This window comes from Klebsiella sp. 10 (genome assembly GCF_018223925.1).
Classification (GTDB): domain Bacteria; phylum Pseudomonadota; class Gammaproteobacteria; order Enterobacterales; family Enterobacteriaceae; genus Klebsiella; species Klebsiella pneumoniae.
This window is the reverse complement of record NZ_JAGRRB010000012.1, coordinates 223,160-277,710: the sequence shown is the minus strand read 5'-3', so window position 1 is coordinate 277,710 and position 54,551 is coordinate 223,160. Positions and strand designations below refer to the sequence as shown.

Annotated in this window: 61 protein-coding genes, 1 tRNA gene, 4 pseudogenes and 1 riboswitch (2 of these 67 running past the window's edge); of the genes and pseudogenes, 27 read left to right on the top strand and 39 right to left on the bottom strand. The window is 57.8% G+C overall.

Annotated features, from left to right (window positions below):
• From qseC to KHQ26_RS14920, 3 genes are all read left to right on the top strand, one after another.
• A protein-coding gene (qseC, locus tag KHQ26_RS14930; protein ID WP_020803683.1) for a quorum sensing histidine kinase QseC crosses the window boundary here: on the top strand, positions 1-181 show its 3' end. It extends 1,169 nt beyond the left edge of the window; the window shows 181 of its 1,350 coding nt (coding positions 1,170-1,350); its start codon lies beyond the left edge, outside the window; the stop codon is at positions 179-181.
• A 106-nt stretch (positions 182-287) separates the two neighbouring features.
• Positions 288-869 (top strand): NAD(P)H-dependent oxidoreductase, encoded by a 582-nt coding sequence (locus KHQ26_RS14925; protein ID WP_002916840.1) that lies wholly within the window; start codon positions 288-290, stop codon positions 867-869.
• 81 nt (positions 870-950) lie between these two features.
• Positions 951-1,265 (top strand): putative quinol monooxygenase, encoded by a 315-nt coding sequence (locus tag KHQ26_RS14920; protein WP_004181328.1) that lies wholly within the window; start codon positions 951-953, stop codon positions 1,263-1,265.
• A gap of 72 nt (positions 1,266-1,337) precedes the next feature.
• Here KHQ26_RS14920 and parE read toward each other — a convergent pair whose 3' ends face one another.
• The 5 genes from parE to nudF are packed head-to-tail and all read right to left on the bottom strand — an operon-like array spanning position 1,338 to position 5,742.
• Entirely contained in the window at positions 1,338-3,233 is a 1,896-nt protein-coding gene (gene parE / locus KHQ26_RS14915) for a DNA topoisomerase IV subunit B (protein WP_002916844.1), read from the bottom strand.
• A gap of 30 nt (positions 3,234-3,263) precedes the next feature.
• The gene (yqiA, locus tag KHQ26_RS14910; protein ID WP_002916845.1) at positions 3,264-3,839 is read right to left on the bottom strand and encodes an esterase YqiA; all 576 of its coding nucleotides are present in this window, start codon (positions 3,837-3,839) and stop codon (positions 3,264-3,266) included.
• Positions 3,839-4,666, bottom strand: coding sequence for a 3',5'-cyclic-AMP phosphodiesterase (gene cpdA, locus KHQ26_RS14905; RefSeq protein WP_002916846.1), 828 nt, complete (start codon positions 4,664-4,666; stop codon positions 3,839-3,841). The genes yqiA and cpdA overlap by 1 nt, the downstream gene beginning before the upstream one ends.
• A 24-nt stretch (positions 4,667-4,690) precedes the next feature.
• Positions 4,691-5,113 carry a DUF1249 family protein gene (locus KHQ26_RS14900; RefSeq protein WP_002916847.1) on the bottom strand — a complete coding sequence of 141 codons (423 nt, stop codon included), beginning with the start codon at positions 5,111-5,113 and terminating at the stop codon, positions 4,691-4,693.
• Positions 5,110-5,742 carry an ADP-ribose diphosphatase gene (gene nudF, locus KHQ26_RS14895; protein WP_014906915.1) on the bottom strand — a complete coding sequence of 211 codons (633 nt, stop codon included), beginning with the start codon at positions 5,740-5,742 and terminating at the stop codon, positions 5,110-5,112. The genes KHQ26_RS14900 and nudF overlap by 4 nt, the downstream gene beginning before the upstream one ends.
• 196 nt (positions 5,743-5,938) lie before the next feature.
• On the opposite strand from nudF, the gene tolC reads away from it, so the two are divergent.
• From tolC to KHQ26_RS14880, 3 genes are all read left to right on the top strand, one after another.
• Positions 5,939-7,411, top strand: coding sequence for an outer membrane channel protein TolC (tolC, locus tag KHQ26_RS14890; protein WP_004174363.1), 1,473 nt, complete (start codon positions 5,939-5,941; stop codon positions 7,409-7,411).
• A 167-nt stretch (positions 7,412-7,578) separates the two neighbouring features.
• Positions 7,579-8,250 carry a DUF1190 family protein gene (locus tag KHQ26_RS14885; protein WP_004181330.1) on the top strand — a complete coding sequence of 224 codons (672 nt, stop codon included), beginning with the start codon at positions 7,579-7,581 and terminating at the stop codon, positions 8,248-8,250.
• Between the two features lie 5 nt (positions 8,251-8,255).
• Complete coding sequence (locus tag KHQ26_RS14880; protein WP_004144540.1) at positions 8,256-9,416, top strand: glutathionylspermidine synthase family protein; 1,161 nt, start codon at positions 8,256-8,258, stop codon at positions 9,414-9,416.
• A 44-nt stretch (positions 9,417-9,460) separates the two neighbouring features.
• Here KHQ26_RS14880 and ygiD read toward each other — a convergent pair whose 3' ends face one another.
• Positions 9,461-10,252, bottom strand: a complete 792-nt coding sequence (gene ygiD / locus KHQ26_RS14875) for a 4,5-DOPA dioxygenase extradiol (protein ID WP_004174357.1) — start codon at positions 10,250-10,252, stop codon at positions 9,461-9,463.
• 186 nt (positions 10,253-10,438) lie between these two features.
• On the opposite strand from ygiD, the gene zupT reads away from it, so the two are divergent.
• Positions 10,439-11,209 (top strand): zinc transporter ZupT, encoded by a 771-nt coding sequence (zupT, locus tag KHQ26_RS14870; RefSeq protein WP_002916852.1) that lies wholly within the window; start codon positions 10,439-10,441, stop codon positions 11,207-11,209.
• Positions 11,210-11,270: 61 nt separating this feature from the next.
• Here zupT and ribB read toward each other — a convergent pair whose 3' ends face one another.
• Positions 11,271-11,924, bottom strand: a complete 654-nt coding sequence (gene ribB, locus KHQ26_RS14865) for a 3,4-dihydroxy-2-butanone-4-phosphate synthase (protein ID WP_004174356.1) — start codon at positions 11,922-11,924, stop codon at positions 11,271-11,273.
• A gap of 105 nt (positions 11,925-12,029) precedes the next feature.
• A riboswitch (FMN riboswitch) is annotated at positions 12,030-12,181 on the bottom strand.
• 120 nt (positions 12,182-12,301) lie between these two features.
• Between ribB and ubiK the strand changes: the two genes are divergently transcribed.
• The gene (gene ubiK, locus KHQ26_RS14860; RefSeq protein WP_002916856.1) at positions 12,302-12,574 is read left to right on the top strand and encodes a ubiquinone biosynthesis accessory factor UbiK; all 273 of its coding nucleotides are present in this window, start codon (positions 12,302-12,304) and stop codon (positions 12,572-12,574) included.
• Between the two features lie 35 nt (positions 12,575-12,609).
• Here the strand turns inward: ubiK and glgS are convergent, their stop codons facing one another.
• A complete protein-coding gene (gene glgS / locus KHQ26_RS14855; RefSeq protein ID WP_002916857.1) occupies positions 12,610-12,807 on the bottom strand; it encodes a cell surface composition regulator GlgS in 198 nt (65 codons plus the stop codon).
• On the opposite strand from glgS, the gene KHQ26_RS14850 reads away from it, so the two are divergent.
• A complete protein-coding gene (locus tag KHQ26_RS14850) occupies positions 12,799-12,948 on the top strand; it encodes a hypothetical protein (RefSeq protein ID WP_020803721.1) in 150 nt (49 codons plus the stop codon). The genes glgS and KHQ26_RS14850 overlap by 9 nt on opposite strands.
• A 77-nt stretch (positions 12,949-13,025) precedes the next feature.
• Here the strand turns inward: KHQ26_RS14850 and hldE are convergent, their stop codons facing one another.
• From hldE to KHQ26_RS14835, 3 genes are read right to left on the bottom strand one after another with little or no spacing between them, the layout of a single operon-like run.
• On the bottom strand, positions 13,026-14,459 hold the full coding sequence (hldE, locus tag KHQ26_RS14845) for a bifunctional D-glycero-beta-D-manno-heptose-7-phosphate kinase/D-glycero-beta-D-manno-heptose 1-phosphate adenylyltransferase HldE (RefSeq protein WP_020803709.1): 1,434 nt from the start codon (positions 14,457-14,459) through the stop codon (positions 13,026-13,028).
• A gap of 58 nt (positions 14,460-14,517) precedes the next feature.
• The gene (gene glnE / locus KHQ26_RS14840) at positions 14,518-17,355 is read right to left on the bottom strand and encodes a bifunctional [glutamate--ammonia ligase]-adenylyl-L-tyrosine phosphorylase/[glutamate--ammonia-ligase] adenylyltransferase (protein WP_002916860.1); all 2,838 of its coding nucleotides are present in this window, start codon (positions 17,353-17,355) and stop codon (positions 14,518-14,520) included.
• A gap of 20 nt (positions 17,356-17,375) precedes the next feature.
• The gene (locus KHQ26_RS14835; RefSeq protein ID WP_004185669.1) at positions 17,376-18,674 is read right to left on the bottom strand and encodes an inorganic triphosphatase; all 1,299 of its coding nucleotides are present in this window, start codon (positions 18,672-18,674) and stop codon (positions 17,376-17,378) included.
• A 214-nt stretch (positions 18,675-18,888) separates the two neighbouring features.
• On the opposite strand from KHQ26_RS14835, the gene KHQ26_RS14830 reads away from it, so the two are divergent.
• Together KHQ26_RS14830 and KHQ26_RS14825 are read left to right on the top strand one after the other, a co-directional pair.
• Positions 18,889-19,509 (top strand): TIGR04211 family SH3 domain-containing protein, encoded by a 621-nt coding sequence (locus KHQ26_RS14830; RefSeq protein ID WP_002916862.1) that lies wholly within the window; start codon positions 18,889-18,891, stop codon positions 19,507-19,509.
• 61 nt (positions 19,510-19,570) lie between these two features.
• Positions 19,571-20,812 carry a multifunctional CCA addition/repair protein gene (locus KHQ26_RS14825; protein WP_002916864.1) on the top strand — a complete coding sequence of 414 codons (1,242 nt, stop codon included), beginning with the start codon at positions 19,571-19,573 and terminating at the stop codon, positions 20,810-20,812.
• 11 nt (positions 20,813-20,823) lie between these two features.
• On the opposite strand, the gene bacA is transcribed toward KHQ26_RS14825, so the two are convergent.
• Both bacA and folB read right to left on the bottom strand, forming a co-directional pair.
• The gene (gene bacA / locus KHQ26_RS14820) at positions 20,824-21,645 is read right to left on the bottom strand and encodes an undecaprenyl-diphosphate phosphatase (RefSeq protein ID WP_004144532.1); all 822 of its coding nucleotides are present in this window, start codon (positions 21,643-21,645) and stop codon (positions 20,824-20,826) included.
• A 198-nt stretch (positions 21,646-21,843) separates the two neighbouring features.
• Positions 21,844-22,227, bottom strand: a complete 384-nt coding sequence (folB, locus tag KHQ26_RS14815; RefSeq protein ID WP_004150923.1) for a bifunctional dihydroneopterin aldolase/7,8-dihydroneopterin epimerase — start codon at positions 22,225-22,227, stop codon at positions 21,844-21,846.
• A gap of 107 nt (positions 22,228-22,334) precedes the next feature.
• Between folB and plsY the strand changes: the two genes are divergently transcribed.
• On the top strand, positions 22,335-22,952 hold the full coding sequence (gene plsY, locus KHQ26_RS14810; protein WP_004144530.1) for a glycerol-3-phosphate 1-O-acyltransferase PlsY: 618 nt from the start codon (positions 22,335-22,337) through the stop codon (positions 22,950-22,952).
• Positions 22,953-23,083: 131 nt separating this feature from the next.
• Positions 23,084-23,198: pseudogene (locus KHQ26_RS14805) on the top strand (hypothetical protein).
• Between the two features lie 10 nt (positions 23,199-23,208).
• Here KHQ26_RS14805 and KHQ26_RS14800 read toward each other — a convergent pair.
• The gene (locus KHQ26_RS14800) at positions 23,209-23,355 is read right to left on the bottom strand and encodes a short-chain dehydrogenase (RefSeq protein WP_004144529.1); all 147 of its coding nucleotides are present in this window, start codon (positions 23,353-23,355) and stop codon (positions 23,209-23,211) included.
• On the opposite strand from KHQ26_RS14800, the gene KHQ26_RS14795 reads away from it, so the two are divergent.
• The 8 genes from KHQ26_RS14795 to KHQ26_RS14760 all read left to right on the top strand — a co-directional run bounded on the left by KHQ26_RS14795 (position 23,345) and on the right by KHQ26_RS14760 (position 30,056).
• Positions 23,345-24,169, top strand: a complete 825-nt coding sequence (locus tag KHQ26_RS14795; protein ID WP_020803699.1) for an urease accessory protein UreD — start codon at positions 23,345-23,347, stop codon at positions 24,167-24,169. The genes KHQ26_RS14800 and KHQ26_RS14795 overlap by 11 nt on opposite strands.
• 9 nt (positions 24,170-24,178) lie before the next feature.
• Entirely contained in the window at positions 24,179-24,481 is a 303-nt protein-coding gene (locus KHQ26_RS14790) for an urease subunit gamma (protein ID WP_002916871.1), read from the top strand.
• 9 nt (positions 24,482-24,490) lie between these two features.
• Positions 24,491-24,811, top strand: a complete 321-nt coding sequence (locus tag KHQ26_RS14785; RefSeq protein ID WP_002916872.1) for an urease subunit beta — start codon at positions 24,491-24,493, stop codon at positions 24,809-24,811.
• On the top strand, positions 24,804-26,507 hold the full coding sequence (ureC, locus tag KHQ26_RS14780) for an urease subunit alpha (protein WP_015958999.1): 1,704 nt from the start codon (positions 24,804-24,806) through the stop codon (positions 26,505-26,507). Before KHQ26_RS14785 ends, ureC begins: the two co-directional genes overlap by 8 nt.
• A gap of 9 nt (positions 26,508-26,516) precedes the next feature.
• Entirely contained in the window at positions 26,517-26,993 is a 477-nt protein-coding gene (gene ureE, locus KHQ26_RS14775; protein WP_020803707.1) for an urease accessory protein UreE, read from the top strand.
• 1 nt (position 26,994) lies between these two features.
• Positions 26,995-27,669, top strand: a complete 675-nt coding sequence (locus KHQ26_RS14770; RefSeq protein WP_004150924.1) for an urease accessory protein UreF — start codon at positions 26,995-26,997, stop codon at positions 27,667-27,669.
• 8 nt (positions 27,670-27,677) lie between these two features.
• A complete protein-coding gene (gene ureG, locus KHQ26_RS14765) occupies positions 27,678-28,295 on the top strand; it encodes an urease accessory protein UreG (protein WP_002916877.1) in 618 nt (205 codons plus the stop codon).
• Between the two features lie 153 nt (positions 28,296-28,448).
• The gene (locus tag KHQ26_RS14760) at positions 28,449-30,056 is read left to right on the top strand and encodes a purine-cytosine permease family protein (protein ID WP_020803716.1); all 1,608 of its coding nucleotides are present in this window, start codon (positions 28,449-28,451) and stop codon (positions 30,054-30,056) included.
• A gap of 44 nt (positions 30,057-30,100) precedes the next feature.
• On the opposite strand, the gene tsaD is transcribed toward KHQ26_RS14760, so the two are convergent.
• On the bottom strand, positions 30,101-31,114 hold the full coding sequence (gene tsaD, locus KHQ26_RS14755; protein ID WP_004900709.1) for a tRNA (adenosine(37)-N6)-threonylcarbamoyltransferase complex transferase subunit TsaD: 1,014 nt from the start codon (positions 31,112-31,114) through the stop codon (positions 30,101-30,103).
• A 237-nt stretch (positions 31,115-31,351) separates the two neighbouring features.
• Between tsaD and rpsU the strand changes: the two genes are divergently transcribed.
• From rpsU to rpoD, 3 genes are all read left to right on the top strand, one after another.
• Positions 31,352-31,567: a 30S ribosomal protein S21 gene (gene rpsU / locus KHQ26_RS14750; RefSeq protein WP_001144069.1), complete on the top strand. Its 216-nt coding sequence runs from the start codon at positions 31,352-31,354 to the stop codon at positions 31,565-31,567.
• A 111-nt stretch (positions 31,568-31,678) separates the two neighbouring features.
• Positions 31,679-33,424 carry a DNA primase gene (dnaG, locus tag KHQ26_RS14745; protein ID WP_004149864.1) on the top strand — a complete coding sequence of 582 codons (1,746 nt, stop codon included), beginning with the start codon at positions 31,679-31,681 and terminating at the stop codon, positions 33,422-33,424.
• Between the two features lie 218 nt (positions 33,425-33,642).
• A complete protein-coding gene (rpoD, locus tag KHQ26_RS14740) occupies positions 33,643-35,484 on the top strand; it encodes an RNA polymerase sigma factor RpoD (RefSeq protein WP_004174339.1) in 1,842 nt (613 codons plus the stop codon).
• Between the two features lie 99 nt (positions 35,485-35,583).
• Here rpoD and mug read toward each other — a convergent pair whose 3' ends face one another.
• Complete coding sequence (mug, locus tag KHQ26_RS14735; RefSeq protein ID WP_002917636.1) at positions 35,584-36,090, bottom strand: G/U mismatch-specific DNA glycosylase; 507 nt, start codon at positions 36,088-36,090, stop codon at positions 35,584-35,586.
• A gap of 124 nt (positions 36,091-36,214) precedes the next feature.
• On the opposite strand from mug, the gene KHQ26_RS14730 reads away from it, so the two are divergent.
• Both KHQ26_RS14730 and KHQ26_RS14725 read left to right on the top strand, forming a co-directional pair.
• Positions 36,215-36,290, top strand: a tRNA-Ile gene (locus KHQ26_RS14730).
• Between the two features lie 127 nt (positions 36,291-36,417).
• Positions 36,418-36,804 (top strand): hypothetical protein, encoded by a 387-nt coding sequence (locus KHQ26_RS14725; RefSeq protein ID WP_045387332.1) that lies wholly within the window; start codon positions 36,418-36,420, stop codon positions 36,802-36,804.
• A gap of 6 nt (positions 36,805-36,810) precedes the next feature.
• Here KHQ26_RS14725 and KHQ26_RS14720 read toward each other — a convergent pair whose 3' ends face one another.
• From KHQ26_RS14720 to lysB (KHQ26_RS14635), 18 genes and pseudogenes are all read right to left on the bottom strand, one after another.
• A complete protein-coding gene (locus KHQ26_RS14720) occupies positions 36,811-37,029 on the bottom strand; it encodes an ogr/Delta-like zinc finger family protein (RefSeq protein ID WP_072001509.1) in 219 nt (72 codons plus the stop codon).
• A gap of 70 nt (positions 37,030-37,099) precedes the next feature.
• The gene (locus KHQ26_RS14715; protein ID WP_228297888.1) at positions 37,100-38,188 is read right to left on the bottom strand and encodes a phage late control D family protein; all 1,089 of its coding nucleotides are present in this window, start codon (positions 38,186-38,188) and stop codon (positions 37,100-37,102) included.
• A 5-nt stretch (positions 38,189-38,193) separates the two neighbouring features.
• On the bottom strand, positions 38,194-38,679 hold the full coding sequence (locus KHQ26_RS14710; RefSeq protein WP_004185683.1) for a phage tail protein: 486 nt from the start codon (positions 38,677-38,679) through the stop codon (positions 38,194-38,196).
• Complete coding sequence (locus tag KHQ26_RS14705) at positions 38,676-41,303, bottom strand: phage tail tape measure protein (protein ID WP_211777917.1); 2,628 nt, start codon at positions 41,301-41,303, stop codon at positions 38,676-38,678. The genes KHQ26_RS14710 and KHQ26_RS14705 overlap by 4 nt, the downstream gene beginning before the upstream one ends.
• Entirely contained in the window at positions 41,296-41,415 is a 120-nt protein-coding gene (locus KHQ26_RS14700; protein ID WP_002896220.1) for a GpE family phage tail protein, read from the bottom strand. Before KHQ26_RS14700 ends, KHQ26_RS14705 begins: the two co-directional genes overlap by 8 nt.
• 14 nt (positions 41,416-41,429) lie before the next feature.
• Positions 41,430-41,729 carry a phage tail assembly protein gene (locus tag KHQ26_RS14695; RefSeq protein ID WP_211777916.1) on the bottom strand — a complete coding sequence of 100 codons (300 nt, stop codon included), beginning with the start codon at positions 41,727-41,729 and terminating at the stop codon, positions 41,430-41,432.
• Between the two features lie 52 nt (positions 41,730-41,781).
• Entirely contained in the window at positions 41,782-42,297 is a 516-nt protein-coding gene (locus KHQ26_RS14690) for a phage major tail tube protein (protein WP_102067854.1), read from the bottom strand.
• 9 nt (positions 42,298-42,306) lie between these two features.
• Entirely contained in the window at positions 42,307-43,479 is a 1,173-nt protein-coding gene (locus tag KHQ26_RS14685) for a phage tail sheath protein (RefSeq protein WP_211777915.1), read from the bottom strand.
• A 138-nt stretch (positions 43,480-43,617) separates the two neighbouring features.
• Positions 43,618-44,796: a phage tail protein gene (locus KHQ26_RS14680; protein ID WP_211777914.1), complete on the bottom strand. Its 1,179-nt coding sequence runs from the start codon at positions 44,794-44,796 to the stop codon at positions 43,618-43,620.
• A 14-nt stretch (positions 44,797-44,810) separates the two neighbouring features.
• Positions 44,811-48,518, bottom strand: coding sequence for a tail fiber domain-containing protein (locus tag KHQ26_RS14675; RefSeq protein ID WP_211777913.1), 3,708 nt, complete (start codon positions 48,516-48,518; stop codon positions 44,811-44,813).
• Positions 48,519-49,121 carry a phage tail protein I gene (locus tag KHQ26_RS14670; RefSeq protein ID WP_032410543.1) on the bottom strand — a complete coding sequence of 201 codons (603 nt, stop codon included), beginning with the start codon at positions 49,119-49,121 and terminating at the stop codon, positions 48,519-48,521.
• Positions 49,114-50,022, bottom strand: a complete 909-nt coding sequence (locus tag KHQ26_RS14665) for a baseplate assembly protein (protein WP_211777912.1) — start codon at positions 50,020-50,022, stop codon at positions 49,114-49,116. The genes KHQ26_RS14670 and KHQ26_RS14665 overlap by 8 nt, the downstream gene beginning before the upstream one ends.
• Positions 50,009-50,371 (bottom strand): GPW/gp25 family protein, encoded by a 363-nt coding sequence (locus KHQ26_RS14660; RefSeq protein ID WP_004174325.1) that lies wholly within the window; start codon positions 50,369-50,371, stop codon positions 50,009-50,011. Before KHQ26_RS14660 ends, KHQ26_RS14665 begins: the two co-directional genes overlap by 14 nt.
• The gene (locus tag KHQ26_RS14655) at positions 50,368-50,940 is read right to left on the bottom strand and encodes a phage baseplate assembly protein V (protein ID WP_211777911.1); all 573 of its coding nucleotides are present in this window, start codon (positions 50,938-50,940) and stop codon (positions 50,368-50,370) included. Before KHQ26_RS14655 ends, KHQ26_RS14660 begins: the two co-directional genes overlap by 4 nt.
• A gap of 68 nt (positions 50,941-51,008) precedes the next feature.
• Complete coding sequence (locus tag KHQ26_RS14650; protein WP_211777910.1) at positions 51,009-51,455, bottom strand: phage virion morphogenesis protein; 447 nt, start codon at positions 51,453-51,455, stop codon at positions 51,009-51,011.
• Positions 51,448-51,879: pseudogene (locus KHQ26_RS14645) on the bottom strand (phage tail protein). The gene KHQ26_RS14650 and the pseudogene KHQ26_RS14645 overlap by 8 nt, the downstream one beginning before the upstream one ends.
• A pseudogene (gene lysC, locus KHQ26_RS14640) lies at positions 51,842-52,060 on the bottom strand (Rz1-like lysis system protein LysC); the annotation flags it as partial. The pseudogenes lysC (KHQ26_RS14640) and KHQ26_RS14645, both read right to left, overlap by 38 nt.
• Positions 51,975-52,163: pseudogene (gene lysB, locus KHQ26_RS14635) on the bottom strand (Rz-like lysis system protein LysB); the annotation flags it as partial. The pseudogenes lysC (KHQ26_RS14640) and lysB (KHQ26_RS14635), both read right to left, overlap by 86 nt.
• Positions 52,164-52,240: 77 nt before the next feature.
• On the opposite strand from lysB (KHQ26_RS14635), the gene KHQ26_RS14630 reads away from it, so the two are divergent.
• Positions 52,241-52,894 (top strand): hypothetical protein, encoded by a 654-nt coding sequence (locus tag KHQ26_RS14630; protein WP_211777909.1) that lies wholly within the window; start codon positions 52,241-52,243, stop codon positions 52,892-52,894.
• Here the strand turns inward: KHQ26_RS14630 and KHQ26_RS14625 are convergent.
• The 5 genes in view from KHQ26_RS14625 to KHQ26_RS14605 are tightly spaced (each overlapping or abutting the next) and all read right to left on the bottom strand, a layout consistent with a single transcriptional unit that may run on beyond the window.
• A complete protein-coding gene (locus KHQ26_RS14625) occupies positions 52,891-53,337 on the bottom strand; it encodes a phage virion morphogenesis protein (protein WP_211777908.1) in 447 nt (148 codons plus the stop codon). The genes KHQ26_RS14630 and KHQ26_RS14625 overlap by 4 nt on opposite strands.
• The gene (locus KHQ26_RS14620; protein WP_211777907.1) at positions 53,330-53,761 is read right to left on the bottom strand and encodes a phage tail protein; all 432 of its coding nucleotides are present in this window, start codon (positions 53,759-53,761) and stop codon (positions 53,330-53,332) included. The genes KHQ26_RS14625 and KHQ26_RS14620 overlap by 8 nt, the downstream gene beginning before the upstream one ends.
• Entirely contained in the window at positions 53,724-53,969 is a 246-nt protein-coding gene (gene lysC, locus KHQ26_RS26075) for an Rz1-like lysis system protein LysC (RefSeq protein WP_225986739.1), read from the bottom strand. The genes KHQ26_RS14620 and lysC (KHQ26_RS26075) overlap by 38 nt, the downstream gene beginning before the upstream one ends.
• A complete protein-coding gene (lysB, locus tag KHQ26_RS14610; protein WP_211777906.1) occupies positions 53,857-54,285 on the bottom strand; it encodes an Rz-like lysis system protein LysB in 429 nt (142 codons plus the stop codon). The genes lysC (KHQ26_RS26075) and lysB (KHQ26_RS14610) overlap by 113 nt, the downstream gene beginning before the upstream one ends.
• Positions 54,282-54,551 carry the 3' portion of a DNZ54_00345 family protein gene (locus tag KHQ26_RS14605; RefSeq protein WP_211777905.1) on the bottom strand. The gene runs 114 nt beyond the window's last position, so 270 of the gene's 384 nt are visible here — the last part of the coding sequence; its start codon lies beyond the right edge, outside the window; its stop codon occupies positions 54,282-54,284. The genes lysB (KHQ26_RS14610) and KHQ26_RS14605 overlap by 4 nt, the downstream gene beginning before the upstream one ends.

The following is a 54,551-nucleotide window of genomic DNA, read 5'->3' as shown; positions in this document are numbered from 1 at the left end:
AGGCATTAGCCCGCAGGCGCTCTCGCGCATTGGCGAGCGTTTTTATCGTCCGCCGGGGCAGGAGGCGCCGGGCAGCGGCCTGGGCTTGTCGATCGTCCGGCGCATCGCCTCGCTGCACGGCATGCAGGTTGATTTTGCCAACGCGCGCGACGGCGGCTTCGAGGCCCGCGTGTACTGGTAGCGAGATTATTGCTCATTTGGCAAAAGACTTTGCACATTTTGCTCATTTTACTGCCCCGCTTCGCGGGGTAAGATCGTCGGCAAATTTTCATATATGAGGGTAAAAAATGAGCAACATCCTGATTATCAATGGGGCGAAAAAGTTCGCGCACTCTAATGGTCAACTGAACGACACCCTGACCGAGGTCGCGGAGAGTTATCTGCGCGACGCCGGGCACGATGTTAAAAGCGTTCGCGCCGAAAGCGAGTACGACGTAAAAGAAGAAGTACAGAATTTCCTGTGGGCCGATGTGGTGATCTGGCAGATGCCGGGCTGGTGGATGGGCGCTCCGTGGACGGTGAAAAAATATATGGATGACGTCTTTACCGAAGGCCACGGCTCGCTGTACGCCAGCGATGGCCGTACCCGCTCCGACGCCAGCAAAAAATATGGCTCCGGCGGCCTGGTGCAGGGGAAAAAATATATGCTTTCTCTGACCTGGAACGCGCCGATGGAAGCCTTCACCGACAAAGACCAGTTCTTCCACGGCGTCGGCGTTGACGGCGTTTACCTGCCGTTCCATAAAGCCAATCAGTTCCTCGGCATGGAGGCATTGCCGACCTTTATCGCCAACGACGTGATTAAAATGCCTGATGTCCCACGGTATATCGCAGAATATCGCAAGCATCTGGCGGAAATTTTTGGTTAACTAGGGGTCTATGCTCTACATATTTCGAGTTATTGGAACCTGGAGTATGACAAGATCCACACAGAAGGAGTTGAGTTAACCATGTTAACAGTGATTGCAGAAATCCGTACCCGCCCGGGCCAGCACCACCGCCAGGCGGTTCTCGATCAGTTCGCGAAAATTATTCCTACCGTTTTGCAGGAGGCCGGCTGCCACGGCTATGCCCCGATGGTGGATCATGCCGCCGGCGTCAGCTTCCAGACCACAGCGCCCGACTCTATCGTCATGGTCGAGCAGTGGGAAAGCGTCGCGCATCTTGAAGCACACCTGCAAACCCCGCACATGAAGGCCTGGTCGGAAGCGGTCAAAGGCGATGTGCTGGAGACCAGCATCCGTATTCTGCAGGCTGGCGTTTAAGTCCGCCGACTCAGTAATGCCATGAAAAAGGGAGCCTGAGGCTCCCTTTTACGTCTGGCGCAGCGTACAGACTTACACTTCCAGATCCGCCATATCGCCCTTCTCCTGCAGCCAGTTGCGACGATCTTCCGAACGCTTTTTGGCCAGCAGCATATCCATTATCGCCGTGGTCTGCTGCTCGTCCTCATCGCTGATCACCAGCTGCACCAGGCGGCGGGTATTCGGGTCAAGGGTGGTTTCGCGCAGCTGCATCGGGTTCATCTCACCGAGCCCTTTAAAGCGCTGGACGTTTGGCTTGCCCTTCTTGCGCTTCAGCTGCTCCAGCACGCCGGTTTTTTCTTCTTCCGTCAGCGCGTAGTAAACCTCTTTACCGAGGTCGATACGGTACAGCGGCGGTAGCGCCACATAGACGTGCCCCTCTTTCACGAGGGTACGGAAATGTCTTACGAACAGCGCGCACAGCAGGGTGGCAATGTGCAGACCATCGGAGTCCGCATCCGCCAGAATACAAATTTTACCGTAGCGCAGCTGGCTTAAATCATCGCTATCCGGGTCAATACCAATCGCCACCGAAATGTCGTGCACTTCTTGCGAAGCTAACACTTCATCGGAAGAGACTTCCCAGGTATTAAGGATCTTGCCCTTCAGCGGCATGATCGCCTGATATTCGCGATCGCGCGCCTGCTTGGCTGAGCCGCCCGCAGAATCCCCTTCGACAAGGAACAGCTCGGTACGGTTCAGATCCTGGGCGGTACAGTCCGCCAGCTTACCCGGCAGCGCCGGACCGCTGGTCAGCTTTTTGCGCACCACTTTTTTGGCCGCGCGCAGACGGCGCTGGGCGCTGGAGATGGCCATCTCCGCCAGCAGCTCCGCGGCCTGCACGTTCTGATTCAGCCACAGGCTGAAGGCGTCCTTCACCACGCCGGAGACGAACGCCGCGCACTGGCGCGACGACAGACGCTCTTTGGTTTGCCCGGCGAACTGCGGATCCTGCATCTTCACCGACAGCACGTACGCGCAGCGATCCCAGATATCTTCCGCTGACAGCTTCACGCCGCGCGGCAGGATATTACGGTACTCGCAGAACTCACGCATCGCGTCGAGCAGCCCCTGACGCAGACCGTTAACGTGCGTTCCGCCCTGCATGGTCGGGATCAGGTTCACGTAGCTCTCGGTCAGCAGCTCGCCGCCTTCCGGCAGCCACAGCAGCGCCCAGTCCACCGCCTCCGTCTCGCCGGAGAAGGCGCCGACGAATGGTTTTTCCGGCAGCAGCGGCAGGCCGTTCACCGCTTCGCTCAGGTAATCGTTCAGGCCATCGGCATAGCACCAGCTCTGCTCGCTGTTGTTCACCTGGTCGCGGAAAACAATTTCCACGCCCGGGCACAGCACCGCTTTCGCTTTTAACAGGTGGGTCAGACGTGAAACGGAAAAGCGCGGGCTGTCGAAGAAGCTTTCGTCCGGCCAGAAATGGACGCTGGTCCCGGTATTGCGTTTGCCGCAGGTGCCGGTGACGTGCAGGTCTTCCACTTTTTCACCATTTTCAAAGGCGATGCTGTAGACCTGACCGTCGCGACGCACGTTGACCTCCACGCGTTTTGACAGGGCGTTGACCACCGAGATCCCCACCCCGTGCAGGCCGCCGGAAAACTGATAGTTTTTATTGGAAAACTTACCGCCCGCATGCAGCCGGCAGAGGATCAGCTCAACCGCCGGCACGCCCTCTTCCGGGTGGATGTCGACCGGCATCCCACGACCATCGTCAATGACCTCCAGGGACTGGTCGGCATGAAGGATAACTTCCACGCGTTTGGCGTGGCCTGCCAGCGCTTCATCCACACTGTTATCAATAACTTCCTGACCAAGATGGTTAGGACGAGTGGTGTCGGTATACATGCCCGGACGGCGGCGCACCGGCTCTAGCCCGGTGAGTACCTCAATGGCATCAGCATTATATGAAGATTGCGTCATGGTGTGTATTCGTAGGTCGTTCAGGGCCGTTTAGCGCAGGCCGAGAAATTCGATAATCTGAGTGAAATGATCGTCAAAGCCGACAAATGCGTGATTACCGCCCTCCTCTACCGTCTGCCGGCAAGAGGCGTAGTAATGAACGGCCTGGCGGTAATCAAGCACTTCATCCCCGGTCTGCTGCAGCAGCCAGAGTAAATCCGGCGCTTCGAGCGGGTCGATTTGCATGACTTTGAGATCGTAAATATGGCGAGACTCTAGCACATATTGCTGCCCGGTGTATGGATTCTCATTGTGGCCGAGAAAATTGTTTAGTAGTTCAAACGGCCGCACCGCCGGGTTAACCACCACCGCCGGCAGCATAAAGCACTGCGAAAGCCAGGTCGCGTAGTAGCCGCCCAGCGACGATCCTACGACCCCCAGCGGCTCGCCTCCGTGCTCCAGCACGATGGACTCCAACAGCTCCGCCGTTTCCGCCGGGTAAGGCGGCAACTCCGGCACCACCATGGTGATCTCTGGATAGTGCTGCGCCAGCCAGGTCTTTAACGCCGTCGCCTTCGCCGAGCGCGGAGAGCTGTTAAAGCCGTGCAGATAAAGGAGCGTCGCCATCAGTAGCCTTCTGAAGCAATATCCGGATGAAACGCGGCGCCTTCCAGGCGGCACACTTCGGTGGTCAGCGTCCCGTCAGGGTGAAGCTCCAGCCAGCGCCAGCCCGGTGACACCGTATCCAGAGTGAAATTGGCACAGTGCGGTTTAAACTGGACGCAGGTCGACGGCGTCGCCATCATGCGCCGGCCATTCCAGTCGAGATCCAGTTCCTGATGAATATGGCCGCACAAAAGATGCTTCACCCGCGGCCAGGCGCTCAACGCGCTGTCCAGCGCGCCGGCGTTGCGCAGACTATGCTGATCCAGCCAGCTGCAGCCGGCCGGCAGCGGATGATGGTGCAGCAGGAGTAAGGTATAGCGCTCCGGCGCCTCCGCCAGCTTATGTTCGAGCCACTCCAGCTGGAAGTCGCTCAGCTCGCCATGGGGAACGCCAAACACCTGGCTGTCGAGCAGCAGGATCTGCCAGCGATCGCCGAGAAACACGCGCTTGGCAGGGGAAATGCCCGCCTCCTGCAGGGTGCTGTACATCGCCGGCTGGAAATCATGGTTGCCCGGTAGCCAGACGCAGGGTGCAGCAAAACTCGCGATGCCCTCAGCAAAATGCTGATAGGCCGCGGAGGAGTGGTCCTGCGCCAGATCGCCTGTTGCGACAATCAGATCGCATGGACGCTGTGAGGCATGAATGGCCGACAGTACGGCCTGATAGCTATCCCAGGTATTGATGCCTAACAACGTTTCATGCTTTTCAGCAAACAGGTGAGTATCAGTAATTTGTAATATCCTGACTCTGGCCTCACCAGCCAGAGGTAGGTTTAACAGGCTTTCCAAATGGTGTCCTTAGGTTTAACGACGCTAACAAACCGGAATCGCCATCGCTCCATGTGCTAAACAGTAACGCAGCCAGTCGGCCAAAAACTGGTTAATTTGATGCTTTTCGTCGCGTTGATGCAACTTTTTATTAGGATAATCATATCGCGCTTTGAAGCGAAAGATCTGCTGACTCGAACACACTTCGGCCACCATGGCGTCATGGTAGAGGCGGACGGTCATCGATGGCAGGCTCCAGTAGCTCACTGCAGGCAGAGTCTGCTCTATTGCCACCAGAGTAGTGTAGCGGGTCGATTCAACTATCGTTAACCGATACTGCGCGCTTCCCACCTGATAGCTTACCTTCTCACCCGCTGCATCCGTTCGCGGCAACAGGCGGCGCAACTGCGCGAAATTGGTCTCGCACAGGCGCATCATCTCAGGGAAGTCAGGTGTATAACGCTTCATTTTGTCCACTCATTTCGTAAATTGTGATAATGCAATTGCAGCCATTGCAAGGCGATGACAGAGGCTGCGTTGTCGATTTTCCCCTCTTCTACCCACTGGTAAGCCTGCTCCCGACTCACCACATGCACCCGAATATCCTCGTTTTCCTCGGCCAGGCCGTGAATGCCTTTTGCCGTCGATGCATCAACTTCTCCCACCAGGATCGATAACCGTTCGCTGGTGCCGCCGGGACTGGCCAGATAGCTTAATATTGGTTTCGTCCGCCTAACTTCAAGCCCGGCCTCCTCCAGCGCTTCCCGACGGGCAACATCTTCCACCGTTTCACCCGCTTCAATCATGCCGGCGACCATCTCCAGCAGCCACGGGCTCTCGCTGGTATCATAGGCGGCGATACGGATTTGTTCGACCAGCACCACTTCGTCGCGCACCGGGTCAAAGGGTAGCAAGACGGCGGCGTGCCCGCGCTCAAAAATTTCACGGGTGATTTCGCCACTCATGCCGCCGTTAAACAGGCGGTGGCGAAAACGGTATAAATCGAGCGAAAAAAAACCACGATATAGCGTTTCGCGTGCAATAATTTCTACATCATTTTTGGAGAAGGTAATTCCCTGCTGCGTGGGTTTGCTCATTGTCATGTCCTGCGAATCTGAAATTAGGGATTTCCAAACCGTTTGGCTACCGTTTTACGGCCCGTATGTTAGATTGGTGCAAATTACCGCCGGATGGCACGTAACGCCAACTTTTTACGGCGGCAGAATCGATACAATCAGCGGAATTTTTCTTAGAATTAGACCAGCGCTAAATGCTTCACAACAAGGAATGCAAATGAAGAAATTGCTCCCCATTCTTATCGGCCTGAGCCTGACCGGGTTCAGCGCCATGAGCCAGGCGGAAAACCTGCTTCAGGTTTACCAGCAGGCACGCATCAGCAACCCCGATCTGCGTAAATCGGCAGCCGATCGTGACGCCGCGTTCGAAAAGATCAACGAAGCGCGCAGTCCATTACTGCCTCAGCTTGGGCTGGGAGCGGATTATACCTATAACAATGGCTATCGCGACAGCAACGGCATCAATTCAAACGTCACCAGCGGCTCGCTGCAGTTAACGCAGGTTCTGTTTGATATGTCGAAATGGCGCGCCCTGACGCTGCAGGAAAAAACGGCAGGGATTCAGGATGTCACGTATCAGACCGATCAGCAAACACTGATTCTGAATACCGCGACGGCCTATTTTAAAGTGCTGGCCGCCATCGATACGCTTTCCTATACCGAAGCGCAGAAACAGGCTATTTACCGCCAGTTGGATCAAACCACGCAGCGCTTTAACGTAGGCCTGGTGGCGATCACCGACGTGCAGAACGCCCGTTCACAATACGATGCCGTGCTGGCGAACGAAGTCACCGCGCGTAACGATCTCGACAACGCCGTCGAAGAACTGCGTCAGGTCACCGGTAACTACTATCCGGAGCTGGCCTCCCTGAACGTGAATGGCTTCAAAACCAACAAGCCGCAGGCGGTCAACGCCCTGCTGAAGGAAGCGGAGAACCGCAACCTGTCGCTGCTGCAGGCGCGTCTGAACCAGGACCTGGCTCGCGAGCAGATTCGCCAGGCGCAGGACGGCCATTTGCCGACGCTCAGCCTATCCGCGTCGAGTGGGATATCGAATACTAGCTACAGTGGTTCAAAAACCCATAATAATCCTCAGCAATACCAGGATAACGATGCCGGGCAGAACCAAATCGGCCTGAACTTCTCTCTGCCACTGTACCAGGGCGGCGCGGTGACCTCGCAGGTCAAGCAGGCACAATACAACTTCGTTGGCGCCAGCGAGCAGCTGGAAAGCGCCCACCGCAGCGTCGTGCAGACTGTGCGTTCATCGTTTAACAACGTGAACGCCTCCATCAGCAGCATCAACGCCTACAAACAGGCGGTGGTCTCTGCGCAAAGCTCCCTGGATGCCATGGAAGCAGGCTACTCGGTGGGTACGCGTACTATCGTTGACGTCCTCGACGCCACCACTACGCTGTATAACGCTAAGCAGCAGCTCTCGAATGCGCGCTACAACTACCTGATCAACGAGCTGAACATTAAATCGGCGTTAGGTACCCTGAACGAGCAGGATCTGGTCGCCCTGAACAACACGCTGGGTAAACCCATCTCCACCTCCGCAGATAGCGTCGCGCCGGAAAATCCGCAACAGGATGCCACCGCTGATGGCTACGGCAACACTACCGCGGCGGTGAAGCCGGCGTCCGCACGGACCACCCAGAGCAGCGGCAGCAATCCGTTCCGTCAGTAATTCTCATACTGTGATGCGCATCGCCTGTCCGTCGGACAGGCGATGCGTTAAACGTAAGGCAACGTAAAGATCCCCCGCTTAGCGCCCCTCTTCGCTTCATTTTCCACCACTCATCCTCTATCCTGAGCGTTAACACACGCCATACCACTGGGTCCTGGAAGACAAATATGAAACGGACAAAAAATATTAATCATTCGTCGTTCCGCAAAAGCTGGAGCGCACGCCATCTGACGCCGGTCGCGCTGGCCGTTACCGCGGTCTTTATGCTCGCCGGTTGTGAAAAAAGCGACGAAACGGTGTCGCTGTACCAGAACGCCGATGACTGCTCCGCCGCCAACCCGGGCAAAGCAGCCGAATGCACCACGGCCTACACCAACGCGGTAAAAGAGGCAGAGCGCACTGCGCCGAAGTATGCCACCCGCGAAGACTGCGTCGCCGAGTTTGGCGAAGGCCAGTGCCAGCAGACGCCAGCCCAGGCGGGCGTCGCCCCGGAAAACCAGGCGCAGGCGCAAAGCAGCGGCAGCTTCTGGATGCCGCTGATGGCCGGCTACATGATGGGCCGCCTGATGGGCGGCGGCATGGCGCAACAGCAGCCGCTGTTCAGCTCGAAAAATCCGGCCAGCCCGGCCTACGGTCAGTACACTGACGCCAGCGGCAAGAGCTATGGCGCCGCCCAGCCGGGCCGCACCATAAATGTGCCGAAAACCGCGATGGCGCCGAAGCCAGCCACCACCACCACCGTCACCCGCGGCGGCTTTGGCGAGTCGGTAGCGAAACAGTCGACCATGCAGCGTAGCGCCGCAGGCTCAACGTCCTCTTCTCGCTCAATGGGCGGCTAAGCAACATGGAAAGAGTCAGTATTACCGAGCGCCCGGACTGGCGCGAGAAAGCGACCGAGTACGGTTTCAACTTCCATACCATGTACGGCGAGCCCTACTGGAGCGAAGAGGCGTATTACAAGCTGACCCTCGCGCAGGTGGAAAAGCTGGAAGCGGTCACCGCTGAGCTACATCAGATGTGCCTCCAGGTGGTGGAAAAAGTGATCGCCAGCGATGAGCTGATGACCAAATTCCGCATCCCTAAACACACCTGGGGTTTTGTACGCCAGTCGTGGAAAACCAACCAGCCGTCGCTCTACTCACGTCTCGACCTGGCCTGGGATGGCGTCGGCGAACCGAAGCTGCTGGAGAACAATGCCGACACCCCGACCTCGCTGTATGAAGCGGCCTTCTTCCAGTGGATCTGGCTGGAAGATCAGCTCAACGCCGGCAAGCTGCCGGCGGGCAGCGACCAGTTCAACAGTTTGCAGGAAAAGCTGATCGATCGCTTCGGCGAGCTGCGCGAGCAGTTTGGCTTTCAGCTGCTGCATATGGCCTGCTGCCGCGATACCGTTGAAGATCGCGGTACCGTGCAGTATCTGCAGGACTGCGCCGCTGAAGCGGGGCTGGCGACGGAATTCCTCTACGTTGAAGATATCGGCCTGGGCGAAAAAGGCCAGTTTACCGATCTGCAGGATCAGGTGATTGGCAATCTGTTCAAGCTCTATCCGTGGGAGTTTATGCTGCGGGAGATGTTCTCCACCAAGCTGGAAGACGCTGGCGTCCGCTGGCTGGAGCCGGCGTGGAAAAGCATTATCTCCAACAAGGCGCTGCTGCCGATGCTGTGGGAGATGTTCCCCAATCACCCTAATCTGCTGGCGGCCTACTTCAGCGAAGATACTCACCCGGAGATGGAGAAGTACGTCATTAAGCCAATCTTCTCCCGCGAAGGCGCTAACGTGTCGATCGTTGAAAATGGCAAAGTGGTGGAGGCAGTAGAAGGCCCGTACGGGGAAGAAGGCACCATCGTGCAGGCGTTTTACCCGCTGCCGAAGTTTGGCGATAGCTATACGCTGATTGGCAGCTGGCTCATCAACGACCAGCCTGCAGGGATCGGTATTCGCGAAGACCGGGCGCTGATCACCCAGGATCTGTCGCGCTTCTATCCGCACATTTTCGTCGAATAATGCCGCGCTCCGGCGACGGTAAATGCCGCCGGAGCGCGCTATCATCAGGCGCCAACCAACACCGACAGCATGCTCAGCGAGCCCATCTCGATGCCATCGACCGGGATCGTCATCGCCTCAACGCCATCCCACGTCCCCAGGACATACAGCAGCGGCAGGAAATGCTCCGCCGTCGGGTTGGAGAGCGAGCCCCCTTCGTGTGCCAGGTAGTTAACCAGCGGGTGCTGCTCGTCCAGCCCCTGCCATTGCAGATTCGCCTTCACGTAGTTATTGAAGGACTCTGCCCAAGGGTACGGCGTGTTCTCGCCATGCCAGCGGGCGGTGCGCAGGTTATGCACCACGTTGCCGCTGGCCACCAGCATAATGCCTTCATCACGCAGCGAGGCCAGTTTCCGCCCCATTTCGAGATGCCAGGCCGGCGGTTTGGTGCTGTCGATGCTCAACTGAACCATCGGGATATCCGCCTGCGGATACATTTTAATCAGCACGCCCCACGAGCCATGGTCAAATCCCCAGGCTTCTGTATCGAGGGTGACCGGCACCGGCGAGAGCAGCTCCACCAGCCGTTGCGCCAGCGCCGGAGAGCCCGGCGCCGGATAATGCGTGTCATACAGCGCCTGCGGAAAACCGCCGAAGTCATGAATGGTCTTCGGCGCCTCCATCGCCGTTACGCCCGTACCGCGCGTAAACCAGTGCGCAGAGACCACCACGATCGCTTTCGGACGCGGCAGGGTTTCGCCCAGTTGAGCCCAGGCGCGGGTATAACGGTTGTCTTCCAGCACGTTCATTGGGCTGCCATGGCCGAGAAACAACGCGGGCATTCGGGTACGGGACATGATGATATCCTTAGGGTGTCAATGTGATGTGCTCACATTACGCGCTTTTGCGCCAGGATAAACTCAGATAACCATGATGATGATCGTCAGAAAATTTGAATGTAATTCGCGGTAAAGGGACGTGTCCCGTACGCGCATCCTCAGGCAATATACTCGTATGTAATTATTTTCACAGGGAGAGAAGCGATGTCATCACCCTTAATATTGACGCTGTTAGCCGGTAGCGCAACCTTCATTGGCGCCATATTCGGCGTGATTGGCCAGAAACCCTCTAACCGCCTGCTTGGCTTCTCCCTCGGCTTTGCCGCCGGGATTATGCTATTGATTTCGTTGATGGAAATGCTGCCTGCCGCGCTGGCCGCCGAGGGCATGTCGCCGCTGCTCGGCTACGGAATGTTTGTTGTCGGCCTGCTGGGCTACTTTGGCCTTGACCGCCTGCTGCCGCACGCCCACCCGCAGGATTTGATGACTCCCGCCATGCCGCGCCCGCGCAACTTACGCCGCACCGCTATTCTTCTGACGCTGGGGATCAGCCTGCATAACTTTCCGGAAGGGATCGCCACCTATGTCACGGCCAGCAACAACCTCGAGCTTGGCATGGGCGTCGCCCTTGCCGTCGCCCTGCACAATATTCCGGAAGGACTGGCGGTTGCCGGACCGGTGTATGCCGCCACCGGCTCGCGCAGCAAAGCGGTGCTCTGGGCCGGGCTTTCCGGCATGGCGGAAATTTTGGGCGGCGTGCTGGCGTGGTTGATTCTGGGGAGCCTGGTCTCGCCGCTGGTGATGGGCGCGATCATGGCTGCCGTCGCCGGGATTATGGTGGCGCTGTCGGTCGATGAACTGATGCCGCTGGCGAAAGAGATCGATCCGCAAAGCAATCCAAGCTACGGCGTCCTGTGCGGGATGTCGGTCATGGGGCTGAGCCTGGTGGTACTCCAGACGATGGGCATCGGTTAAAGCGCAGAAACAACACAGCCCACTAACAAGTGGGCTGTGCTCGGGCGTAGCGAACCGCTATTTAGCTGGCTTTACGCTCATGTTCGCGACGATAGGCCACCAGATCTTCAATCGTGACTACCGCCATATTGTGCTGCTGAGCGAACTTGATGCACTCCGGCGCGCGGGCCATGGTGCCATCGTCATTGGTCAGCTCGCACAGCACGCCTGCCGGTTTAAAGCCAGCCAGGGTCACGAGGTCGATAGTGGCTTCAGTGTGGCCGCCGCGGGTCAGTACGCCGCCCGGCTGCGCACGCAGCGGGAAGACGTGACCTGGACGGTTAAGATCGGAAGGTTTCGCGCCGTCGGCGATGGCCGCGCGGACGGTGGTCACGCGGTCGGCAGCGGAGACGCCGGTGGTCACACCTTCGGCCGCTTCGATGGTCACGGTGAAGCCGGTGCCGTAGGCGCTGGTGTTGTTCTCTACCATCATCGGCAGATCCAGCTGTTTGCGGCGATCTTCGGTCAGGCACAGGCACACAATGCCGCTGCCGTGACGAATGGTCAGCGCCATCTGCTCAACGGTCATGGTTTCAGCGGCGAAGATCATATCGCCTTCGTTTTCACGGTCTTCATCATCAAGCACCATCACGCCGCGGCCTTCGCGCAGGGCGTCCAAAGCGTGTTCCACACGTTCAAAAGCGGTACCAAAAGAAGAAAGGAGCGTCTGATTCATGGTAAAAAAACCTCATTAAAATTATGGTTACCAGAATCAGGGCAGTCTTAGGAGCGCCGGTTTAGCGGCAAAAGTCAACGCGAGCGGGCCTGGGCCCGACTGTGCCGTTACTCTCTCCCATCCGGACTTTAACCGTCGGCCCCGGAATTACACCGGATCTGCTGACCTTCCCGTAGTCACGGGAAGCGCTCGCGGGCTTTCAACGCCATGGTTGATTTACCGCCGGTGGGGAATTTCGCCCCGCCCTGAGAATAAGCGAGATAACTATAACGCTATTGACTATCCTCGGCAATGCATAAGCTTCAAACATTTCTGGTTTATAGGCGGCCTGGTTCGCACTACAATGATCAATCATCCGACCCGAGCAGGAAACCACCATGATTGACCCGAAAAAAATTGAACAAATCGCCCGCCAGGTCCATGAGTCGATGCCAAAAGGACTTCGCGATCTGGGTGAGGATGTTGAGAAGAAAATCCGCCAGGCGCTGCAGTCGCAGCTGACCCGTCTGGATCTGGTTAGCCGCGAAGAGTTTGACGTGCAGACTCAGGTGCTGCTGCGGACCCGGGAAAAACTGGCGCTGCTGGAGCAGCGCCTGAATGACCTCGAAAACCGCCCGGCGGCGACGCCGGGCAGCGAAGAGCAGCAGTAAAAAACGGGCCCCTGGGGGCCCGTTTTGCGTTTGGCTTAATGGGCGGCTTCCGCCTGGCTACTCACCTGGCGACAGTACAGTTCATAGCGCTGGCAAAACCATTCACGATGTTCTTCATCCATATTGCCGACAATGGCCTGAAGATCAACTGGCTGGCCCTGGGCGTGCATTCTGGCGAAACTCCGCGCCAAAAAATCAAAATTCTTCATTGAATACATATCGTTATGGTTCATGCGCATACTCCTTCAGCGGTGGATGTTCTGATCAGTCATATGCCTTTTACTCACTTCAGTATTTACACTTACCTTAACGCGATTTGTACGAAAAATGCGCTTAACATGATTATTTATTGCGCTAAATCATTTTCCACATGATTAAATAAAAACGGCCCGCGATATCGCTATCGCAGGCCGTAATGTTTCACCACACAGGCGGGTGAATAACGAAAAAGTTATTTTTCGCTATCTTTTTGTATTTTATTAATAATATTGGTAGTCGAGCAGCCATCTTCAAAGTTGAGCACCAGCACTTCGCCACCGTTCGCCCAGACCTCTTCGCTGCCGGCGATCTGCTCCGGTTTGTAGTCGCCGCCTTTGACCAGCAGATCCGGCAGGATGCCAGCGATCAGGCGCTGCGGAGTATCTTCTTCGAAGGAGACCACCCAGTCGACGGCTTCCAGCGCCCCCAGCACGATCATCCGCTGTTCCAGCGGGTTCACCGGGCGGGTTTCGCCTTTCAGACGTTTGGTGGAGGCATCGCTGTTGACCGCCACGATCAGACGGTCGCCCAGCTTGCGCGCATTCGCCAGATAGGAGACATGACCGGCATGCAGAATGTCGAAGACGCCGTTGGTCATCACCACTTTCTCGCCGCGTTTGCGCGCCGCCGCAACCGCCTGTTTGAGTTCCTCTTCGCTCATCACGCCAAAGCCGGTCTCAGCCCGGCCGCGGACCGCGTTTTCCAGCTCGACAGGGGAAACGGTGGATGTACCCAGCTTACCGACCACCACGCCCGCCGCGGCGTTAGCGAAATAGCAGGCCTCTTCCAGGGTGTTGCCGGACGCCAGGGTCGCCGCCAGCACGCCAATCACCGTGTCGCCGGCGCCGGTCACGTCGTACACTTCCTGGGCCTGGGTCGGCATATGCAGCGGCGGACGCCCCGGCTGCAGCAGCGTCATCCCCTGCTCAGAGCGCGTCACCAGCAGCGCCGACAGTTCGAATTCGGCGATGAGCTTCATGCCGCGCTCAACGATCTGCGCTTCATCCTGGCACTTGCCCACCACCGCTTCAAACTCAGAGAGGTTCGGGGTGAGCAACGTCGCGCCGCGATAGCGTTCGAAATCGGTGCCTTTCGGATCGATCAGCACCGGCACGCCCGCTTCGCGTGCGAGTCGGATCATGGTCTGGACGCTGGTCAGCGCCCCTTTGGCATAGTCCGAAAGGACCAGCGCGCCAATAGAGCCCAGCGCCTGCTGAATGCGCTCGTGCATCGGCTGCGGATCGACGCCGGAGAAGCCCTCTTCAAAGTCGAGGCGGATCAGCTGTTGATTGCGCGACAGCACCCGCAGCTTGGTGATAGTCGGGTGAGTCGGGACGGAGACGAAGTCGCACTTCACATTGACGTTGGCCAGCGCCTGGCTCAGCGCGCGGGCGGCGTCATCAATCCCGGTCAATCCCACCAGGCGCGAGGTTGCCCCCAGCGAGGCAATGTTCATCGCTACGTTTGCCGCGCCGCCAGGACGTTCTTCGATATTTTCCACCTTCACCACCGGCACCGGGGCTTCCGGGGAAATACGACTGGTGGGGCCGTACCAGTAGCGGTCCAGCATCACATCACCCACCACCAACACTCCTGCACGTTCAAACTCCGGCAGCGTTACTTTCATGACTCTCTCCTGCGAGACGCAAACTTTGCGCGCGATAATAGCACACCCGATTTTATAGTTAAGCCATCAGCCATTTCTGCCAGCTGGCGCTGACCTGCTCGCGCTCCCGGCTGAAGGCCTCTGGCGCCACGTGTCCCGGCAGCTCCTGCAGGGCCAGGTGATGGAGCGCGTCACGCAAGGTGGTGTACGCGTGCGTTAAGGCGCGCGCTTCCTCTTCGTCCATGATGTCGTTCTGCGCCAGCAGCTCGAGAATACGCACATTATCAGACCAGCGGGTCAGCTTCGGCTTGTCGCTGGCATAGCGTAGGACCAGATACTGGGTAATAAATTCAATATCCGTGATCCCGCCGGCATCGGCTTTGATATCAAAACGATTGGGATGCTTGTTGCCGAGGTGGGCGCGCATCTTCTCGCGCATCTCGCGAACCTCGGTCTGCAGGGTTGCGCCCTCCCGCGGGGTGGTCAGGATATCGCGACGAATGGCGTCAAAGCGCGCCTGCAACGCCGGGTCGCCATAGACCACGCGGGCGCGCACCAGCGCCTGATGCTCCCACGTCCAGGCCTCGTTCTGCTGATAGTCGGCAAACGCGTCAGCGGTGGTAACCAGCATCCCCGCCGCGCCGGAAGGGCGCAGCCGGGCGTCCACTTCGTAGAGAATACCGGACGAGGTGCGGGTGCTGAACAGATGCATGATCCGCTGGGCCAGCCGCAGGTAGAACTGACGGCCGTCAATCTCCCGCTCGCCGTCGGTCATCACCTCCGCCGGGCAGTCATGGAGGAACACCAGGTCGAGATCGGAGCTGTAGCCCAGCTCCCAACCGCCGAGCTTACCGTAGCCGACGACGGCGAAGCCGCGCCCCTGGCGATCGTGCAGGTGGGTCGGCAGGCCGTAGCGAGCCACCATCTGCCCCCATGCCTGCTGCACCACCGCATCGAGGATCGCTTCGGCAAGCCAGGTTAAATGGTCGCTGACCTTCATCACCGGTAGGGTGCCGGCGATATCCGCCGCCGCGATATGTAGCTGCTGCGCCTGCTTGAACTGGCGCAACGCCTCCAGCTGCTGCTCTTCATCCTCTTCCGGCACCCGCAGCAGATACTGACGCAGCTCGTCGCGATAGGCATCGGTCGCCGTCGGCTGATAGAGGGTGTTGGGATCCAGCAGCTCATCCAGCAGCAGCGGGTGGCGCGCCAGCTGGCTGGCGACCATCGGCGATGCCGCGCAGAGCGTAATCAGGTGTTTCAGCGCGCCGGGGAATTCGCTCAGCAGTTCAAGATAGGTGGTGCGGGTGACGATGCCGGTCAACAGCGGCGTGATCCGCGCCAGAGGCAGCGGCGCATCGGCGCGCGAGCAGATTTCGCTCAGCAGATGCGGCATCAGCTGATCCAGCACCTGGCGGCCGCGCGGGCCGATGGTGCGCCGATCCAGCTCTTTGCGGAAATCGGCAATCAGCGCCAGCACGCTGCGGCGGTCGGCGTCGTTTAAATGCGCCAGCGCCGGACTGGCGTCATCTTCTTCCAGCGCATCCTGCCACAGCTCGCGCCAGTACTCGGCCAGCTGCTCATCTGGCGACTGAGCCTCGTCATCGCCGATCAGTTCATTAAACACCCGCCGTACGTTGGCCATATGGTTCGCCAGCTGCGCGCTCAGCGTCTCCCAGTCATCGGTATGCATCCCCCACGCCAGTCTGGCGCGGTTCAGTTCATCCTGCGGCAGGGTCTGGGTCTGTTCATCGTTGATACTTTGCAGCAGGTTTTCCAGCCGGCGCAGGAACAGATAGGCCGCGCGCAGCAGCGTCGCGTCGCCTTCCGGCAGCAGATGCAGCTCATCAATCGCCGCCAGTGTCGGCAATAGCGCGCGCTGCTGCAGCGCAGGTTCGCGACCGCCGCGGATCAGCTGAAAGACCTGAACGATAAATTCAATTTCACGAATGCCGCCGGCGCCGAGCTTGATGTTGTCTTTCAGCCCGCGACGCCGCACTTCACGGGCGATCATGCCTTTCATGTTACGCAGCGACTGGATCACGCTGAAGTCGATATAGCGGCGGAAGACGAAGGGGCGAAGCATCGCGCGCAGTTCGCTGGCGTAGGCGCCGTCGTTATCGCCCATGATCCGCGCTTTCACCATCGCGTAGCGTTCCCAGTCCCGCCCCTGCTCCTGGTAATAATCTTCCAGCGCCGCAAAGCTGAGCACCAGCGGCCCGCTGTCGCCAAACGGCCGCAGGCGCATATCCACCCGATAAACAAAGCCGTCCTGCGTCGGCTGGTCGAGCGCCTTGATAAGCCGCTGCCCCAGGCGGGTAAAGAACTGGGCGTTATCCAGCTCGCGGCGGCCGCCGCGGGTGGCGCCATGCTCCGGCCAGGCAAAGATCAGATCGATATCGGAAGAGAAGTTCAGCTCGCCGCCGCCCAGCTTTCCCATCCCGAGGATCAGCAGCGGCTGCGGCTGACCCTCGGCGTTGCATGGCGTTCCCCACTCTTTACAGCAGGCGGCGTACAGCCAGTCGCGGGCGGCGACAATCAGGGTCTCCGCCAGGACGCTCAGCTGCTGCAGCGTCTCTTCTTCGCGCACCAGCGACAACGCCTGCGCCCAGGCGATGCGGACCATCATCTGGCGGCGGAAGAGACGCAGCTCTCGCATCAACCCCGCTTCGTCAGTGACGGCCTGCAGGCGCTCCTGCAGCCAGGCTTCGTAATGCCGCCACTCTTCCGCCGCCGGCGCGGAGTCCGCAAGCTCATTCAGCCAGCCCGGCTGAGCGATCACACTCTGTTCGACAAAATCGCTGAACGCCATCACCGACCTGGCCTGTGGGCTCAGTTCGGCAACGGGAAAATCCGTTGGCAGACGGTCAGCGACCGTCTGCCAGTGCTGCTGTAACTGCGGAGAAAGCGGCATCATAAGGGCTCCCTGGCCTGTAATTATCGTTTTCCACTATGCAGCCAGAACGGCTCGGCAGCCAGCGCCTGGCGACGGAAATATTCAAACACGCTGCGGTCGTCATGCTCTATCGCACGCTGAAGTTCCTGCCAGTTCTCCAGCCACGGCGCGACGGCGTCGCCATAGGCGCCCGCCAGCAGCTGGACGCTGTCGATGTCGCGGGACAGCTTCGGCAACTGGTCAGCGGCATCTTCTACCGCCAGATGCTGCACGGCGCTGCGCAGCTCGGCCGCCACCCGCGAGAGGTGAATATCGGCAAACCGTTTGAACGATCCGGCTATTTTTTTCTCTCCCGCCTCGTTGAGGAACGGACGCCAGCCGCGCTGGACCAGCCATTCGGTCAGGGCCAGTTTGGCGCCAACGACCTCGGTGCGGAATAACGCTTCGTCGGCGGTGTCCGCAGCCAGCAGAACGGCGTCGGCGTCGTTCAGCAACGCGCGGAGGTGGGTGGTCGCCTTACGCGGCACGATGCCGCCGAACAGCACGAGGGCATGGCGCACGCGGGCTATCGCCAGCAGAATTTCCGCTTTGGCTTTTGCGTTGCCGCGCAGCCAGATCTCGTCGTGATACAGCCAATGCGCCAGGGCGCTCTCCAGCGCCGCCTCCAGCCCCTGCTCCACGCTGGCCTTCGCTGCCACCGGCAGCACCGCCAGCCGGGTCACCGGACGCTCATTGTTACCTTGCGCCAGATGATACCCGCGCGCGGCTTTGCTCAGGCTCCCCTGACGCAGGACGCCGCTCTCCAGCAAACGATGCGCGAGGCGCAGCAGATCGGCGGTCTCCCCGGCGAGCAGCTCCAGCTCCAGTTCGCAGATCGGCTCCTGATCTTCGCCCGCCTTCACTTCGCCACGATCGAGGGCAATCTCAATCTCACTCTTTCCTTCCTGGATCACCCAGCGTTCACGGGCAAAATCGGTGCTGAACAGCGGCTGGACATGCTCCGCCAGCGCGGCCGGAAGTTCCCCTTGCGGCCAGACCTCCGCCGGCAGGCGCTCAAGCGCCAGCTCCGGTTTATCCAGTGGAATATTATATTCCGGGCGCTGGTGCAGGCCGCCGACCACCCGACCGGCGATTTTCAGCGTCATCTCATAACGCCCCTGATCGCCGCGGATGCGCAGCCCCATATCGTGACGACGCAGCCAGTTATCGGCGGTTTCGTAATAAATGTTCAGCAACTGGCCCGCGGGCGTATGTTTCGCCTCGAGCGCATTGAGCTGCTCGCGCAGCGTCTCTACCCCATCCTGAGCGACGATAAACTTGAGTTCGATTTCTTGAGCCATGACTGAATTCTTCCGCTTCTGTGCTGCGCCGACAAATTGCGGCGAACTTACGACAATATTTTTTGTCAGTAGATAGTATTTTGCGGTGAATCGCCATGCAACGCGCTTTTTGCCGGGCCACCTCCTGGATGATTCCGATTGTGGCGGAAAACTTTGCGTCGCTCTGGCGATGCCTCTACTATCGTTCCACTTTTTATGACCAAACGATGACCTGATGCCAAAATTACGCCTGATTACTTTTACTTTGCTCGCGCTTAGCGCCGCCACGGCGGTTCACGCAGAAGAAAAGCGCTACGTTTCCGATGAGCTGAACACCTGGGTTCGCAGCGGCCCGGGCGATAATTATCGTCTGGTCGGCACCATCAACGCCGGGGAAGAAGTGTCGGTACTGCAAACGAACGACAGCACCAGTTACGCGCAAATTCGCGACAGCAACGGCCGTACCGCCTGGATCCCGCTGAAAGAGCTGAGCAACGAGCCCAGCCTGCGCACCCGCGTCCCGGATCTGGAAAACCAGGTCAAAACGCTGACCGATAAGCTGAATAACATCGATGCCACCTGGAACCAGCGCACGGCGGATATGCAGAAGAAAGTCGCCGGCAGCGACAGCGTGATTAACGCGCTGAAGGACGAGAACCAAAAGTTGAAAAACGAGCTGGTTGTCGCGCAGAAGAAGGTGAATGCGGCAAATCTGCAGCTTGATGATAAACAGCGCACCATTATCATGCAGTGGTTTATGTACGGCGGCGGTGTGCTGGGCGTCGGTCTGCTGCTCGGTCTGGTGCTGCCGCATCTGGTGCCAAGCCGCAAACGTAAAGACCGGTGGATGAACTAATTCGTCTTCTCTGCCAGACTTACGTATCATCTTGCGAAAAACGGATACGGGAGAATCAGGCGTGAAGAGTTATCTGGTCGGTGGCGCGGTGCGTGACGCGCTGTTAGGGCTGCCGGTCAAAGACCGAGACTGGGTGGTGGTGGGCGCCACCCCGCAACAGATGCTAGACGCGGGCTATCAACAGGTAGGCCGCGATTTTCCCGTGTTCCTCCATCCGCAAAGCCGGGAAGAGTATGCCCTGGCCCGCACCGAGCGCAAATCCGGCGCGGGCTATACCGGTTTTACCTGCTATGCCGCCCCGGACGTCACCCTCGAAGCCGATCTGCTGCGCCGCGACCTGACGGTCAATGCCCTCGCCCAGGATGCCGACGGCGCAATTATCGACCCCTACGGCGGACAGAACGATCTCCGTCAGCGCCTGCTGCGCCATGTCTCTCCCGCGTTTAGTGAAGATCCGCTGCGCGTGCTGCGCGTCGCGCGTTTTGCCGCCCGCTACGCCCACCTCGGTTTTCGCATTGCCGAAGAGACTCAGGCCCTGATGGCCGCGATGGTTGAGGCCGGCGAGCTGGCGCATTTAACGCCGGAGCGGGTGTGGAAAGAGACGGAAAGCGCATTAACTACTCGCAACCCGCAGGTCTTTTTCCAGACGCTGCGCGACTGTCAGGCCCTCAAGGTGCTGTTCCCGGAGATTGACGCCCTGTACGGCGTGCCGGCCCCGGCGAAATGGCATCCGGAAATCGACACCGGCCTGCACACCCTGATGACCGTCACGATGGCCGCGATGCTGTCGCCGGATGTCGACGTACGTTTCGCCACCCTGTGCCATGACCTCGGCAAAGGGCTGACGCCGAAGGCGCTCTGGCCGCGTCACCACGGCCATGGTCCGGCGGGAGTCAAGCTGGTGGAGCAGCTCTGCGCGCGTCTGCGGGTGCCGAACGATATCCGCGATCTCGCGAAACTGGTGGCGGAGTACCATGACCTAATCCACACCCTGCCAATTCTGCAGCCGAAAACCCTCGTCAAACTCTTCGACAGCATTGACGCGTGGCGCAAACCGCAGCGCGTGCAGCAGATCGCGCTCACCAGCGAAGCCGACGTCCGCGGACGCACCGGTTTCGAGGCCAGCGATTACCCGCAGGGGCGCCTGCTGCTGGAGGCCTGGGAAGTGGCGCAGTCGGTCTCCACTAAAGAGGTCGTGGCGGCGGGCTTTAAAGGGGCGGAAATTCGCGAGGAGCTGACGCGGCGGAGAATTGCGGCGGTAGCGCAGTGGAAGGAACAGCGTTGCCCCCAGCCGCAAGGCTGAGGGCGCAGGCCTTAGAAGAAGACCACGTACACCGCTGCCGCGACGATAAAGCGGTAGATAGCGAACGGAATGAACGAGATCCGTTTGATCAGCTGCAGGAAGGTTTTAATCGCAATCAGCGCCACGATAAACGCCATCACGAAGCCGACGGCGAACATCGGGACGTCGCCCATGTTCAGGAAGCCGATGCTCTTGTAGACGTCCAGCACGGTGGCGCCCATCATCATCGGTACCGCCAGCAGGAAAGAGAACTCCGAGGCCGCATAGCGGCTGACGCCCATCAGCATGCCGCCGGAGATAGTCGCCCCCGAGCGGGAGAAACCTGGCCACAGCGCCAGGCACTGAAAGCAGCCGATGACGAACGCCTGACGGTAGGTCATATCGTCAATCCCGACCGCGCGCGGCTGTTTCGGCTTCAGCACTTCCGCTGCAATCAGCAATACGCCGCCGACAATCAGGGCGTACATCACGTTCACCGGGTTAAACAAGGATTTAATGGTGTCATGGAAAATCAGCCCCATCACCACCGCGGGGATCATGCCGAGAAGGATATGGATAAGCGACAAACGGCCGCTGCCCTGGCCTTCATGCGCCGGCGGTTTCCCGAAATGGATGCCGATCAGGCCGAACAGGCGACGCCAGAACATCACCACCACGGCGAGTATCGAACCTAACTGAATCACCACTTCAAAGGTATTTGCGGTATCACCTTCAAACCCCAGCAGGTGACCAACAATAATCATATGACCGGTACTGGAAACAGGTAAAAACTCTGTCAAACCCTCAACCACACCCAATATTGCCGCCACCAGCAGCGAGTGTATATCGCTCATCCAATTAAACCCTTTAAAAAAGTAAAATGAAAAAAACCAGGAACACGGTATCGTTCAACAGGCACAACCCGGCTGCCAGAGCGCGCGTAATCCGCAGCGTACAGGAAGTACACACGGATTCGTCCACCGTTCTGGAAGGACATCGCCAGTAAAATTGCCTGATGACCGGATGCTATGACCGGTATAAACGCAATTTGTTTAACAAGTATGACCTGAAAAGTTTTGTTTCAGATTAAGGCCACGTTCAATAATCACCCCGACGTTTGCCGCGCGAGCCACGGCGCCAGGTTTGCTGACTTTTATGCGCACCCAGGGCGACTGGAATGTTTCCAGCAGCAGGTCGGCCACCTCTTCCGCCACCCGCTCCACTAACGCAAATTTCCCCCCCTCCACATGCGCGATCACGCGCTCGCTGATATCAGCATAGCTGAGGCAATCGCTGACATCATCGCTGGCGGCCGCCTTGCGGTTATCCCATGCAATTTCGATATCGAACACCAGCTTCTGCTCAATGGTTTGTTCCCAGTCATAAACACCGATGGTGGTGATTACCGAAAGTTGCTCTATAAATACAATATCCATCACGCCCTGCCTGCTTTTTAGCTAAACCGGATACCACTTCCGGCGAATTATGCGTATTATCCACAGATGCAGAGAATACAACGACATTTTCAAAACGGAACAGCGTTATGAGTGCAATCGCGCCTGGACTGGTACTCCTCGCCTACCTCTGCGGCTCCATTTCCAGCGCCATTCTGGTATGTCGCCTTGCTGGCCTGCCCGACCCACGCGACAGCGGCTCAGGCAACCCCGGGGCCACTAACGTACTACGAATTGGCGGAAAAGGGGCGGCCGTAGCGGTACTTATTTTTGATGTGCTGAAGGGCATGCTCCCGGTGTGGGGCGCCTGGGCGCTGGGCCTTACGCCGTTCTGGCTGGGGTTAGTGGCGATTGCCGCCTGCGTGGGCCATATCTGGCCAGTCTTCTTTCATTTCCGCGGCGGTAAAGGCGTCGCCACGGCCTTCGGCGCTATCGCCCCCATCGGGCTCGATCTCACCGGGGTGATGGCCGGGACCTGGCTGCTGACCATCCTGCTCAGCGGTTACTCTTCCCTGGGCGCTATCGTCAGCGCGCTGATCGCCCCGTTCTACGTCTGGTGGTTCAAACCGCAGTACACCTTTCCGGTGTCGATGCTCTCCTGCCTGATCCTCCTGCGCCATCACGACAACATTCAGCGTCTGTGGCGTCGCCAGGAGAGCAAAATCTGGACCCGCGTGAAGAAGAAAAAAACGCCAGAGCAGAAGTAATCTCCCCTCCCGGCTCCGCCAGCCGGGGAACTCTCCTGCGCTAATCGCGCCTTTCACCCGCCCTTTTACGCTTCCTCGCCATCAAAGGCGATCATCGCCACATCCTCCTTTTGTAACAATACGTTAGCAGCATGGAAAGGCAAAAGTTGCGCTGGCGGCTGGCGGCGCAACCCGATCCGCCGCCTTTTCCGCCGCGCCCAGGCTGCGGATCAGGATATTGACGGCAAAGATTATCCGGGTGAATAATCCGGAGCGGTTATGCCGCTTTCCCCTCGCGCCCGTCGCGACGCTCCGGGTTACGGATGACATAAGCGTTTCGTATGACCGGGATAAACTCCCGCCGATCAATACTCATTGCTGCTGTTTTATCTTGATTTTGCAGGGGCGCAACATTGCACGGCACCGTGTTACCACCACTCAAAAAAGGCTGGCAGGCCACGCTGGATCTCCGCTTTCACCAGGCCGGCGGCAAGACCGTTCTCGCCAGCGCCCAACACGTCGGCCCGCTGACCGTCCAGCGCCCGTTTTACCCGGAAGAAGAGACCTGTCACCTCTATCTGCTTCACCCGCCCGGCGGCATCGTCGGCGGTGATGAGCTGACAATTAGCGCGCACCTTGCCCCCGGCTGCCATACGCTGATAACCATGCCTGGCGCCAGCAAGTTTTACCGCAGCAGCGGCGCGCAAGCGCTAGTTCGCCAGCAGTTGACCCTTGCCCCGCAGGCGACCCTGGAGTGGCTCCCGCAGGATGCCATCTTCTTTCCCGGGGCCAATGCCCGGCTGTTCACCACCTTTCATCTTTGCGCCTCCAGCAGGCTGCTGGCCTGGGATCTGCTCTGCCTTGGCCGCCCGGTGATTGGCGAAACCTTCAGCCACGGCACCCTCAGCAACCGGCTGGAGGTATGGGTGGACAATGAGCCGCTGCTGGTCGAGCGCCTGCACCTGCAGGAGGGAGAGCTCTCCAGCATCGCCGAACGTCCCTGGGTCGGCACTTTGCTGTGCTATCCGGCTACCGATGCCCTGCTCGACGGGGTGCGCGACGCGCTGGCGCCGCTCGGTCTCTACGCCGGCGCCAGCCTGACCGACCGCCTGCTGACGGTGCGTTTCCTCAGTGACGATAATCTGATTTGCCAGCGGGTGATGCGCGACGTATGGCAGTTTCTGCGCCCTCATCTCACCGGTAAATCTCCCGTACTTCCCCGAATCTGGCTGACTTAAGAGAACGTTATGGAACTGACCCCCCGAGAAAAAGACAAGCTGTTGCTGTTTACCGCCGCGCTGGTGGCGGAGCGTCGCCTGGCCCGCGGCCTGAAGCTCAACTATCCGGAGTCCGTGGCCCTGATCAGCGCCTTTATTATGGAAGGCGCTCGGGACGGCAAAAGCGTGGCCTCGCTGATGGAGGAAGGCCGTCACGTCCTGACCCGCGAGCAGGTGATGGAGGGCGTCCCGGAAATGATCCCGGATATCCAGGTCGAAGCCACCTTCCCGGACGGCTCGAAGCTGGTCACCGTTCACAACCCGATTATCTGAGGTAGCGCCATGATCCCCGGTGAATATCACGTTAAGCCCGGTCAGATAGCCCTGAATACCGGCCGGGCAACCTGTCGCGTGGTCGTTGAGAACCACGGCGATCGGCCGATTCAGGTCGGTTCGCACTACCATTTCGCCGAGGTTAACCCGGCGCTGAAGTTCGACCGTCAGCAGGCCGCCGGCTATCGCCTGAATATCCCGGCGGGCACGGCGGTACGCTTTGAACCCGGCCAGAAACGCGAGGTCGAGCTGGTGGCCTTCGCCGGTCACCGCGCCGTCTTCGGCTTCCGCGGCGAGGTCATGGGCCCTCTGGAGGTAAACGATGAGTAATATTTCACGCCAGGCCTATGCCGATATGTTCGGCCCCACCGTCGGCGACAAGGTGCGCCTGGCAGATACCGAGCTGTGGATCGAGGTGGAGGACGATTTGACCACCTACGGGGAAGAGGTCAAATTCGGCGGCGGCAAAGTGATCCGCGACGGCATGGGCCAGGGACAGATGCTGGCCGCCGACTGTGTCGACCTGGTGCTCACCAACGCGTTGATCGTCGATCACTGGGGGATCGTTAAGGCCGATATCGGCGTGAAGGACGGCCGGATCTTCGCCATCGGCAAAGCCGGCAACCCCGACATCCAGCCCAACGTCACCATCCCCATCGGCGCTGCGACGGAAGTGATCGCCGCCGAAGGAAAAATTGTCACCGCCGGCGGGATCGATACCCATATTCACTGGATCTGTCCGCAGCAGGCGGAAGAGGCGCTGGTCTCTGGCGTGACCACCATGGTCGGCGGCGGCACCGGCCCGGCCGCGGGCACCCATGCCACCACCTGCACCCCGGGCCCGTGGTATATCTCACGCATGCTGCAGGCGGCCGACAGCCTGCCGGTCAATATCGGCCTGCTGGGCAAGGGAAACGTTTCTCAGCCGGATGCCCTGCGCGAGCAGGTGGCGGCAGGCGTTATTGGCCTGAAGATCCATGAGGACTGGGGCGCCACCCCGGCGGCGATCGACTGTGCGTTAACCGTCGCCGATGAAATGGACATCCAGGTCGCCCTGCACAGCGACACCCTGAATGAATCCGGTTTTGTGGAAGACACCCTCGCCGCCATCGGCGGGCGCACCATCCACACCTTCCATACCGAAGGGGCCGGCGGCGGCCATGCGCCGGACATCATCACCGCCTGCGCCCACCCGAACATTTTGCCGTCGTCCACCAACCCAACGCTGCCCTACACCCTCAACACCATCGATGAACATCTCGATATGCTGATGGTCTGCCACCATCTGGACCCGGACATCGCCGAGGACGTGGCCTTTGCCGAGTCGCGCATTCGCCGGGAAACCATCGCTGCGGAAGACGTGCTGCACGATCTCGGCGCCTTCTCGCTCACCTCCTCCGATTCGCAGGCCATGGGCCGCGTCGGGGAAGTGATTCTCCGCACCTGGCAGGTGGCGCATCGCATGAAGGTGCAGCGCGGAGCGCTGGCGGAGGAGACCGGGGATAACGACAACTTCCGCGTGAAGCGCTACATCGCCAAATACACCATCAACCCGGCGCTGACCCACGGCATCGCACACGAAGTCGGATCCATTGAGGTGGGTAAGCTGGCTGACCTCGTGGTCTGGTCACCAGCCTTCTTCGGCGTGAAACCGGCCACCGTGATCAAAGGCGGCATGATCGCCATCGCGCCGATGGGCGATATCAATGCCTCTATTCCGACCCCGCAGCCGGTGCACTACCGCCCGATGTTTGGCGCGCTGGGCAGCGCCCGCCATCACTGCCGCCTCACCTTCCTGTCGCAGGCGGCGGCAGCCAATGGCGTTGCCGAGCGGCTGAACCTGCGCAGCGCGATCGCCGTGGTGAAAGGCTGCCGTACGGTGCAGAAAGCCGACATGGTGCACAACAGTCTGCAGCCTAACATCACCGTCGACGCCCAGACCTATGAGGTGCGGGTGGATGGCGAACTTATCACCAGCGAGCCGGCAGACGTTCTGCCGATGGCGCAACGATATTTTCTGTTTTAAGGAGAGCGGATGCTTTATTTAACTCAACGTCTGGAGATCCCCGCCGCCGCGACCGCCAGCGTTACGCTGCCGATTGATGTTCGCGTCAAAAGCCGGGTTAAGGTCACCCTCAACGATGGCCGGGATGCCGGCCTGCTGCTGCCCCGCGGCCTGCTACTACGCGGCGGCGATGTGCTCAGCAACGAAGAAGGCACCGAGTTTGTGCAGGTGATTGCCGCTGATGAAGAGGTGTCGGTAGTGCGCTGCGACGATCCGTTTATGCTGGCGAAGGCCTGCTACCACCTCGGCAACCGTCACGTGCCGCTGCAGATCATGCCGGGCGAGCTGCGCTACCATCACGATCACGTGCTGGACGATATGCTGCGCCAGTTCGGCCTGACGGTGACCTTTGGCCAGCTGCCGTTCGAGCCGGAAGCCGGCGCTTACGCCAGCGAGAGCCACGGTCATCATCATGCTCATCATGACCACCACGCTCACAGCCACTAGCATGTCGACAGCGGAACAACGCCTGCGGCTGATGCAGCTGGCCAGCAGCAACCTGCCGGTAGGGGGTTACAGCTGGTCCCAGGGGCTGGAGTGGGCTGTGGAAGCCGGCTGGGTGCTGGACGTCGCGGCCTTCGAGCGCTGGCAGCGACGCCAGATGACGGAAGGCTTTTTTACCGTTGACCTGCCGCTGTTCGCCCGCCTGTACCGCGCCTGCGAACAAGGCGATATCGCTGCGGCCCAGCGCTGGACCGCCTATCTGCTGGCCTGCCGGGAAACTCGTGAACTGCGGGAGGAAGAGCGCAACCGCGGCGCGGCGTTTGCCCGTCTGCTGAGCGACTGGCAGCCGGACTGTCCGCCGCCGTGGCGCTCCCTGTGCCAGCAAAGCCAGCTCGCCGGGATGGCCTGGCTCGGCGTGCGCTGGCGTATCGCCCTGCCCGAGATGGCCCTCAGCCTGGGCTATAGCTGGATTGAGAGCGCCGTGATGGCCGGCGTCAAGCTGGTCCCCTTCGGCCAGCAGGCCGCCCAGCAGCTGATTTTACGTCTTTGTGACCACTACGCGGCCGAGATGCCCCGCGCGCTGGCCGCGCCGGACGGCGATATCGGATCGGCCACCCCGCTCGCCGCCATCGCCTCTGCCCGGCATGAAACCCAATACTCTCGATTATTCCGTTCCTAGGAGAAGCCATGAACTCTTATAAACACCCGCTGCGCGTCGGCGTCGGCGGCCCGGTCGGCTCCGGTAAAACCGCTCTGCTGGAAGCGCTGTGTAAAGCGATGCGCGATACCTGGCAGCTGGCGGTGGTCACTAACGACATCTATACCAAAGAAGATCAGCGCATCCTCACCGAAGCGGGCGCGCTGGCGCCTGAACGCATCGTCGGTGTGGAAACCGGCGGCTGCCCGCATACGGCGATCCGCGAAGATGCCTCAATGAACCTCGCCGCCGTGGAAGCGCTGAGTGAAAAGTTCGGTAACCTCGACCTTATCTTCGTGGAAAGCGGCGGCGATAACCTGAGCGCCACCTTCAGCCCGGAGCTGGCGGATCTGACCATCTACGTCATCGATGTGGCCGAAGGGGAGAAGATCCCGCGCAAAGGCGGACCGGGGATCACCAAATCCGATTTCCTGGTGATCAATAAAACCGACCTTGCCCCCTATGTGGGCGCGTCGCTGGAGGTGATGGCGAGCGATACCCAGCGTATGCGCGGCGATCGCCCATGGACCTTCACCAATCTGAAGCAGGGCGACGGCCTGAGCACCATTATCGCCTTCCTCGAAGACAAAGGCATGCTTGGCAAATAGGCCTGTTGCACCAGCCGGGCGCAAGCGCGTCCGGATGGTGCAGCCTCTGCTCTCTCTTTATATCATCCTGCCTCCACCTCCGCGCCACGCCTGCCCTGCAATATGGCATAAGGTTTGCTAATTCAAGTCATGCCTAACCATTAAGGAATGACTATGTCATCACTGGATCTTAACCCTGAATTACCCGCGACAACGCGGACTTCCGGTACCCGGGAAACCTTAGAAGATTACACCTTACGTTACGCCCCGCTGAGCTTCCGCCGCTGGGGTCCGGGCGTCGTCGCGGTCACCGCGCTGGGCGGCATCGCCTATCTGGCCGACTTTTCCATCGGCGCCAGCATCGGTATGGCCTGGGGCACCAGCAACGCCATCTATTCGATCCTGGTGGCGGCGCTGGTGATCTTCCTCACCGGCATTCCGCTGGCGATCACCGCCGCGCGCTACAACATTGACCTTGACCTGATCACCCGCAGCGCCGGCTTCGGCTATTTCGGCTCGGTGATCACCAGCATTATTTTTGCCGGCTTCACCTTTATCTTCTTCGCCCTCGAAGGCTCGATCATGGCCCAGGGCCTGCTGGTGGGCCTCGGGATCCCGCTGTGGATAGGATATCTGATCGCCACCCTGATGGTGCTCCCGCTGGTGGTCTATGGCATGAAAGCCCTGACCCGCCTGCAGGTGTGGACCACGCCGCTGTGGCTGGTGCTGATGGTGGTGCCGGTGGTGTGGCTGATTGTCAAAGATCCGCAGCTGGTGGACGGCTTCCTGCATTTCGCCGGTAAAAACAGCGCGTCGACGGTGGATATTACCGCCATCATGCTCGGCGCTGGGGTATGCCTGTCGCTGATCATGCAGATTGGCGAGCAAATTGATTACCTGCGCTTTATGCCGCCTAAGACCGCGGAGAATCGTAAAAGCTGGTGGCTGGCGGTCTTTTCCGCCGGTCCGGGCTGGGTGGTGTTAGGCGCGATCAAACAGATCATCGGCGCCTTCCTCGGCTTCTATCTGTTGACCCGTTTCCCGGCGGTGCACAATACCGAACCGGTGCAGCAGTTCGTCAGCGTCTTCGATAACCTGGTGCCCGGCTGGCTGGCCCTGACGCTGGCGGTGGTGCTGGTGGTGATCTCGCAGATCAAAATTAACGTCACCAATGCCTACTCCGGCTCGCTGGCGTGGACCAGCGCCTGGACCCGCACCACCAAACGCTATCCGGGACGGATTATTTTTGTGGTGGTCAACCTGGCGATTGCCCTGGCGCTGATGGAGGGCGATATGTTCAGCGCCCTGTCGTGGATCCTCGGCTTTTACTCCAACTTCGCCATCGCCTGGGTCGTGGTGGTGGCGACCGACATCACCTTTAATAAAGGCTTGCTCAAGCTGGCGCCGGCGCAGCCGGAGTATCGTCGCGGCATGATCTACAACGTTAACCCGGTGGGCGTGGTCTCCTTTGGTCTGGCCGCCGGGCTGTCGATCTGCGCCTTCTTCGGTCTGCTGGGGGCGACGCTGGCGCCGTTCTCGCCGCTGATTGCGCTGGTCGTTGCCTTTGTCATGACCCCGCTGATGGGGCTCCTTACCCGCGGGCGCTACTATATTAAGCAGGTGGATGACGGCATCGCCGAGCCGCGCTATGACGCGGCGGGGAACGCCTCCGCCACCGTGTATCAATGCGTTAGCTGTGAGGAAGAGTACGAGCGCCCGGACGTGATGCACTCGCACAAGCATCAGGGAGCCATCTGCTCGCTGTGTAAAAGTATGGAGTAGTCAGGAAGGCAGGCCGACGTGACGTCGGCCTGTTTCAGGATGCGTTAGGCGGCAGGCAGCTCGGCCAGCGGCCAGCGCGGGCGAACCGTCACGCCGAGCTCGGCTTTGGCGCCGGTTTGCAGACGCACCATGCCGGCGTAGGCGATCATCGCGCCGTTGTCAGTACAGAACTCAGGGCGAGCGTAGAACACCTCGCCGCCGCGTTTTTGCATCATCTCCGCCAGCTTCGCCCGCAGGGTACGGTTGGCGCTCACGCCTCCCGCCATCACCAGACGCTTAAAGCCGGTTTGCTCCAGCGCGCGGCGACATTTAATCATCAGCGTATCGACGACCGCATCCTCAAACGCCCGGGCGATGTCGGCGCGGGTTTGCTCATCGTCGCCGTTGCTGCGAATGGTGTTGGCGGCGAAGGTCTTCAGGCCGGAGAAGCTGAAGTCCAGCCCCGGACGGTCGGTCATCGGCCGCGGGAAGACAAAGCGGCCTTCGGTGCCCTGGGACGCCATTTTCGACAGCATCGGCCCGCCGGGATAATCCAGTCCCAGCAGTTTCGCCGTCTTATCAAAGGCTTCGCCCGCCGCATCGTCAATCGACTCGCCCAGCAGTTCATACTGACCAATACCGGTGACGCTAATCAACTGGGTGTGGCCGCCGGAAACCAGCAGCGCGACAAACGGGAACGCCGGCGGATTATCTTCCAGCATCGGCGCCAGCAGATGCCCTTCCATATGGTGTACCGGGATCGCCGGCACGTTCCAGGCGAAGGCCAGCGCCCGGCCAACGGTCGCCCCGACCAGCAGCGCGCCGACCAGGCCTGGACCCGCCGTATAGGCGACGGCGTCGATATCTTTCGCCGTCAGACCGGCTTCTTTCAGCGCCGCCTGGATCAGCGGCACCGTTTTGCGCACGTGGTCGCGCGATGCCAGCTCCGGCACCACGCCGCCGTAATCCGCATGCAGTTTCACCTGACTATACAATTGGTTGGCTAACAGACCTTGCTGGTCGTCATAAATCGCGATGCCGGTTTCATCGCAGGATGTTTCAATGCCCAGTACACGCATGAGTTGTTTTACCTCGCTTCAATACCGCGCAGTGTAGGTCCAATGACCGGCGATGTAAAACTTTGCTCACCCCTGGTGCTCTCTTCGTGTATACTCCTCACCCTTATAAAAGTCCCTTTCAAAAAAGGCGCCGGTGCTTTACAAAGCAGCAGTAGTTGCAGTAAAATTCCGCACCATTTTGAAATAAGCTGGCATTGCGGCCAGCGGCAAACCGAATTAATCAAAGGTGAGAGGCACATGCCGGTAATTAAAGTACGTGAAAACGAGCCGTTCGACGTAGCTCTGCGTCGCTTCAAGCGTTCCTGCGAAAAAGCAGGTGTTCTGGCGGAAGTTCGTCGTCGTGAGTTCTATGAAAAACCGACTACCGAACGTAAGCGCGCTAAAGCTTCTGCAGTGAAACGTCACGCGAAGAAACTGGCTCGCGAAAACGCACGCCGTACTCGTCTGTACTAATCTGTTGAGAGCGACGCTCTCAATTCAGACCGAGTTGTAGTTGTAAGGCCGTGCTTCCGAAAGGAATGCGCGGCTTATTTTCGTTTATAGTCATCAGAAATAACGGGGCTTATGGCTGGACGAATTCCACGTGTATTTATTAGCGATCTGCTTGCCAGAACCGACATCGTCGATCTGATCGATGCGCGGGTAAAGCTGAAAAAGCAGGGCAAAAATTTTCACGCGTGCTGTCCGTTCCATAACGAAAAAACCCCCTCTTTCACCGTCAACGGTGAAAAACAGTTTTACCACTGCTTCGGCTGCGGGGCGCACGGCAATGCTATCGACTTCCTGATGAACTACGACAAGCTCGAGTTCGTGGAAACGGTCGAAGAGCTGGCCGCCATGCACAACCTCGAAGTGCCTTATGAAGCAGGCAACGGACCCAGCCAGATAGAGCGCCATCAACGGCAGAACCTCTACCAGTTACTGGATGGTCTGAATGCGTTTTATCAACAGTCTCTGATGCAGCCCGCCGCCGATCCTGCGCGCCAGTACCTGGCGAAACGGGGGTTAAGCAGCGAGGTGATTACGCGCTTTGCCATCGGCTATGCTCCCCCAGGTTGGGATAACGTTTTAAAACGGTTTGGCGGCAATCAGGAAAACCGCCAGTCGCTTATTGATGCCGGCATGCTGGTCACCAACGATCAGGGACGCAGTTACGACCGCTTCCGCGAACGGGTGATGTTCCCCATCCGCGATAAGCGAGGCCGGGTGATTGGGTTTGGCGGACGGGTGCTGGGCGATGCCCTGCCGAAGTATCTGAACTCCCCGGAAACCGACATATTCCATAAAGGCCGCCAGCTGTATGGCCTGTATGAAGCGCAGCAGGATAACCCCGAACCACCGCGTTTGCTGGTTGTCGAAGGGTATATGGACGTCGTGGCGCTGGCGCAGTACGACATTAATTATGCCGTGGCCTCGCTGGGTACCTCGACCACGGCCGACCATATCCAGCTGCTGTTCCGGGTGACGAATAACGTCATCTGCTGCTACGACGGCGACCGGGCCGGCCGCGATGCCGCCTGGCGCGCGCTGGAGACGGCGCTGCCGTACATGACCGATGGTCGCCAGCTACGCTTTATGTTTCTGCCTGACGGCGAAGACCCGGATACGCTGGTGCGTAAAGAGGGCAAAGCGGCGTTCGAGGCGCGGATGGAGCAGGCTCAGCCGCTCTCCACGTTCTTGTTTAACAGCCTGCTGCCGCAGGTCGATCTGAGTACTCCGGACGGGCGCGCGCAGTTGAGCACGCTGGCGCTGCCGCTGATAACCCAGGTCCCGGGCGAAACGCTGCGCATCTATTTGCGTCAGGAGTTGGGCAATAAGCTGGGCATTTTAGATGACGCGCAGCTTGAACGATTAATGCCAAAACAGGCGGAAAATGGCGCGCCGCGTCCCGCACCGCAGCTAAAACGCACGACCATGCGTATACTGATAGGACTGCTGGTGCAAAACCCGGATCTGGCGCCGTTAGTCCCGCCGCTGGAGGGACTGGACTCGCGCAAAATGCCGGGACTGAGCCTGTTCAGCGAACTGGTGAAGAGCTGTCTGGCGCAGCCTGGTCTGACAACCGGGCAACTTTTAGAGCAATATCGCGGCACAAAAGAGGCGGCAACCCTTGAAAAACTGTCGATGTGGGACGATATAGCAGATAAAGACATCGCTGAACAAACCTTCACCGACTCGCTCAACCATATGTTTGATTCACTGCTGGAACTGCGACAGGAAGAGTTGATAGCTCGCGATCGCACACACGGTTTAAGCAGTGAAGAACGCCGGGAGCTCTGGACCATCAGCCAGGAGCTGGCGAAAAAATAAATGACAGACAATATCCTTCACGTTGTATCAAAGCAGTAAGAAAACGCAGAACAACGTGAAGGAAAAGTATTTAACGGCTTAAGTGCCGAGTATCGATCGGGAAGCCCCCGACAGCCGCGCAGAGGCGCAGCGGCAATAATATAAGTACGCCCTCGCTTTAAATGTCGACAGCCCGTCTGCCGACACCAATCAAACGAATTAAGTGTGGATACCGTCTTATGGAGCAAAACCCGCAGTCACAGCTGAAGCTTCTTGTCCAACGTGGTAAGGAGCAAGGCTATCTGACCTATGCCGAGGTCAATGACCATCTGCCGGAAGATATCGTCGATTCCGATCAGATCGAAGACATCATCCAAATGATCAACGACATGGGTATTCAGGTGATGGAAGAAGCACCGGATGCCGATGATCTGATGCTTGCCGAAAACACCGCGGATGAAGATGCTGCCGAAGCCGCCGCGCAGGTGCTCTCCAGCGTGGAATCCGAAATCGGGCGCACGACCGACCCGGTGCGTATGTACATGCGTGAAATGGGTACCGTAGAGCTGCTGACCCGTGAAGGCGAAATTGACATCGCCAAACGCATCGAAGACGGCATCAATCAGGTGCAGTGCTCCGTTGCCGAATATCCGGAAGCGATCACCTACCTGCTTGAGCAGTACGACCGCGTTGAAGCGGAAGAAGCCCGTCTGTCCGATCTGATCACCGGTTTCGTCGATCCGAACGCCGAAGAAGATATGGCGCCAACCGCCACCCACGTTGGCTCCGAGCTGTCTCAGGAAGAGATGGATGACGACGAAGACGAAGACGAAGATGAAGACGCCGACGACAACAGCGATGACGACAACAGCATCGACCCAGAGCTGGCCCGTGAGAAATTCGCCGAGCTGCGTACCCAGTACGAGCTGACGCGCGACACCATCAAAGCCAAAGGTCGTAGCCATGCCGCCGCCCAGGAAGAGATCCTGAAGCTGTCTGAAGTCTTCAAGCAGTTCCGCCTGGTGCCGAAGCAGTTCGATTACCTGGTCAACAGCATGCGCAGCATGATGGATCGCGTTCGTACTCAGGAACGTATCATCATGAAGCTGTGCGTTGAGCAGTGCAAAATGCCGAAGAAAAACTTCATCACCCTGTTCACCGGCAACGAAACCAGCGAAACCTGGTTCAACGCCGCGGTGGCAATGAACAAGCCGTGGTCTGAGAAGCTGCTGGAAGTGAAAGAAGATGTGCAGCGCGGCCTGCAGAAGCTGCAGCAGATTGAAGAAGAGACCGGCCTGACCATCGAGCAGGTTAAAGATATCAACCGTCGCATGTCCATCGGCGAAGCGAAAGCCCGTCGTGCGAAGAAAGAGATGGTTGAAGCGAACCTGCGTCTGGTTATCTCTATCGCCAAGAAATACACCAACCGCGGTCTGCAGTTCCTCGACCTGATTCAGGAAGGCAACATCGGTCTGATGAAAGCGGTCGATAAGTTCGAATACCGTCGCGGCTACAAGTTCTCGACCTACGCCACCTGGTGGATCCGTCAGGCCATCACCCGCTCTATCGCGGATCAGGCGCGCACCATCCGTATTCCGGTGCATATGATTGAGACTATCAACAAGCTCAACCGTATCTCCCGTCAGATGCTGCAGGAGATGGGCCGTGAACCGACCCCGGAAGAGCTGGCTGAGCGTATGCTGATGCCGGAAGACAAAATCCGTAAAGTGCTGAAGATCGCCAAAGAGCCTATCTCCATGGAAACGCCGATCGGCGACGATGAAGATTCGCATCTGGGGGATTTCATCGAGGATACCACCCTCGAGCTGCCGCTGGATTCTGCGACCACCGAGAGCCTGCGCGCGGCAACGCATGACGTGCTGGCCGGCCTCACCGCTCGTGAAGCGAAAGTGCTGCGTATGCGTTTCGGTATCGACATGAACACCGACCACACGCTGGAAGAAGTGGGTAAACAGTTCGACGTTACCCGCGAACGTATCCGTCAGATCGAAGCGAAGGCGCTGCGTAAACTGCGCCACCCGAGCCGTTCTGAAGTGCTGCGTAGCTTCCTCGACGATTAATCGTCGCGGGGCATCGTCTACAGCCTGTTAAAAAGCTCCCTGCGGGGAGCTTTTTTTATGGCGTTCAGGTGGCCATCCCGGGAAAGTCGCCTCTCTCCGCTACTGGCCGCGGGTTGCCAGGGCATCGTCCAGTTCACGATAGGCCGCCACCAGCTTATCGAGAGTCGCCCGGTTTAAGCCGCTGGGATTAGGCAGCACCCACACCTGGGTCGTCCCGATGGTCATGGCCTGTTTCCCCCACTTCGCGCCGCGCTGGTTAAAGGCCAGCTCGAAGGCCTGCTTGCCGAGCACCGCCAGGGCCTGCGGCTGATACTCCTCAATCTTCCGCACCAGCTCACGGCCGCCGCTGCGTAACTCCTGCAAGGCGACCTCGCTGGCCTGCACCGTCGGACGCTCTACCAGCATGGTGATGCCGCAGCGCGTATCCAGCAGCTGCAGCTCCTCTTCCGGCCTGAGCTGCCGATCGGTGAACCCGGCCTGATGGATGACCTTCCAGAAGCGATTGCCAGGATGGGCAAAATGAAAGCCGGTATGGGCGGAGGACTTCCCCGGGTTGATACCGCAAAAGACAACGCGCAGGCCCGGCGCAAGGATATCGCTAATCATGTTTTCTCCGGCTGTATGGCTAAAACATGATTATAAAGGATTGAAAATGCATTGTTTATAAAAACAGCAGCTGCGCGCTTTACGCTGGATTGCAATCGCCAGTTACTTTATAATCCCTCGCCACGGCCCCTTAGCTCAGTGGTTAGAGCAGGCGACTCATAATCGCTTGGTCGTTGGTTCAAACCCAACAGGGGCCACCAAATTTTAGCTTTAAAATCATGTATTAAGCCACTTCTCGCGAGGTGGCTTTTTCATATCAGAAACGCCATTGGCAGCAAAATGGCAGCAGGTTTTTCACGTACTCATACTTTTTAAGGACAGACTCGTATGAAAAAACCTTTATTAATTCTTTTGCTCGTCGCCTCTCAGACCGCTTTCGCTGACAAGATCCCAACCTCCATCGAAAATTTGATTGCAGCAAATGACACCAGAACACACAGTCTGGAAAACGGGGAGTTAATCGTAAGATATGGCAGACCAGAGGTTACGCTCACAATGGTTGAATCAATGCTTAATGACATATGCGGCGATTACTTTATGAATAAGTGGAAACCTACGACGATTAAAAAGATAACGCTACTTAACATTACCCGTGACCAGGGCTACACAATCAATGCAGGCGGGGAGGAGTGTCAAAAAACTGGCTCTATGACCTATGAGCAAGATAAAGCATATAAAGCCAGCATTATAGAAAGCGCAAAGAAATTCGAGTGATGAGTGTTAAAAGTTCATATGCCCCTGCCCGGCGGCAGTGGGATGCGGCGGGGCATTATCAATAACTCCAGGTGTCATGATGTAACGCACTACGGTTTCATGAGTGATGAAGGTGGCTCCGCAATTAATGTTCTGGCACTGACAGTAACGCTCTTTTGTCTGATCCGTTACGCGAAAGCTACTCCGCGTATGCGCCGCGTGGCCGCACTTTGGACAATTCATCATTACATTTATCTCCCACCTTGCACATTTTAATCACATAATGATACACATAACTTCCACTTTGTGAACCATTTCAGCTCATTTCTAAATCATCAATCTTCACTTCCAGTTCGATGCTGGTCGTAAATCCGCTATCCGGGTTGACCATGTGCGTTAACGTTGTGATGGTCCATTCCGCGTCATCAATGGGCTGTTTAAAGCCGCTGACCTTAACGGGCATTTCTGTATAGAGATCCGCGCGGCCTTCTGCCAGCAGGAGAGAAAATGACGCCACGCCGCGCTGCAGCCGCTCCCAGTTCATTTTTGCTGCCCGTTCTGCATTACTGCGGTTCGCATAGGTACGGTTCAGAACCAGCACATTCTCATCCGTTCCGACCAGGTAATCTCCCTGCTTTGCTTCCGGCTCTTTGGGTTTTGTCGTCCTCCGGCGGCGCTTCACCTTTGCCGTTTCTTTCTTTTCCGGTTCCCGGGTATGCAGCCAGTGAGCGATAACACCCGTATATGCTCCCCTGTCAGCCAGACTAAATCGGTGACTGTCTCCGTCCTTACGGGTAATAGTGATGACCGGCAACGGTTTACCACTTGCTGTTTTCCCCTGCCCCTGCCGGATAAACAGCAGATTACCGTCCTTGACTGAGGCAATCGCGCCATACTGCCGCGCCAGCTTCATTAAAAAGCTGGCGTCGCTTTCGTTGGTCTGGTCCAGGTGATCCAGCGCCATCGCAGCAACATCATTTCCTATAGCAACTTTAAGGCTGTGCCGCGCGGCAATGTCTTTCACCACATCGCCCACCGTCGTTTTGTGCCAGGACTTCTCACGCCTGACATTCAGCGTTTCCCTGAAATCAGCACTACGGGCACGGATTGTCAGCCTGTCCGGGCTACCGCTATGCTCTATTTCGTCAACGGTAAACTTACCTTTTGAGTACAGCGGCTCGCCTTTCCATCCCAACGCCAGAGAAATCACTGCGCCACGACGCGGCATAATTACCAGGCCGTCGGCGTCGTCCAGCTCCAGATCAAGCTGGTCAGCTTCAAATCCGCGGTTGTCGGTCAGTGTCATACCCAGCAGACGTTTATCCAGCGTCTGCGTGGCATCTTTGCCTTCAATCACGATCCGAAAGGCCGGGGTCTTGCTTCCGAGGTTGAGTAAATCAGCCATCTCGCTCACTGCAGCAACCCTCCTACCGTGGATCTGATGTTCCCTACTGCGGCGGCGGCAGAATCCTGCAGACTGCTAAGCTGATCGCTCAGACTGCCGAACATTTCAGACAGGGACTCATCCACCCGTTTAAGCCCCAGCGAAAACTCTATTTTCCTGGCTTCCCCACTGGCGAAAAATTCCGTTTTCGTCTGGTTAAGGCTCTCAATCACATACATGCCGTAGATAGTCCCACCACCCTCGATCAGCGGCCACGCCTTCCCCTGCTCTGCCATCAGCTCCAGCGCCAGCAACGACAACCGGCCGCCGGTCACTTCCGGCATGAGGACGCCGGAGAGCGTCAGCTGATCGTTATCTGGCCCCAAAAATTGCGTTGTCGGACGGCGATTAACGCGGTTGTTGGTCACATGGCGCCAGTTCCGCTGATACTGCAGTTGCTGATAGGGAACCGTGCGCAGCTGAAACACAAACAAGCCCAGGACCATCATCATGAATCGTACCCCCCTTGATCACTGAAATTGCTGCGGGCCTTCGCCTTCATGCGTCGCTCGCGCGCATCAAGCTGCCGTGCAACTTCCTGCGCAATATCCTGCGCACTCTGACCGGGCAGAGCCTGGATAATAATTTGCGCATTGGTTTCAAACTGGAATACAGGCTGGCTGCCTGCTGGCTTATCAGTTACAGGACGGTATGAAGCTGCCGGCAGACTCATGGGATGAAGCGGGGCGGCCTCTGCTGGCATTGCTCCCCCCATCATTCCGGTGACTACGGACGCCAGCGCGGCCGTTCTCCTGCGGCTGGTCACATAGGCCGGACCGTTAATCAGCTCCGGGCCATTCTCGCCAGCAATACCCACCTGCCCACGTGGAATATAACCACCGCTGTCAAACATCCCCGCGAAAAATCCTGGGGTCTTTTTCTGCGGTGAGGCGCCCTGCGAATTATCGCCGCCGGTCATCCAGTCCGGGAGATAGCTTTTGACCGATGCCAGCTTGCTCTTAAGCGTTTCCCATTTCTCATTGATACCACTCAGGATGCCGTCAATAATCGCCCCGCCCACCGCTTTAAATTTTGCGGGCAGCGCGGCAACATCACTCAGAATTTCATCCCATTTGCTGCTTATGGTCTGCTTAATCACAGCCCAGGCTACTGACACCCCTGACGTGATGGCATCCCACAGTGCTTTAAACTTCGGCCCCAGCGTTTCCCAGTTCTGCCAGATATAGATGGCTCCCATCGCAATCAGGCCAACTATCGCCAGAATGGGGTTAGCCATCATCAACCGGCCTAACCAGATGACCGCCTGGCCTGCGCCGCCAATTACTCTTGTGACCAGACCAAACGCAGAAGCAAATTTCAGCTGGAGAATGCCAGCACTTACCCGCACTACCGCCATAGGACCCAAAATGGATGCCAGGGCCAGTGACACCACACCCGCTGCGGTAGCTACCACGGCAAATACGGCCGCAATTTTAAATAGCGCCGCCGTCAGTTGCGGATGACGCTTCACAAAACCATCCAGCGCGGACGCCAGATTACCCAGCCAGTCCGCAATATTTTTCAGCACCGGCGCGACGGTTTCACCGATGCTCGCCATGGCGTTGGTAAAAGAGCCGCCAGCGGCTTCCCATTTGTTGCCTAAGGTATTCAGGGACGCCTCGACGCGCTCGCGCAGAGTTGCCTGGCTCTCCAGTTTAGCGACGGTTTCACGATAGCCCGCCATGCCTTTTGACATCATGGTATTCAGCGCTTTTAGCACCTCATTATCATTACCAAACAGGGCTTTCATCGTTGCAAATTTCGTTTCAGGATTTAGTTTTTCAAGCTTTTCTAACTGCGCGTACATCTTTTCCAGACCACCAAATCCGCCTTTCCCATCGGAGAAATCGAACTTGATGCCCTTTCCTTTCAGCCCGTCGTTTATGCCCTTAATATTTTTCGCATCCAGCGTGGCCTGAAAAATTTTACGGTAGGCATTACCCGCTGACTCTCCAGCCATCCCCGCCTGATCGGCCATGACGAGAAGCGGACTGAAGGTTTTTGCAGCATCCAGACCCTTCTGCTTGATAATGTCCATAGCGCTGCTGATATTTGCGAAACCCTGCAGCATATTCCCGGGGTCTACGCCCGCATAAAAACCACGCTGGATAAGATCCATCAGGCTCATCATGTCTTTTTCGGTGGTCTGCGTGGCGTCCTGCAATTTTGCGGCAAACTCTGCGGCCTCCGTCGGCGCCATCTGCAGCTGCACGCCAAGGTAAGCCGCCGACTCACCCAGCCCGCCCAGGATAACCTGCGCTGACATCCCCTGACGGCGTAACATTGTCATCATGTTCTGAAAATCTGCCGTGGTACCTGGCAACCGGTCCCCCAGGGCAATCGCCAGCTTGTTCAGCTTCAGGAACTCAGGCGCCACCTTTCCGCCCGGTCCCATCATTGAGCCTGCCAGCTGGTTAGCGGCGTTCTCTGATTCCGAGTAGGCGCGAATGGGCGCCAGCAAGGTCGCGCCCGTTGTCACCCCGGCCGCCATCATCCCGGCCCCGTTCCCCGCCAGGCTGTTACGCACGTCGCGCATCTTGTCAGCTTTGGCCCTGATCGCATTCAGCTTGCGCTGGCGCTCTCCCACGTCCCGCAAGCGCCGCTCCTGCTCTGCAAGCTGCTGGTTATAGCGATCCGTTTCGCGAGTAATTCTGGCCGTTTCACGGGCGCCACCGCCCGCAGAGATGCCAAGGCGATACAGCTCCGCCCTGGTTGCCGCCATCTGCCGCGTTTCCTGCTGCTGCTTTTGTTCCAGGCGTGATACGGCGCGCCATTGCGCCTCAAGCGCCTGCGTCTGTTTTTTCGTGGGGGATTCGAGCGCTGCCAGTTCGCGCGTCATCATCTGCGCACGCAGCCGCGCCTGGTCCAGCTCGTTGCTGGTCCGGTTCAGGCTCTGTGAGAGCTGATCAAAAGATTTTAACTGGCTCCCCGCGTCGTTAAGCCGTTTAAGCTGATCACGGGTCTGCCGGATGCCGGAGGCCAGCTCCTTCGAGCCAGCCAGCGCATTTTTTAAAGGGCGGGTGAGTTTATCAACCGCATTCAGAACCACCTGCAGGCGCAGGTTTTTATCACTCATCGCTGGCCCCGCTACGCATTATCGCTCTGTGCCGCCACTCCAGCACTTCCGTCAGCGGCATAACGTCAGTGACGGACGGCGGCCAGTGAAAGATCGTGGCGATATCCGCCACCAGGTCATCTACCGTCAGGCTGTCGGCAAATCGGCAAGTGCCGACTTCGGCAACAAAAAAAGGACCACCTCGACAGACATCGCGGCCAGGTCTGCCGGGTCGAGGTCCGCCATTTCCTGCGGGGTCAGCGTTGGTGTGGAGATGCGGGGGATCACGGTCATCATACAGGCCACGTCCATCTCCATCACCGCCTGCAGTCGCGTACCGCGCAGCGCGCCGGATTGCGGCTTACGCAGCACAATTTCCGTAATCGTGGTATCACCGCGCTTAATCGGGCTATCCAGTTTCACCGTTGCTTCTGTTTTCTCACTCATGCTCTTTTCCTGTTATGGGTTGGCTGGCGCGACCTCGCGCGCCAGGAAAAAATTACAGACCGATGGCGTTACGGTGTTCTTCCATCAGGTCAACACCATCAACAACTTCAATCATGTTGATCGCATCGACCTCATAGAGCACTTCACCGTTAATGGTCAGTTTCGCGTAACAGTTAACGCTGCTGACTTTGGTGGAATTGCTCTCGCCGGTTTTCCACTCGCCGGAATCCACCTCTTTGTGGCGCCCACGGACGACCAGCTCAACGGCCTGCACTTCGCCGGTGTCGTCGCGCTGAATAGACCCGGTAAAGCGCAGCTGCACGCCGTCCACCGTGGCTTTGCCCATCTGTTTAAACAGAAGCGCCTCCGTACCGCCGATGGTCATTTCCGTATCCAGCGCGCCATCATCTAGCCCCAGATCAATACCGACTGAACCGGGCATGCCGCCACCGCGGTAGTTTTCCAGCTTGCGGGTGAATTTCGGCAGGGTGACGGATTCAGCAACGCCCATCCAGTTGTTACCGGCGTTAAAAATATTCAGGTGTTTTAACTTGCGTGGTAAGGCCATGGGTCCCCCTTATGCGCTTACGCGGGTGGTGAAATCCACCAGGTAACGGTCAGTGATGCGCTGGCGCAGCATCAGGTTTTCCAGTGGCGGCACTGGCGTATAGTCGTAGTCGATCCAGATTTTCCCGGCTTTCAGCGTGTCTTTGTCATTCACACTGTCATCAATCCAGCAATCACCGCCGATGAGGTAGCCCTGATTTACCAGGCTGCGCATTTTGGCGCGGATACCTTCGATAATGTCGCGAGCCAGCGAAGGGTTAAGCGGCATGTCCACCGCCCACATATGCGCCTCCGCCATGGTGTCTGCCAGTACCTGCGCGGTACGGGTGTAGTTTTCAAACTGGAATAACGGGTTATCGCTCAGGCAGCGGGAACCCCAGAAGCGGAAACCATCCTTGCGGATCAAGGTGGTGACGTCGTTCTGGTTCAGCAGTCCGGCATCGGTTACCGGGTCCTGCAGATCCCAGAACACATCCGCAGACAAGCCGGTTACGCCGTTGACGCCCACGTTAGAAAGGGTTTTGTGCCAGCCGGTCTGCTCGTCTATTTTTGCACGCAGACCCAGCGCGCGGGCAGTGGCGTAAGCAGTCGCGTCCGCCTGCAGCACCGTGTCAAAGTTGATGAAATCAGGCCAGATCAGCATCCCTTCTCGCTGACTGAAATTTTCGCGGTAGGCAATCGCTTCTTCCACGGTTTTACAACCGTAGGCAGACAGGTACGCAAAGCCGCGCAGGCTCTGCGCCACGCTTAACAGTTCAGTGGAAACAGCCTGCGTGTCATGGCCCGGCACGCCAAGAATGCGCGGCTTCACGCCCAGCTGCGACTGCGCCGAAAGCAGCGCTTTGATGCCCGTTTTCTTACCGTCAGCGGTTACACCGCCGATAATATTGGAGGTGGTTTCCGCTTCCGTTTCGCCCTGGGCAACACGCACCACAACGGTGACGGGTTTTGCCTGGTCGGCGATGGCGTCCAGTGAGCGGGCCAGCGTGCCGGACTCGCCTGCTTTGCCGCTGGCGGTCAGTACATCGGTAAGCAGAACCGGCTTATTGAGCGGGAACACAGAGGCATCGGCATCATCGCCGGTGCATACCATGCCCACAATCGCCGTGCTCACTGTCGTGATAGAGCGGGTGCCGTCGTTAACTTCAACAACACGCACGCCGTGGTGATAGTCTTGCGCCATGAATGAATCTCCTGTTTAGGGGTTCACCCATGGTAGGGAAATCATTCACCGCAAGCCGTTGATGGCCGTTGTGCTGTCAATGGCACAACCGCAGACAGAAAAAAGCCCCTTATAGGGGCAGACTGATACCGGGATTTATCAGGCAACGCGGCTCCAGCACATCAGCAGGGTGTGGGCTTCCACCACGCTGAACGACTTACCTTCGCCGAGGTTGGCTGTTTTGCCGCTGGTCGTGTGTTTGTGCGCCGGTACCGTGACTTCGTGGGCGTGCTCTCCGGCGTCATCGGTCACACCCAGCTCTTTCGGGTTAAAGAGCTGACGCACATCACCGCCGATTTCCCACGGGTCATCTTTACCGGCCACGCCACCATGATTGTGAACACCGCCGCGCGTAGTCGTCAGCTTCTGCTCCGTCTGCTCACTAGTTTCGCCGGTGACATTAATCTGCACCGCCGGGAGGTTCCCCTTCTGGAGCGTGACATTATCGCTGCCGCCGGTGGTTCCCACATCCGAACCATCCGCACTGGCGATACGGACCGATTTATTTTCCCCCGTATAGACCCACCTTGACCACGGCCAGCGCGTATTGGGGTTAACGTTCGCGCTGAAGAATCGCACCGTCCCTTTCGGGTTATCATCTTCCCAGGCTTCACGAATGGCGCTGCTGACCGTCTCCGCTATCACATCACGCAGCGTGGTATCGAGCGTTTCGTTTTGTTCATCGGTATACACCTTTAAGCGGTTGATGCTGTCACTGAGTGACGCCTCTGCATCATCCGCCGCCTTTTTGTTGCGGATAACCACTTTTTCCAGGGCCGATACCTGCTCATCGGTGTAATCTTTGGTGTCGTTTTTCACGCGCAACAGGTCTTCCTGGCTTGCCAGAATCGCCGCATTATCCGACTTCAGCTCAACACTGGCCGTATCACTGACCGCAATCCACACCCGGATAGACTGGTTTCTGCCTGACCCTTCTGCCAGGAGGGGCTTGTACGCATCGGCCACATTTGCCACCGCCAGACAGACACCCTCATCGTTATAGAGCGCCGCCTCCCTTATCCAGAAGCCGCCAGTCTGCGGCGGGATTACCATCTCCGCCCGGATAATATTCTTCTCAGGGTCAACAATCACCAGGTTGTTCAGCGGCCCCCGGTACCGCTCATTAACCAGCCCGGTCATTGAGCCATCTGGCTGAATTTGCTGACCGTTGCCGTCACCGACGGCCATCGCGGCAAAGCCCACCGGCACCCCGGTCACGGCGGCAGCGGAAAAGGCATTCACACCCGCCTCAGTGAGCACGCTGTAATATTTTCTCATTGTTTTTTCTCCGCTCAGGACGCCAGTTTCATTTCAAGCGCTGTCAGCCGGTCATGCAGGGCCTGCTGCTTTGCGATGGTCGCGCGGGAAATCCAGAAGAGCAGTTCCTCCTTGCGAAATGCGTAGACGCTCCCGGCTTCTCGCGCCTCCTGGATAACATTGCTCCCCGCCGCTCTGATGAGGGTGCGCGTTTCCGGTACCGCCTCAACAAGAACGTTTCCGGCTTCATCCAGTTCGGCTGGGGTACCGGGTATCACCTCCCACTCGTCATCCCAGGTCTCGATAATCGCATCCTGTGCGTCCCACTCGTCATAGCAGAATGCGGAATATTCCCGCCAGTCCAGACCGTACTTATCCATCACGGCAATCGCCGCCTGTACGGTCGGCCCGGAGTGCAGGCGGGCGTCATCCCCTTCGACCATATATTTTTCCAGCCACTGCCAGACGCCGGGGAGCTGCCCGATTTCATAATAGGCGTCGGTTTCCGCCGGGGTGTCTGCCCGGGGGCGGGTTTTATGTGTCTCGTCTGACGTTCCGATAACGCTATTCGATGCAAAAACCTGCGACCAGCGACCGGATGGGGTGCCCAGCGAATAGGTGCCATCGGCAGCGGGGAACGTATTTCCGACCACTGAAAAATTACCGCCCGCCTCCAGGGTCATCCCGGATGCTGATGATGCAACCAGCCTGTGCGACGGCGTGATGCCGCCGTTGAAATACCATTCTGCTGCCTTAACACCCGACGCGCCGCCGTATCCAATCCCCATTGAGACGGTGGAGCGGTGCGCTGTGGCAACCGATACCCCGTTAACGGTCACTGAGTTCGCGGTAACCGCATTGAAATTGCGGTCATTGTAGAACGTGTACGCCGGGACTTTCGCCTGATCGATGGTCAGCGTGTCACCCACAGCTCCGACGGTACCCTGCACCAGATAACGCGGCGATGATGTGCCGTCGCTGTTCAGCAGACGTTTAATCAGCTGCACCTGCCCGGTCACGCTGGTTGATGAACCACCGGTGATATACAGCGGTATTCCCACGGCGATATATGGCAGGAATGCCGCTGGCACGGTGATGATAGTGGTGCCGTTGCTGTTAACTGTTTCAACGGTCGCACTGAATGCCACCTTAAACGCAGCTTCCAGCGTGCAGCCGCCCGTCACCATTTTCCGATCGAGCGTATATCCAGGGGTCAGCGTCGGGGAGATGATGTAACCACTTTGCGTACGCCGCACATGCGACCACGGGCCGATAATATCACCGGGGAAAAACAGCCCCCCACCCAGGGAGCTGTCCAGCCCCACAGGGTTGGTGGCCGGGCTTAATACTGAATTACCGTTTGCCTCCGGGATGTAGTTGCCGCACCCCCCCGGGAACATCGGAACACCGCCGTTATACGCCTCAATCGCTTTAATCGTGATGGGCGTGCTGCCGTCTGCCGGAACATCAAAATAAATACCGGTGTTTCGCGCGTAGGTGTACAGCCCGTCCCATGCCGTCAGCCGCTTGTTGGTGATTTTCAGCATCCTGTAGCCGTTACCGAAATCAATAAACGGCTCTGCAAACGACTTATACAACGCCTCATCCGTGTTCGGACCGTCCTGGCTGGCAGCGGTCACCCATGCGTAAATATTTCTCGGGTTGAAATTCCCGGTATGGTCCTTTATCCAGATGCAGATTTCCGACTTGATGGACGGCTGCTGCCAGGGTGCCATCGCTGGCCCGGCATTTAACTGTAACCCGTTCGGGTTGAACATCTCTTTTGCGTAGGGGCGGTTACGAATTGAATCCCAGTCGGTTCCGGCAGGGATATACATATTGTTCGTGCCGTACCTGAAATCAAAGCCTGTATGCCGGAAAGCCCCGAGGTCACGCACCGGGTTGCCCCAGATAAAGGTGGATACGCCGTTGGGGGTGTCGTAATGCCAGAAATCATCATGATATTTAGCATTGCCGCCATCATCGACCGACGGGAAACAGCCCCCTTCAAAGCGCACGTTGCTGTACTCGGTGAAGTTGTCTTTGTACATGCTGACGCAGTCAAAATGCAGGCCCAGCAGACGGCTGGCTTTACCGATAAAGCCCCAGCGGGAGACAGTGTAAAAGTTGTACGTCCACTCGTTATACACGCCTGTGAACACATGGTTCTGAGCGGTACCGTACACCACGCCATTTTTCGCGTTGTAGTCCTTTGCAGCCGCTGGTCCCCAGTATCCGCCAGAAACGTGCAGCCCGGTACCGGTCATCACCGCGATATACTCCGGCAGCGTCCCGGAAACGTTATTCGCACTGCGCCACGCCTGGCGCATAGTCACTTCAGTATTATAGAGCGCGGTCCAGTCACAGGCGTTACGGTACGTACCGCGACGCCCGCCTTCAAACTTACTGCCATCGTGTACGACACGGTTAAAGTTGCCGGCACGGCGGGTCGCTCCCGATGCCGCAATCGCGCTGGTGATGTACTCATAATCCAGCTCGTTGTTATCAAAGGCGTGGCCGTCACGATTGAATTTTGTCGGCTCCAGCATCGCGGGCATTTCAACCTGCGCCCAGTTAAAGGTGCTTTTGATGGTGACACCGTGGGTGAAAAAGCCTTCCGGGTTCAGCGCCAGAATCGCCACTCCGGCAGAGCACTGTTCCGGCATTTTTCGGATGGTGTGATCACCGTCCCATGTGCCGCCGTATATATGACAGTTCTGAAGACTCAGCGACCCCCAGTACTCCTGTTTGTTAACCGCCCGCCATTTTTCCTCAATCTCCGGTACGCCATGCCGCCAGCCGTCGAGACGCTTCCCGGTCATGGCATAAGTGTAAGACTTACCGGCATAAACCATGAGATAAGAGGAGCCAAAGCGATAATTGACCCCGGAATAGCCCTTAATAGGCTCTTTACCGATGCGGTACATATTGGTTGGATAAATGAGGTCCAGACGAGCGCCGCCATCATAGGTCGCTACGTTATTTCCTGTGGAGACCCCAAGCGTCAGACGGGAAAGAATGCCGTTGCTGGCCTGTCCCAGGCACACAAAATCATCCGTTGTCTGGTCTGTACACTCATCATAAGTGTACGCCTTCGCGCCGTTTGCCAGAACGATGATAGAGCCCCGGCATATTTCCAGCGCATACTCATACCCCTTCGCGTTATAAACCTTGCCCTGGGTTATTACGTGCGTCCCCGCCCTGGCCGGGGCTGTTTTCCCGGTAAATCGCCATACGCCCTCACCGCCGTCGTTCTGCGCATAGAAGCCGTTAGACTGGTAAGCGTCAGGCGTATCAGTGGAAGAGAGAATTTGCGAGGTGGTGCCAATGATATTGCCGAGGCCGAAAATCAGCTGCGAACCACCCTCAGAGCCCAGATTTTTACGCAGGTTCGGGTCGCTGACTGAGGTGAAAAACGGGGAGTCCACCGCCCATGATGCATCCGTGGTGCCGGTCGTCACATACGGCAGCGGGGCGCTGTCCCTGAGATAGTAGAGAAAATCATCCTTGATAATCGCCTGACCGTGGCGGGTGAGCGTGATGATTTCTTTCCGGTAATCGCGGGAAAACATCACCCCGTCATCAATCAGGCTCTTTATCTGCTCACGCAGAAACGCCGTCCGGTTAGACAGTTGTGACGCCTGGCGGTTTGCGACGCCATCCCGCCCGCCCTCCACCCGGTCGCCACGGGCAATCAGGTAAACATCATCTTCCCATACAGGTTGTTCGGAAATAGTCGCCATTTATTCACCTATAAAATCCACATCGCCTTCGTACGGGAAGACACCATTATAAAAAATACCGCTGTCGGGTTCGTACTCTGGCGGATATACCGAGACCTCATCGCCATCGAAAACCGCCGCGCCGGTAAACGCGGCCCCCTGCGTTCTGGCGGCAAGGGTCAGCTGGGCAATATGCCGACTGGCCGGTTTGGCATTACCTATCAGCCGTTCAAGTTCGCGCACCATGGTTTCAGTAATCCCGACGTCATTCAGGTCTATATCCATCCTGAATGTTCCGGCCGGGTCCGCTACCTGCCACCACTCCTCAATACTCATTGAGTAACCGAGGCGTTCAACAACCCGCCGGATGGCGGCTACGGTACCTTTACGTTGGTGGCTCCAGAATGCTTCACTGACTTCGCGTCGCTTTTCCTCTTCGCTCCAGCTTTCTTCCCAGCGGTCCACAGAAAAGGCCCAGGCCAGATAGGGAAGGAATTTAACGGGGCATTTCCACGGATTCCACAGGTCACGCAGCGGGACGTTTAAATCGCTGATACCTGAACATGCCTGCGCTAACTTGCGCTCCAGCGCAGATGATCCTGGGGGTAAAAGGCTGTTATTCATCTGAACCACCTATCACCACATTAAACCCTGTACAAAACGCAGCCTGCGTTTTATCCAGAACAACATCCGCCATCGGCTGCTGCAGTTCAACTCGCTGCACCCCCTGCACATGTAACGCGGCATATAGCGCCGACAAACGAATGTCTCGCCCCAGACGACGCTGCTCGTTGATATAGGTTGTCAGTTTCGCTTTTGCGGCCGCAAGAATGGGCTCAATTGCCGGGCCGGGATAGACAAAAAGAACAGCATTCACCGCATAACTGACAATCTCAGCAGAGCGTACGCTCAACCGATCCGCCACAGGACGCACGGCTTCATCATTCAGGGCAGTCCCGACCACCTGCAGCAAATCATCCGGCGCGGTGCCATCACCGTCGCGGGCCAGAATAGTCACCACGACTTCCGCCGGTGACGGGCTGAACGCCGACGCGTCCGCCACCCGACCATCCGAGCTAAGCGCGTGATATTCATAAGCACCGACTGGTCCGGCAACGCTCATCCCCTCAAAGGCTGCCGGGATGCGCTGGCGATAATCCGCGTCAGATTCCATTACTTCCTCCGTGGGCGGCGTTGTGGTGTCATCTGCAGCGGTAATCACCCGGCGCTGTACGTTGTTATTCGCGCCTAAATTGTCCAGGTCATCCCCGCCGGAATAGGCCACCATCACGGCTTTCGCTGCCTCGTTAATCCGCTGGCGCAGCAGCAGCTCCCGGTACACATTTTCCTGCAACATTTTCACCACCGGCTCAGATTCAAGCGTTAAGGTGCTGGTCACGGCCTCCTGTTCTTCTGCCGCAAATAACGCGACAAATTCAGCCTTGCGCTCAGCCAGTAGGGTTTCAAAATCCGGCACATCCACAATTTGCGGCGGCGGCAGCTGGGAAAGGTCAATAACGGCCATTGTCTGCTCCTGTCGATACGGAAAGGGACACGGGCACGCCGTCATTACGCTGGCCTGCCAGCTCAATAACCATTGCGCCATCCATGCTGCTGCTGTTAACCGTGATGGTGTCCAGCTGCAGCCGCGGCTCCCAGCGCCTCAGCGCCACGTACACCGCAGCCATGATCTGCAGGCGCAGCGCCGGGTTTTGCGGCTGGTCAATGAGCGCTGAAAGCAGGGAACCATACTCCCGGCGCGCAAGCCGGCTCCCTTGCGGGGTCAGCAAAATGTCACGCACCGACTGGCGCAGGTGGTCAGTTTCCGTTATGGCTCTGCCGGTATCGCGGCTCATCCCGATATAGAGCGTCAAAATGGACCTCCCGTCGTTCCGCCACTGTCGCCAGGGTGTTTATGCTTATCAGCAACGACGCCGTTTGACGTCATCGCGCCCCCGCCGTGGGTCACATCGCCGTTCAGGATCACGTTGCTGTTAATACGGGTGGTGTCAGCCTCGATCACAAACTCACCGGTTTTGCAGGAGACAACCTGCGAAGACTCAATCAGCACGCTTTTCACGCCGCGAATAATCCAGCGCCCGGTGGCGGGGTCGTATTCGAACCAGCCGCCATCCTCGTATGCGGTCACGTCCGCACTTTCAGAATCTGACGGCGGCGGGCAGGCGTTGGAGTAGATGGCCGGAAGCGCAAAGGCTGTTTCCAGATTGCCGCCCAGGCTGAACAGCACCACCTGCTCCCCTGGAGACGGGCACCACCAGGTGCGTGATTTACCTGCACGGTAGGTCAGCCAGTTAATCCAGTTGGTTTCGAGGTCGCCCGTTTTCACCCGGCACAGCCAGCTGTCCCGGTCCACTTCGGTCACAATGCCGGTGCGGATCAGATTGGTGATAAGGCGCATGATTTCGGTTAATTGCGTATTCATGAAGGCAAGATTGCCACGCGCGGAGGGAGTGCGGCAGCGTGGCGGATTGTGTCATCCCTGACACAAAATCACTGTGACAACCAACGCAATAAGACGTCTCGCGTAATGTCTTCTGTTTCATCATTGATGCCGAGCAACCGGCGCTCTGCATATTTGACTTCCGGCCCTTTACGGCTGACCCGATCACGCAAGCCATAGTGATGCACGCGGGCTATGCGCTGCACACGGCTCTCAAACTCGACGCTTGCCGCGTCCTTGCTGGCGACGGCTTTCAGATATTTTGTTGTGCGGAGTTTTGCAAACATCTGCCGACGGATGCGGCCCTGTTTCGTTCTGGCCGTCACGCGACGCGGCTCGTAAGCCGTCCCGTCCGGGTTGCGCTGCATCCTGATATTTTTCTGCTGGCTGCGGCGCAGCTGCTGCGCCAGCTCCCGCATCATGCGCTTACGTGCGGCAGGCTCCAGTCCCGCCAGCAACGCATCTAACCAGGTGTCAACTTCCTGCAGCTCAGCCACGGCTCACCACCCACATTTCGTCCGGTTCGTCCGGTTCCGGCACCGCTTCGACGCTGGACACGTCACCGTCAGCGCTGACTATCACACGCTCTGTCAGTTGCAGACTCAGGCTGATATCACAGATATCATTACGCAAAATGTCGACTTCAAAGGAAAGCAACTTTTCCAGCAGTTCCGGGTTATGAATAGCATCCGGCTAATTTTCCCTTAACCAGGCCACCACCGGCGCCATCAATAACCCCTGATCGCCGCTGAAATCCACAATCACCACATTCAGGGTGTAACGATACTCCCATGAAAATGACGCTGCTCCAGTTGCCACCACAGATCCGTTATCAACGAACAAATGCAGCTTATCCGGGTTATCGCGGACATATGACACCGCGTTATTCAGGGCGCGGCGTAAGGATTGAGGCTTGTTCACTGTTTCGCTCCTGACAGGAAATTATCGTGTCCACTTTATCGGCGCAGACCGCCCAGGCCGCCTCCGCTTCATCCAGCGCGGTCAGCAGATCGCCGTTAATGCGTGCCGCCGACTTTTCCAGGCGGCACTGCGTCACCCTGGGACAACCAGTCACGGTAAGCTGCACCTCCGGCGAGGGCCGGACGTTCGCGCATCCTGATAATGTCAGGAGGCAAAGGAGTACCAGCCCAGCGGCGTAAATCCTCATTTTCACGTTTTAACTCCTCAATTCTGTGCTGACGGCTTTATTTTTCTTTTCGCTAGCTCACCCAAGTTGTGCTATAAATGGCACAATCTGGGATTAACAACATGAGTACTTACAATGAATTTGAATGAAGAGCAATATTCCGCAGCATTGGCTACCTTGAATAAAAGAGCCAGTCGCTCAAAAATGACGACAATCCTTTTTATATACGCCCTTTTAATATCATTAGTTTCAATGCCCACATCTCTTTTTTACATAAAAATAAAGAGCAACGATAGAGAAGATTTATTATCTGCCCTAACGAGAGCAGCAACAGAGACTCATTCAACCCTGAATGCTATAACAGGTTTAAACAATGCAACTCGTGAATTAATTCAAAGCCTAGATAATTTCAAGTCATCTTCAAACATCGGAAACATTTTAAATTCACAACTCACCACCACCGCCCCTGTCACCAAACAAGAAAACACACTAACAAAAATATTAGAAATCGCTGGTCCGATTCTTTTAATACTATCAAGCCTACTATTTATTGTATATATTTTGCGCTTATTCATTGTATTCATTAAATACAACATGCAAATGAGTAATGATTATGACAACCAAAAGATATCCCTCTTACTTTCAGGAGGAAACACCGAAGAGTTCAGTAAAATACTAAACAACCTAAGGTCCCACAATATTACCTTCGAGAAAACACCTTACCTTCCGCAAGAAAAAATAATTCTCAAATTAATTGATTTAGCACGAGTATCAAGAGATAAGATTTAACTACTAACCCACTGAATTAATATATCTCTGGTTAGAGAGAGTGTTAAATCATTCAGCCCCAGTAAACGACGCTTATCGTATTGTACATTGGGGCCTTTTTTACTCACTCGGTCTCTCAGCCCATAATGATGAACACGCGCGATCCGTTGCACTTTATTGTCAAACTCGACGCTTGCCGCGTCCTTGCTGGCGACGGCTTTCAGATATTTTGTTGTGCGGAGTTTTGCAAACATCTGCCGACGGATGCGGCCCTGTTTCGTTCTGGCCGTCACGCGACGCGGCTCGTAAGCCGTCCCGTCCGGGTTGCGCTGCATCCTGATATTTTTCTGCTGGCTGCGGCGCAGCTGCTGCGCCAGCTCCCGCATCATGCGCTTACGTGCGGCAGGCTCCAGTCCCGCCAGCAACGCATCTAACCAGGTGTCAACTTCCTGCAGCTCAGCCACGGCTCACCACCCACATTTCGTCCGGTTCGTCCGGTTCCGGCACCGCTTCGACGCTGGACACGTCACCGTCAGCGCTGACTATCACACGCTCTGTCAGTTGCAGACTCAGGCTGATATCACAGATATCATTACGCAAAATGTCGACTTCAAAGGAAAGCAACTTTTCCAGCAGTTCCGGGTTATGAATAGCATCCGGCTGATTTTCCCTTAACCAGGCCACCACCGGCGCCATCAATAACCCCTGATCGCCGCTGAAATCCACAATCACCACATTCAGGGTGTAACGATACTCCCATGAAAATGACGCTGCTCCAGTTGCCACCACAGATCCGTTATCAACGAACAAATGCAGCTTATCCGGGTTATCGCGGACATATGACACCGCGCTATTCAGGGCGCGGCGTAAGGATTGAGGCTTGTTCACTGTTTCGCTCCTGACAGGAAATTATCGTGTCCACTTTATCGGCGCAGACCGCCCAGGCCGCCTCCGCTTCATCCAGCGCGGTCAGCAGATCGCCGTTAGTGCGTGCCGCCGACTTTTCCAGGCGGCACTGCGTCACTCTGGGACAACCATTCACGGTAAGCAGCACCTCCGGCGAGGGCTGGACGTTCGCGCATCCTGATAACGTCAGCAGGCAGAAGAGTGTCAGCCCAGCGGCGTAAATCCTCATTTTCACGTTTTAGCTCCTCAATTCTGCGCTGACGGCTTTGCAGCAGCGCGTTTGTACTTTCTGCCGCCGCGTAAAGCCTTGCCTGTTCCCGGTTATTGGTTTCGGACAGGATGGACAGGGCGATCAGCTGGCTGTGCGTTTTTGCCAGTTTTTCGCCTGTCGTTTTCAGATCCCGCCCTTGCCGCTCGATGGTCTGGCTGGCCTCCTTCATCCGCCATGACTGCCAGCCAAGCGCAAGCACTACCAGCGCCAGAATTACCGCCAGCGCCTTTGTCATACCGTCACCGGCTCCGCATCAATAATCTGCGCACGCAGAACCTTAAGCGCGGCCAGCGTCAGCAGATAAAATGCCAGGGTGACAACGTGGCCCGTAAAGGCGAGAAAAATCACAAGCAGTGAACACCTTGCCCATCTGATCACCTGGTTTCCTGACGTACTGAAAAAGTGCGTCAGCGCCTGCTTTGCCTCTCCCCGATGAGTGCCGCCCGCATACCACCCAGCCATGCAAAGTAGCACCGCTCCCCAGCTCAGCAGGCAGGCTAC

What these genes read in the sequence shown, in the direction of transcription:
- KHQ26_RS14925 (WP_002916840.1), top strand. Translation starts at nt 288, where the DNA reads ATGAGCAACATCCTGATTATCAATGGGGCGAAAAAGTTCGCGCACTCT.
- KHQ26_RS14920 (WP_004181328.1), top strand. Translation starts at nt 951, where the DNA reads ATGTTAACAGTGATTGCAGAAATCCGTACCCGCCCGGGCCAGCACCAC.
- parE (WP_002916844.1), bottom strand. Translation starts at nt 3,233, where the DNA reads ATGACGCAATCTTCATATAATGCTGATGCCATTGAGGTACTCACCGGG.
- yqiA (WP_002916845.1), bottom strand. Translation starts at nt 3,839, where the DNA reads ATGGCGACGCTCCTTTATCTGCACGGCTTTAACAGCTCTCCGCGCTCG.
- KHQ26_RS14900 (WP_002916847.1), bottom strand. Translation starts at nt 5,113, where the DNA reads ATGAAGCGTTATACACCTGACTTCCCTGAGATGATGCGCCTGTGCGAG.
- nudF (WP_014906915.1), bottom strand. Translation starts at nt 5,742, where the DNA reads ATGAGCAAACCCACGCAGCAGGGAATTACCTTCTCCAAAAATGATGTA.
- tolC (WP_004174363.1), top strand. Translation starts at nt 5,939, where the DNA reads ATGAAGAAATTGCTCCCCATTCTTATCGGCCTGAGCCTGACCGGGTTC.
- KHQ26_RS14885 (WP_004181330.1), top strand. Translation starts at nt 7,579, where the DNA reads ATGAAACGGACAAAAAATATTAATCATTCGTCGTTCCGCAAAAGCTGG.
- KHQ26_RS14880 (WP_004144540.1), top strand. Translation starts at nt 8,256, where the DNA reads ATGGAAAGAGTCAGTATTACCGAGCGCCCGGACTGGCGCGAGAAAGCG.
- ygiD (WP_004174357.1), bottom strand. Translation starts at nt 10,252, where the DNA reads ATGTCCCGTACCCGAATGCCCGCGTTGTTTCTCGGCCATGGCAGCCCA.
- zupT (WP_002916852.1), top strand. Translation starts at nt 10,439, where the DNA reads ATGTCATCACCCTTAATATTGACGCTGTTAGCCGGTAGCGCAACCTTC.
- ribB (WP_004174356.1), bottom strand. Translation starts at nt 11,924, where the DNA reads ATGAATCAGACGCTCCTTTCTTCTTTTGGTACCGCTTTTGAACGTGTG.
- ubiK (WP_002916856.1), top strand. Translation starts at nt 12,302, where the DNA reads ATGATTGACCCGAAAAAAATTGAACAAATCGCCCGCCAGGTCCATGAG.
- KHQ26_RS14850 (WP_020803721.1), top strand. Translation starts at nt 12,799, where the DNA reads ATGGTTCATGCGCATACTCCTTCAGCGGTGGATGTTCTGATCAGTCAT.
- glgS (WP_002916857.1), bottom strand. Translation starts at nt 12,807, where the DNA reads ATGAACCATAACGATATGTATTCAATGAAGAATTTTGATTTTTTGGCG.
- hldE (WP_020803709.1), bottom strand. Translation starts at nt 14,459, where the DNA reads ATGAAAGTAACGCTGCCGGAGTTTGAACGTGCAGGAGTGTTGGTGGTG.
- glnE (WP_002916860.1), bottom strand. Translation starts at nt 17,355, where the DNA reads ATGATGCCGCTTTCTCCGCAGTTACAGCAGCACTGGCAGACGGTCGCT.
- KHQ26_RS14835 (WP_004185669.1), bottom strand. Translation starts at nt 18,674, where the DNA reads ATGGCTCAAGAAATCGAACTCAAGTTTATCGTCGCTCAGGATGGGGTA.
- KHQ26_RS14830 (WP_002916862.1), top strand. Translation starts at nt 18,889, where the DNA reads ATGCCAAAATTACGCCTGATTACTTTTACTTTGCTCGCGCTTAGCGCC.
- bacA (WP_004144532.1), bottom strand. Translation starts at nt 21,645, where the DNA reads ATGAGCGATATACACTCGCTGCTGGTGGCGGCAATATTGGGTGTGGTT.
- folB (WP_004150923.1), bottom strand. Translation starts at nt 22,227, where the DNA reads ATGGATATTGTATTTATAGAGCAACTTTCGGTAATCACCACCATCGGT.
- plsY (WP_004144530.1), top strand. Translation starts at nt 22,335, where the DNA reads ATGAGTGCAATCGCGCCTGGACTGGTACTCCTCGCCTACCTCTGCGGC.
- KHQ26_RS14790 (WP_002916871.1), top strand. Translation starts at nt 24,179, where the DNA reads ATGGAACTGACCCCCCGAGAAAAAGACAAGCTGTTGCTGTTTACCGCC.
- KHQ26_RS14785 (WP_002916872.1), top strand. Translation starts at nt 24,491, where the DNA reads ATGATCCCCGGTGAATATCACGTTAAGCCCGGTCAGATAGCCCTGAAT.
- ureC (WP_015958999.1), top strand. Translation starts at nt 24,804, where the DNA reads ATGAGTAATATTTCACGCCAGGCCTATGCCGATATGTTCGGCCCCACC.
- ureE (WP_020803707.1), top strand. Translation starts at nt 26,517, where the DNA reads ATGCTTTATTTAACTCAACGTCTGGAGATCCCCGCCGCCGCGACCGCC.
- KHQ26_RS14770 (WP_004150924.1), top strand. Translation starts at nt 26,995, where the DNA reads ATGTCGACAGCGGAACAACGCCTGCGGCTGATGCAGCTGGCCAGCAGC.
- ureG (WP_002916877.1), top strand. Translation starts at nt 27,678, where the DNA reads ATGAACTCTTATAAACACCCGCTGCGCGTCGGCGTCGGCGGCCCGGTC.
- KHQ26_RS14760 (WP_020803716.1), top strand. Translation starts at nt 28,449, where the DNA reads ATGTCATCACTGGATCTTAACCCTGAATTACCCGCGACAACGCGGACT.
- tsaD (WP_004900709.1), bottom strand. Translation starts at nt 31,114, where the DNA reads ATGCGTGTACTGGGCATTGAAACATCCTGCGATGAAACCGGCATCGCG.
- rpsU (WP_001144069.1), top strand. Translation starts at nt 31,352, where the DNA reads ATGCCGGTAATTAAAGTACGTGAAAACGAGCCGTTCGACGTAGCTCTG.
- dnaG (WP_004149864.1), top strand. Translation starts at nt 31,679, where the DNA reads ATGGCTGGACGAATTCCACGTGTATTTATTAGCGATCTGCTTGCCAGA.
- rpoD (WP_004174339.1), top strand. Translation starts at nt 33,643, where the DNA reads ATGGAGCAAAACCCGCAGTCACAGCTGAAGCTTCTTGTCCAACGTGGT.
- mug (WP_002917636.1), bottom strand. Translation starts at nt 36,090, where the DNA reads ATGATTAGCGATATCCTTGCGCCGGGCCTGCGCGTTGTCTTTTGCGGT.
- KHQ26_RS14725 (WP_045387332.1), top strand. Translation starts at nt 36,418, where the DNA reads ATGAAAAAACCTTTATTAATTCTTTTGCTCGTCGCCTCTCAGACCGCT.
- KHQ26_RS14720 (WP_072001509.1), bottom strand. Translation starts at nt 37,029, where the DNA reads ATGATGAATTGTCCAAAGTGCGGCCACGCGGCGCATACGCGGAGTAGC.
- KHQ26_RS14715 (WP_228297888.1), bottom strand. Translation starts at nt 38,188, where the DNA reads ATGGCTGATTTACTCAACCTCGGAAGCAAGACCCCGGCCTTTCGGATC.
- KHQ26_RS14710 (WP_004185683.1), bottom strand. Translation starts at nt 38,679, where the DNA reads ATGATGATGGTCCTGGGCTTGTTTGTGTTTCAGCTGCGCACGGTTCCC.
- KHQ26_RS14705 (WP_211777917.1), bottom strand. Translation starts at nt 41,303, where the DNA reads ATGAGTGATAAAAACCTGCGCCTGCAGGTGGTTCTGAATGCGGTTGAT.
- KHQ26_RS14695 (WP_211777916.1), bottom strand. Translation starts at nt 41,729, where the DNA reads ATGAGTGAGAAAACAGAAGCAACGGTGAAACTGGATAGCCCGATTAAG.
- KHQ26_RS14690 (WP_102067854.1), bottom strand. Translation starts at nt 42,297, where the DNA reads ATGGCCTTACCACGCAAGTTAAAACACCTGAATATTTTTAACGCCGGT.
- KHQ26_RS14685 (WP_211777915.1), bottom strand. Translation starts at nt 43,479, where the DNA reads ATGGCGCAAGACTATCACCACGGCGTGCGTGTTGTTGAAGTTAACGAC.
- KHQ26_RS14680 (WP_211777914.1), bottom strand. Translation starts at nt 44,796, where the DNA reads ATGAGAAAATATTACAGCGTGCTCACTGAGGCGGGTGTGAATGCCTTT.
- KHQ26_RS14675 (WP_211777913.1), bottom strand. Translation starts at nt 48,518, where the DNA reads ATGGCGACTATTTCCGAACAACCTGTATGGGAAGATGATGTTTACCTG.
- KHQ26_RS14670 (WP_032410543.1), bottom strand. Translation starts at nt 49,121, where the DNA reads ATGAATAACAGCCTTTTACCCCCAGGATCATCTGCGCTGGAGCGCAAG.
- KHQ26_RS14665 (WP_211777912.1), bottom strand. Translation starts at nt 50,022, where the DNA reads ATGGCCGTTATTGACCTTTCCCAGCTGCCGCCGCCGCAAATTGTGGAT.
- KHQ26_RS14655 (WP_211777911.1), bottom strand. Translation starts at nt 50,940, where the DNA reads ATGAATACGCAATTAACCGAAATCATGCGCCTTATCACCAATCTGATC.
- KHQ26_RS14630 (WP_211777909.1), top strand. Translation starts at nt 52,241, where the DNA reads ATGAATTTGAATGAAGAGCAATATTCCGCAGCATTGGCTACCTTGAAT.
- lysB (WP_211777906.1), bottom strand. Translation starts at nt 54,285, where the DNA reads ATGACAAAGGCGCTGGCGGTAATTCTGGCGCTGGTAGTGCTTGCGCTT.